Here is a 57,671-nt window from a genome sequence, read left to right on the forward strand (position 1 = left end):
GAGCGCAGCCGATTCAAAGAAATTCAACAATGCCTGTGTCGGTGCGCCCAATGGTGTCCAGGCCATGAGCACATCGGTTGAAGGGGTGGTTGAGACCTCGATCAACCTGGCGATTGTCAAGGTGGCGGACGGCACGGCCAAGGTGACCTTGTCTGCGCGCAGTTCGATCAATTCGGCCCGTGATGCCATTCGCGAAGCGGCAACTGCGGTGTTTGAGCTGATCGGGGCGAGTGTTGCGTGGGGGGATGCCTATCCGGGCTGGAAACCCAATGCCAATAGCGAAGTTGTCGAAATGATGAAGTCGGTACATCGCGACATGTTTGGCAAGGATCCGGAAATTCGCGTGATCCATGCCGGTCTTGAATGCGGTGTTCTTGGTGCGAAATACCCGCATTGGGACATGGTTTCGTTTGGCCCGACCATCAAGCGCGCACACAGCCCGGATGAATGCGTTCATGTGCCCAGTGTCGCACGTTTCTGGGATTATCTGCTTGCGGCCTTGAAAGCGATCCCGACCAAGGGATAAGTGCCCGCCTGGGCGCAAACGGGACCTACGGATTAGAAGTCTGTTGTGCGACTGACCGGAATGTTTCGGTCAGTCGCATTTGTTTGTAGCACACCAGTTATCGCGCGCAGTCGATCCGTTGCCCGGAACCAGCGCATCAAGGTTCACAAAGCCGTTTTCGCCAATTGTGGTTTCAACCTCAATCCAGAAACCCTGACTGTCACCGGCAATATAAACCGTTTCAAAACGCGTCAGGCGGCGGATGATTTTGTTATTCACACTTGGCCCGTCACGCATATTGAGAAGTTCACGATCCACATAATAGGGATCGCGATCCTCACCGATCAGTTGTTTGACCTGCTTGGTGATCTGGCTGCCCTGTTTTGCCACCAGTTCAGGGATCTCGCGGGTGACAAATCCCTGACCCGGGCCAAATGCCAGAAGGCCTGCAAAAATCAGAACAAATAACGGGCTCAGATGCAAAAGTGCATCAAGCATCCCTGCGCGTTTCCATTCATCGCGGACACGCCGGGTTGGGCTGCCATCTTCAAGGCGGCGTAAGCTGGCACGGATTTGTTCGGCAAGAACCGATCTGTTGGTGCCGATGAAATCAAGTGCCTGCATCAATACTGCGCGAGCAAGCGGCTTGTTGCCGGCACGTTCAAAGGCGTTGGCATGGGCAAACAGCATTTTGGCATTGCCTTCGGGCGGGAAGGTGCCACCACGCATGTTGCCAAGAATGGCTTTCCATGCCGGGACGATGCTGCGCCATCCCCAGAATCCGCGAAGCCATGTAATGAAACTTGCCTTAAGCGCCATCCGCTTTGCCCCCTTGGGGGCCAGATTGGCGGTAAGTGTTTCGGTTTTGCAGGAATTCAGGAAGCCGCGAACGATCTTGAATTCGACCTGTCTGGGCTGGGCCGAAACCACACCGGTTGCCGCACAGGCAATGAAACCCTGGGCGTTGCTATCGGTTTTTTTGCGGTTATGGCGCCGGGCGCCGGGATGGATGTTGCTTTTGCGCGTGCCGGTTTTGGCCTGCTGTTCGCGATAGGCCTGATTGGCGCGGGCGGTTTTTTCGTCCGTACCGGTCTTGGCCTTTTCCTGTTTGCGGCCGGTTCCGGCAAAGCCTTGTCTGGTGCGGTTCGCATTTTGCGCACCGGCTGCATTCGGGCCATAGCCGGATGCAGTTGGCTTTTCAGACGCGGCAGTTTTGCCCTTTGTGCCGTCATTGGGCCGACTGGTGTTGTTGCCCGATGGCTGTGCAGGGGGCTTGCGTTCACCAATCAGGATTTCATAGGCCTCGGTGATGTCTTTGAATTTTTCTTCGGCATCAAGATCGGTATTGCGGTCCGGATGATATTCAAATGCCAGTTTGCGATAGGCGAGCTTGATTTCCTTTGCGCTCGCGCCTGGCGCAATGTTCAGCATGCTGTAATAGATGCCAAGACGATCCTTGTTCATGTCTTATGTAGATTCCTGTCCTGACAAACGTTCCGGTGCGCGCGATCAGCCAGCATGGATTTTACTGCCGGCGGTGACGGGTGCAATCATATGATTGAAATCTTAACACGTTGTCACTTTTGCCTATTTGTCATATTTTGCAAGAATCACGTAAGCACGCATTTCGAATAAGCAGGTAGCCGTCTTGAAACTCAAATTTTGGCAACGCAAAGCCGACGATGACGGCGAACTGTCCGAAGATGGCGGGCAGGGGGCTGCGTCCGAGTTCGAGATGCCGCCCGGGCATCATCTTGGCCTTGGGACCCGTTTGCGTGCCAAGTGGGAAGGCTATGATGACCCGGTTGAATATTATCTGCTTCAGCTTGAAATAGACGCCTATGCCGACTGGTTGCGCAAAATGCGTGTGTGGCTGGCGCGTCCGGTTGAACCGGAACTGGGCGAACTTGATCTTGATGACGAAATCGGGCGGTGGCCGCCCGAGCGAATCAGGCTGTATGACAAGCTGTTTGATCACGGGATCATGATCCCGGGCGGGCATGATTACGCCCTTGAACTGGCAAAGCCGCTTGCGCTTGATGAAACGCTCAGCTGTCTTGAAATCGGGGCAAAGCTTGGCGGGGTTGCGCGTGTTCTGGCAGACCGGCTTGGCGTTTGGGTGACCGCCTATGAGCAGGATGGGGAACTGGCACTGTTGGGGATGGAGCGATCCGTTCATGCCGGTGTCCAGAAAAAGGTCCCCGTTCAGAAATTCGATCCCGAAAAACCCGAACTGCGCAAAGGCTATTTCAACGTCGTCTATTCGTTCGGCGAACTTTACAAGGTGCCGGGCAAAGAGACGTTTCTGGGCGAACTGGCCGGGACGTTGCGCGAACAGGGCCAGATTCTTTTGACCGACTATGTCCTGACCCGCGATCTTGACGAGGACGGGCTTGCGCAATGGGCCAAGCTCGAAGGGGATGATCTTTTCCCCTGGACTGCACAGGAATACAAATCCCGTCTGGGACAGCTCAAATTTGATATCCGCATCGCCAAGGATGAGTCGGAAACCCATCTTGTGCATATCAAACAGGCCTGGATGACCATGCTGTCGGATATTCAGAAAAGCGGTTTGGACCCGGATGTGATGGATTATCTGCTTCCAGAGATGGAAATGTGGATGAATCGCGTAAAAATGCTTGAAAATGGCTCGCTGGCCTTTTATCGGTTCTACGCAACGATCAACTGATCGCTCAGGTTTCAGACTGCTGCAGGCGACTTTGACGGGATTTGTTCCAATTTCTGTCGCCGCAACCTGTTTTTAGTGTTGACAGGGGCATGTCGTACTTCTATTTTCCGGCTTCCTCGAAGGGGCCAAGTTTCTAAGGTTTAAGATTATGAAGATCCGGAACTCATTGAAATCCGCGAAGCTGCGGGAAAAAGGCTGCCGTATCGTGCGCCGCCGTGGCCGCGTATACGTGATCAATAAAAAGAACCCGCGTTTCAAGGCGCGCCAGGGTTAATTCCCGGTACCTTGTTCTCAAAGGTTTTACAAAACGCCGCATCGGTTCATCCAATGCGGCGTTTTGTTTTTCATGTTTGTCACGATGGCAAAATCAAAGGCGACCGCAGTTTCAATATTGCGGTCGCCTTTTTTATCGATGGTGTGTGGGGGCTGCTTACCCGTTTGTGGTGAACAGTTCGGTTTTGCTGTGACGGCCCCGCAACAGAACATCACCGGCCTTGATGACGCGGTTCGGATCGGTCAGCAGGTTGCGTGTGCTGTCTGAAATCAGAATGCGCGTGCCCAGTACCTTGTTTTCCTGTTCAAGGCGCGATGCGGTATTGACCGCATCCCCATGCACGGTAAAGGACAGGCGTGCCTTGGCCCCGACATTCCCGGCCACCATTGTTCCGGTATTCACCCCGCAGCGCACCTGAATGTTCAACCCTTCAAAGGTGCGGTTCGAGACTTCGTTTTGCAGGGCGATGGCGCTGTCGAGTGCGGCATCGGCGTGATGTTCAAGATCATCAAACACGTTATAGACCGCAAGGATCGCATCCCCCTGAAACTGGGTGATGATGCCGCCATGTGATTCGATAATCTGCGTTGCGCAATCAAAGTAGTCATTGAGCATTGCAATAATCTGGTTCGGATGCAGGCTTTCACACATGGATGTGAAATGGGCAATGTCGATGAACAGAACCGTTGCTTCGGATTGTTGCGGCGGCAGGACCCCGGAATCATTTCCCGATGCCAGAAGCTTTTTGGCAATCGACTGGGGCACGAATTTACCAAACAGGCTTGTGATGCGTTCGCGGTCATGAACCGCCATCATCATGTGATTGAATGATCGTGCCGCATCGTCATATTCACGGATACGGCTGCCCGACAGTTGCGGCACATCAATTGATGCGATGTCGTCATCTTCAAATGCGCGCGCGGCGGCTGCAAACCGGCGGATCGGTTTGGTGAATTGTTTGGACAATATAATCGCCACAATAACAGCCAAAATGAACACCCCGCCACCCAGGATCGAGGCCAGAACAAGCCTGTCCCATTCGTCGTCAAACAATTCTTCGGTGAAATGCATGCCGATGATGACCGGCGAGATCGGCGCATTAAGAACCTGACGGGTGACGATCAGATGGTATCTGCCATCAACTTCAAGCCCCGCCAAGCGCAGCCCGGTATTCTGGCGGGCATCCTTTTCGTCGGTCCTGATGCGTTCGGACTTGCCGATATTGGCCAGAACCGGGTCGCCGATATCATGGATGGTCGGCAATGGAATCGGGCTTCGGGCAATATCGGCCCCGTTGATCAGCTTGTTGGCGGTATTTTCACCCCAGTCGCGCAAATCGGGATGGGCCATCACGCGATTGCCACCAATCAGGATAAATGGCGTTCCGGGTAAATCTTCACGGCCGCGAATCAGGCTTTCCGACAAATTGGACAGCGAAAGATACTGTATGAAGGTACCAAGATAGTGCCCGTCATAAAAAAGCGGCACCCAGCTGGTCAGGACCGTGCGATTGAAATACGGATCCCAGCGCGGGAAACCGGTGCGGTTGGCGACCGGGCCACGAATTTGTGCCAGTTCCGAAAACAGCATGTCATCCTGGGGCAGGGTGCGGCGTATTTCGCTCATATCATCGGGATTAAAACCGATAAATTGCCGATCACCGGTTACCAGACCATAGGCCATCACATCCATATCCGCCGCAGCCAGCGCCCGCATGGCGTTGGTCCAGCCGTACTGGAAGCTTGGATCAAGATTGCCATCGGCAACCTGTCGGGCGACCCAGTTGGACCGTTCGTCGACTTCGCTCATGCGTTCATGCATGGTGCGCTGAACCGATGTCAGATCGATATCGGCCAGCATAACCCAAAGATTGCGGGTGTTTTCATAGGCCGTGCCAAGGCCGACATAAAGGGCAAGGCCAACGCCAAAGACACTGGTGCCGATAAAACTGGCAAGAAGAACAGAAAGGACAGAATATCTGCGTTTGGATGTCACTCGGTTTTCTTTCTGACAAGAGGTTCCCCAACCTCAACTGGCATCTTAGCGGCGATCGAACTTGGTTGAAAGGATGATTGAACTTGAAGTGCGTTTTATCCCGCTAAGCCCGCCGATCCGGTCAAGCACACCGTCAAGTTCTTCCGGTGTGTCGGCGGCAACTTCGGCAATCAGATCATATTCCCCCGATATCGCCAGACACCGGATGCAATGCGGTATTTTCTGCAAGGCACCGACCACGCCCGCAGACTGTTTTTGTTCAAGCTGGATCATTACTTCGGCCAGAAGAACCGGTCGTGCCGCATCACCAAGCTGCACCGTATAGCCGGTAATGGTTTGTGATTTTTCCAGCCGTTCGAGGCGTTCCTGAACGGCACTGCGCGACAGGCCGACTTCGCGTGCAAGGGCGGCAGTCGGAATGCGGGCATTTTCCTGCAATTTGGCGATCAGACGGCGGTCGGTTTCATCAAGGCGACGTTTCATCGGTGATACCCATAAAAATGACGGGTTATTCAATTGTTTTGACAGTATTGCCGGGTTGCAAGCGTTAGTCCAGCGGCGGAGAATCAAGGGGTAAACAACAAAACGTTATCAGGGCAGCAACGACATCCATCGCAAAGGTGTCAGTTCAGTCGGGAGTGAGAGAAAATGAAAAAGATTTTGATTCTTGGTGCGGGCAAAATCGGCCGTATGGCGGCAGTCATGCTCAATGAAAGTGGCGACTATGCGGTTACGCTTGCCGATGCCAATGGCGAAATGCTTGAATTTTGCGCCCAGGATCATGCGGCAACCCTGATCAAGGTCGATGTCACCGATGAAGCCGCACTGACCGACGTGGCAACCGGGCACGACGCCATTTTGTCGACATGTCCGTTCTATCTTAATGTTGCGATTGCCCGCGTCGCACGCGCGGTTGGGGCATCCTATTTCGATGTGACCGAAGATGTCGAAACCACCCGTGCTATTCGTGAAATTTCCAAAGGTGCGGCTGGTGCGTTCGTGCCGCAATGTGGTTTGGCACCGGGATTCATTTCAATCGCCGCCCATGATCTGTTCAAACGGTTTGATACGGTCAAAAAGCTGCGTCTGCGCGTCGGTGCATTGCCGCAAAACCCGACCAACCGTTTGAAATATAACCTGACCTGGTCAACCGATGGCCTGATCAATGAATACCTTAATCCGTGCGAGGCGATCCTCAATGGCAAGCGTGTCGAAGTCTTGCCGCTTGAAGGTTATGAACGCTTCACCATTGATGGCACGGAGTATGAGGCCTTCAACACATCGGGCGGGGTTGGGGCGCTTTGTGACATGCTCGAAGGCAAGGTGGACAATCTTGATTACAAGACTGTGCGGTATCCTGGGCATCAGGAAATCCTGAAAATCCTGATCGAAGATCTGCGTCTTGGCGAACGTCCCGACATGATGAAGGAAATCTTTGAAAATGCCCTGCCGGTAACCCAGCAGGATGTCATTGTGATCTTTGCCGATGCGGTCGGTACCCGTAATGGCGAGCTGTGCGAAGAAAACTTTATCCGCAAGGTGCATGGCACGGAAATCGGTGGCAAAAAATGGTCCGCGATCCAGATCACGACATCCGCGGGCCTTTGTGCGGTGATGGATATGGTGATGACGTCCAAATTGCCCGGCTCCGGCTATGTCCGGCAGGAAGAAGTCGGTCTGGATGATCTGCTTTCGAACCGGTTCGGGCGTTATTATGCCAACCGGGCATAGGGTCCGTTTCCGGTTTTGAGTGACGGCTTGAAGTGCCGTTTCAGGCGCAAAGATAACCGCGTGATGATTTTCCAGAAAAATCCCCCGACTGTAGTTCGGGGGATTTTTGTTTGTTTTCAGGTGATTACTTTAATCTTGTTTATTCCGACTTCAGAAAGGGACGCATATTCCTGAAACGCGTTACAGATTTGATCGGCCGGGCATGGTCAGGGCCGATTATTTGTGGCAAAGACGTGGTTTGTTAACGCTTGGCCCTTATGGTGGCCGGTAATCGCACTCTTTATCGCAACAGGTATTCCTTGTCTGATTTTGACGCTCCTTACCGAACTGCGTTGGGCTTGTATGAAGCAGGCCAGCTGGCGGAGGCAGAAGAAGCCTGCCGCAAGCTGATCCATGCCTATCCACAAGCCGCAGAAGCCATGCATCTGGCAGGCCTGGTCGCAGCCCGACAGGGAAATCAAACTCTTGCGGCGGAACGGATGGGGCGGGCGGCAATAGCCGATGCCAACAGTGCGGAAATTCAACATGATCACGCGCAGGCCTTAAAGGCGATCGGCAAATTGCGCGAAGCGGTGGGCGCTTTCAAGCGGGCCATTCGGCTGTGTCCGGATGCACCGGCGCTATATTGCAATATCGCCAATACATACCGGCAACTTGATGAATTGCAGGATGCGCGCGAAAATTATGAATATGCGCTGGAACTGGCCCCGGATATTGCCGAAATTCACGCCAACTATGCCGCATGTCTTTATGCGATGGGCGACATTCCCGGTGCCGAGACATCCTGTTTGACCGCCCTTAAAATGCGCGACGATATTGTCAATGCGCTGGTGCTGATCGGCCAGATCCGGCTTGATCAGGGACGCACGGTGTCGGCAAGCGAACCTTTGCGCCGCGCCCTGACGCTGGAGCCGGGAAACCAGCGTGCCCTGACAGCATATGGTGATGCCTTGTTCCGGCTTGGCCAGTTTGCCGGTGCACAGCATTGCTTGCGTCAGGTTCTTGCCCTTGATCCCGATGATGCCAAAGCACGGCGCACATTGGCGCGCCTTAACTTGCGGGTCGGACAGGGGACCGAGGCAATCGGTGCGCTTGAGCCGCTTGTTGCGGCCAATCCGAATGATCCCCAATTGCTGCTGATGATGGGCGAGGCGCTAAGTCTTGTTGGCCGTCATAGCGAAGCCGTCGAACGGTTCGGGGCGGCCATCGGGGCCGGTGGCGGTGATGATGCGGTTTTCAGACTGGCTGTCGAACTTGCCGAAGAAGGCGACACCGCATCAGCCCAGTCTGTTTTGCAAAACGGTATCGACCGCAAAATCGCAGCCGGTGAAAACACCGCGCTGTTTCGAACCGCACGTCGTTTGTTGTTTGCGCCGGTTCCAACCAATATTGCGGCCCAGAATGACGAAGTCATTCGTGATCTGCTTGATGACACGCTTGATGACGATGCCATTGAACCCGATTTGGCCTTTGTCGCATCCGATCGCATTGACCCGGCAATCCTGACGCGGTTCCCGCCGGTCTGGCGTGCGGCCCTGCGTCCGGAAGGTGACAAGCAGTTGCGCGCCGTCGGGCATTACTGGGAACGGCTGGTTTCGGGCTATGATGTTCCCAATGTTGATCCCGGCAAACCCCGGCAAGGGGGCAAGATCCGCCTTGGGATCGTGTCGGCCAATATGTGTGATAACGGGATTGGTCGCTGGATTTTGGGGCTTGTTGATGCGATTGATCGTGATCGGTTTGATGTTACGATCATCCGTCCGCCAACCGGCGAAGACGATATTACGTCGAGGATTGACGAACATGCCGATCTGGTCGTGCCGTTGCCGCTTGATCCGCTGCATTCGGCCCGGGTGATTTCCGGGCTTGATCTTGATGTGTTGCATTATGCCGATCCGCAGGCCGATGCCTATACCATGTTGCTGGCAAGTTGGCGTCTGGCACCGGTTCAAATTTCCGGTGGCGGGATTGCCGCGACCAGTGGTCTTTCAAATATTGACTATCACCTGATCGCAGAAGACTGGGAAACGGCCGGTGGTGAAAAACGGTTCAGTGAAAAACTGATCCGGTTGCCAGGACTGTTTGTTAATGCGACACCGCCCGAAAATGTCGATATGACGCCGACGGAACTGCAACGGCTTTGGCGGTTGGCACAGGACAGAAACACCTATCTCTGCCCGCAGCCGCTTGATGTTTTGACGGCCGACTTTGATCCGCTGATTGCGGAAATCCTGCGTCTTGATGAAACGGCTGAGCTGTTGCTGATTGCACCGGAACGCGACAGCTGGGATGCGGCATGGGGACGGCGTTTTGCGGTGAACTATGCCGATGTCGCCGGGCGCATGCGGTTTGTCAATGTGCGCAGCCGCGCCGATTTGCTGTCGTTGCTTTGCGCGGTGGATGTGGTGCTTGAAAGTCCGGCATGGAATGACGCGATGCTGGCCTTTGATTGTCTGGGGCTTGGTGTGCCGCTGGTGACATTGCCGGGCAGTGCCGCGCGGTCGCGTCGCAGCCACACCTGTTACCGCCAGATATCGGTGTTTGATTGCGTCGCCTACCATTCCGCGGATTACGTCGATACCGCCCTGACACTTGCGACGGACAAGCGCCGCCGATCCGTTGTCTCGCACGCAATCAAAAGCCGGTCACATATCCTGTTTGGCCAAAAATCATCCTTTGATGCTTATATGCAGTTCCTTGAGGAATGTATTGCCGTTCCGGCTGAAAACGTCGGATGAATTTACCGATCCACGACAGGCGCTGATAAATCAGCTTAACGCGTCAATGTCGGCTTCGGACAGTGCGGCGGGGACGATTGTCAGGGGCAGGCGGAGCTGACCGACAGTGTCGCTTTTGGTCAGTGCCGTGATCAGTGGCCCCGGGCCTTCGGATGTGGTGCCGGCCGCAAGAACAAGGATGGAAATCTGTTCTTCTTCTTCCAGAAGGTTCAGCAATTCGTCCTTGAGACGGCCTTCGCGAATGAACAGAAGCGGCATTGTGCCGGTTTGTTCATGCACATAGGCGGCAAGTTCATTGACCCGTGATTCGGCTTCTTCGCGGGCTTCTTCCTTCATCAGGTCACCAACCGCCATCCAGTGCTGGAATTCGGCCGGTTCAATGACGCTAAGCAGGGCAACGCGGCCGCCGGTATGTTGCGCGCGGCGGCATGCATAGCGCAACGCCTTGGTCATTTCATCGCTGTCATCAATCACAACAAGAAATGTTCGGTTGGACGTGGCGCGGAGTTCCTGATCGGCATCGTATGACGTCATATGGGTTCTCTGAATAGTTTCCTGTACCGGGTCTGATGCATGGTTGCGTGGGGCAATGGATCACCCGGATATTAGAGCATGTAGCATCAAGTGTGCCGTAAATCCGGCACGGTTTCCAAGTGGTTTTTATCGCAATCGGGAAAGTTTCATACTGTGCATGCGCACAATAAATCATGCTGCACATGCGTTGTTGGAGGCCGTGAAAGTGCGGGGATGAGAATGCCCAACTCGGCGTTGGAGCCGGTGGAACCGGGCACTAGCGTTTGCGGAATGCCACACTGGCGATCCAGCCGGCAATGACGGCGATGATCACCGCAATAATGCCATAGAGCGCCGAATAGCGATGGGCGAATTCATAGACTTCGGCACTGACGCCGGTTTTGGAAACAACCAGCGGGGTGGTCTTTACACTGGCGATACGGCCATCACGGATCAGATAGACATTGATCGTATAGGTCCCGGTCGGGGTGTTGGCCGGGAAATGAATGTCGGTTCGAAACAGCTGGTTTGACAGGAAGCTGATTTTTGCCGGACGCTGGTTGAACAAACCGGCATTCTGCATGTTGCGAACCAGCGCATCGCGATAGACTTTCTGATCGGCATCAGGATTGTCGGACACGGCGATAAAACGCTGGTTGTCCAGGCCGATGCGGTAATCCTGAAGAATGTTTTGCGGGGCGATGATATCCATCGGGCGGTTGGACGCACTGGCATAATAGGCCGGAACATTTTTATAGCGCGCGCTTTCGGCATTCACCCAGATGCCGACTTTGCGTTCCTTGCGACGGACAACCATGTCCTGATCGGGGCCGCGTACGGTCACGATGACATCGCCTTCGTTCTGGACTGCACCAAACAACAAGACGTCAGTACCGGTAAAGCCGGTGGTGATCGCCACCAGATGGTTTGACAAATCCACGACAAGCGGATCGGCCAAGGCGCGTTTCATTGGTGTGCTAGTCGCAATGACAGCGAATGCCGAAAGACAGATCGATGCGATAAACCGTGCCGATAGGGACATCACAGATCCCCCGGCATGATGGAATAAAGTTCGTCAGGCTCGATCACCAGATCAAACAGAAGTTTGAGGCATACCGACAAAACCAGCAGCCCCAGAAGCGCACGCAGGTGTTCCGCCTTGAGCCGCGCACCGAACTGGGCGCCGAACTGGGCGCCGATCACACCACCGATCAGAAGCAGGATGGCCAGTGCAACGTCAACCGTCTGGGTCTGAACCGATTGCAGGAAGGTAACGTTGGCCGTGACAAAGATGATCTGAAACAGCGAAGTTCCGATCACCACCCCGGTCGGCATGCCCAGCAGATAAATCATCGCCGGAACCATGACAAAGCCGCCACCAACCCCCATCAAGGCGGTCAGCATGCCGACAAAGAACCCGACAGCCAGTGGCAAAAGCGCACTGATATACAGGCCTGAGCGATAAAACCGCATCTTGAAGGGCAGGCCGTGGATAAAGCTGTGCTGGTGCTTTTTCGATCGACGGATCGGGCCTTTGCGCCGGGTTCTGAAAATTGCCCGGGTTGCTTCAAGCAACATCATCCCGCCGATAATGCCAAGGAAGATGACATAGCAAAGAGAAATCACAAGGTCGATCTGACCCAGTGAACGCAACCAGGCAAAGACCCAGACACCGACCGTCGACCCGACAATACCACCCGCCAGCAGCACAAGGCCCATCTTGATGTCAACATTGCCACGGCGCCAATGCGCAAATACGCCGGACACCGACGATGCGACAATCTGGTTCGCGGCTGTCGCCACAGATACAGCGGGGGGAATGCCATAAAAAATCAAAAGCGGGGTAATCAGAAAGCCGCCGCCAACGCCGAACAGGCCGGACAAAAAGCCAACTCCGCCGCCCAGTCCCAAAATCAGAAATATATTTACCGATATTTCGGCAATAGGGAGATAGATTTGCATTGCGGGCAGGCTAACAGCGTTTGATTGATTGTTGTTTTTCAGTCTAACATATTGTGCAAATGCAACAATCGCCAATTGGCGCTATATCAGACCGATTTCCGATTTTTTTATAAGGTCGTTCATGTCGTCATCTTCAAGTGATAAATTTGATCTAATTCTCGATGCACGAGGATTGATTTGTCCCATGCCAGTGCTTAAGGCGAAGAAATCCCTGCGTGATGTGCCGGACGGGGGCGTTTTGAAAGTCCTGGCAACGGATCCCGGATCCGTTGCGGATATGAAGTCTTTTTGTGAAATGACCGGCAATCGTCTGATTTCTTCGGATCAGGAAGACGATGTCTTTATCTATTTCATTGAAAAAACGGTTTCCTGACAATGGGGTGATGGTATTGCCACCAAGCGCCACGTTCACATGCCACACCTGATTTACCCTGCCTTTTGAAAGAAATATCGATGACCAGGACTTCCTGCGATCTGGAATGGATTGTTTGCCATTTTGACGCGATGACGCCCCACCAGGTTCACAGTCTGCTGCAATTGCGTCAGCAGATTTTTATCATCGAACAGGACTGCATTTTTCCTGAAATTGATGGCCTTGATCCGCTCTGCACCCATCTGCTGGCTGTTGACAAGGCCACAAACGGTCGTGACGTTCTGGCTGCCGCACGCATTGTTGCGCCCGGTGTCGATCCGGGACATGCCGAACAGGGTGACCGTCCGGCCATCGGGCGTGTGGTCACAAGCGAAAAACTGCGCGGGCAGGGGATCGGGCGGAGCCTTATGGCCCGTGCCATCGATGTTTGCGCGCAGGAATTCGGGGGTAAGCCGATCTATCTGAATGCGCAGCTTTACCTGAAGGAGTTCTATCAAAGTCTTGGATTTGTTCAGTTTGGTGACGTCTATGAAGAAGACGGCATTCCCCATATCTGTATGGAACGCCCGGTCACAGACCAGGCGTCCCGATAATCAGATCATATGGAAATCAGCACCCGCAACGGGGTGATCTTAGCGCAGCCCGGTGGTCGCCATACCGGTAAAGAATTCAAGCTGCCAGTTCATGTCATCTTCGCTTAGCGGGTATTGGTTGCCATTGCGTGGATTAAGGGTCTGGCTTGGCGGTACGTGACCAAGCTTGACCTGAATCTTCACCGCAAGATCAGCCGGCAGGCCGGCCTTCCATGCCAGTGAAACGACACCCTTTGCCGAATGTGTATTCAGAACCTTGGTTACGGCTTCTGGCGGAATACCGGCCAGAACCGCAAGCGATGCGCGGGCAAATTTGACGTCATTGGCCGCAAGGGCCTTGGCGACTTCCTTATCGGTCAGTTTTTTCTTTGCATGAAGGGCAAGCGCCTTTTCAAAGGCCGGTTCGCCGTCTTCTTCTGCTTCTTCGTTTGACGCGGCGTCGCCCGCAGAAGCCGGTTGGACTTTTTCGCCCTTTTTGTTTTTGACCGATGGTGCGTTTTCGGCGGCGTCGTCGCGTTTTTCAAACTCGCCAGATGCGATACGGCGTTGAACCACTTCGCGAACGGCTTCAAGCTGATCTTTCTTAAGATCCTTGCGCCGTTCCAGAACGCTGATCAGGTTTTCGGCGACAAATCGCGCAAGTTTCCCGGCTGCGGTCGGCGGCAGTTTCGGACGGTTGACCAGCGGCTGGTGCCATTCCGGATAATCCGGTGCGCGATCAATCAGCTGATCGAGCGTTTCTTCACGGATTTGTGCAGACTTGTTGCCAAGAAGGTGCGAAATCGCATCCTTGTCGCTGCTTGCGGCAATCGCATCGGCAAGCTTTTCGCCGACATTGCGCCGACGTGACACAAAGCTCAGTGCCCCGCGGCCAGAACTGCCTTCAATAATTTCCAGAAGATCTTCTTCGGTCAGGACCGGGGAATACTGAAGGACAGGTCCGCAAACGACGCTTTCGGCGTCGCGGGCAAGCTGCTGAATGATTGGTTGCGGGGCTTCGGCAATATCCTTGAGCGTCTCGGAAATGACCTGACGGACATGCACGGCCTGGTCACGTGCGAGCTTGTCGAGCGCCTCATAGGTCATGCGGCGCAATTTGTCGGTTTCGTTGGGGGTCAGACCCGCCGAAAGATGGGCGATTTTTTCAGCAAGGCTGCCACGGACGCTGTCATCGACGTCATCAGTCAGAAGGACATCGGCCTGAATCGGCGTTGCTTCGTTGGCCGCAATGTGACGACGCACCGAGGAATCATTGTCGGATGCCAGGAAATACAGGATTTCGGGCCGGGTGTCATGGCGCTGGGCAAGTTTGCCGCGCACATTGGCATCTGGGCTGGCGGCCATTTCCTTGGCTTCGTCATAGGTGATCGGGGTTTCGCGCCGCTTGGTGAATACCCGCTGTAAAAATCCCTTCATCGGGCATTCCTCCTAATCTTCGATCTTTGCCGGCTCTTCCGAGCCGGGTGCGGCAGCGATGCCAAAGCGACCTTTTCCATGTTTCTTGACCTGATACATGGTTTGATCTGCGCGTTGTACAAGTTGCTGCAGGTTTTCTTTCGAACCTGGTTCATGAACAGCAATCCCGACCGATATTCCAAGCGGGTGGTCCTTGTCGCCGGAATACTGGCCAAGGATCGCGCTTTCCTTCATCAACAGCCGTGCGCGTCCCGAAGCCGCAGAGACATCGGCACCTTCGAGCCACAGCACAAATTCGTCCCCGCCAAGACGGGCAATCAGATCGGCTGGGCGGACATTGTCCTGAAGAACACGGGTCAGGGCGAGGATGGCTTCGTCACCGGTCTGGTGACCGTGGATGTCATTGACCATCTTGAAGTTGTCCATGTCGACATACATCAAGGCAGCCGGGGCGCGTTCACGCTGAAGACGGCTGTGGCGTCGTTTGAGTTCCTCGAAGAATGCGCGACGGTTCAAAAGCCCGGTCATCCCGTCAGTCCGTGACAGGGTCAGGATGCGTTCATGCTGGATGGCCTGTTCAATGGCAATGCCGACCTGATCGGATACTTCGGTCATGATGGCACGTTCGCCGTCGGTCGGTTCGGGGTGATCTGCTGAAAACAGGAAAATCACAGCGCCGTTGTTGCGTTGATGGTAATGGCAGCGCAGGGCATGAATACGATACTGGCCCATATGGGCATCAAAGGTATCGGTCGAATTTTGCAACTGGCTTAAGGCCTGTTTTGCAATGTGGCTGGCTTCGGGGTTTTCGTCGCCTGCTGCAATTTCAAGTTCATCTGTTTCATCATTGCGTTTGAAAATGATGCAGTTTGAACAGGCAAGGGCCCGCGTGCTGGCCTCTGATGCGCCCTTGAGAACCAGAAGCGGATCGATTTCATCACGCATGGTCCGCACGATATAGGTCATCAGGCGGTCGCGGTTTCGGGCTGTTGCGACTTCGCTTTCGCGGCGGCGCTGTTCGGTAATGTCATGGGCAAGCCCGCGCGTCCCGGTCCAGCGTCCATCGCGCGAATAAACCGGGGTCGAGGATACCGAAAGACAGGCATCCTTGCCGTTGGACCGGCGGAACCAGACCGGAACATCGCGCACGGCCTTCTGACTGCGAAACACATGTTCGCTGTCCTGATCGGCGGTATCGAGAAGAAAGTTCTGCGGAAAACGCCCGACAATATCATCGGCACGGTATCCCAGCGCACCGCGCGGCGACACGAAAATGAATTTCCCCGTGTCGTCGGTTTCCCACGCAAAAGCCGATGATACTTCGACAATGTCGCGGTAACGCTGGCGCGAATCAATCAATGCTTCGCGAAGGTTGCGATCCATGCTGACATCACGCGGCAGGATCATCACCTGATTGTTGGTGGTCGGAAGGGCGGTCAGTTCGAGCGTCGCAGTGCCGCGCTGTACTTCAAATGTCATCATTTCTACGACCCCGCCCGGCGTGGTCAGGGTACGGCGGATCAACTGATAGATTTCAGGGAACAGCCCGTCACGGATACCTTTGGCAAAGCCGACGGCATTTTTGTTGGCAAAAAGCGGCACACCATGTGAATCCATCACAATGACCGGTGCTTCGGCCTGTGCCATCACCTTGGGATCAAGGGTAAACACATCCGCATCATATCTGGTCAGATCATCTTGCGGGTCGGTTGCGGCGGTTTTGGCATCAACGGGGGCATCAACAGGATGGCGCGGCGTCATAGGCTTCCTCCTGTTGCAGTCGAAATGTTCAAATCATTTTCTCCGGCGTCGGTATCGCACTTGCCCGACTGCAGTTTTTCAAAACACGCTTTGCTGCTGATCGTAACGGGCGGGCCAAGGTGATAGCCTTGACCATAATCAATGCCCAGATCACGGACCATCTCATAGCTGGCCTGATCATGGATCATTTCGGCAATGGTGTGGATGCCAAGATCATTGCAAAGAAGGGCCGTCGCCTTAAGGAAAGCACGTCCTTTGGGATTGGCAAGGGCGGTGCGCATGGCCCCGCCATCAAATTTGATGATATCGACGTCAAGCGCGCTCAGATATTCAAAGTTCGCAGCCCCGGCACCAAAATCATCAAGGCAGATTTCATGGCCGCGTTCGCGCAGCACCTGCAAGCCGTTATTGACGTCATCAAGGGCACGAATGCGCGATGTTTCGGTTACTTCAAACAGCACCCGGTGCGGCGCGATGTCATAACGATCCAGCAATTCCGCCAGAGCCGGAAGGAAGCCCGCCTGTTCAAGCGAATGGCCCGAAAGGTTGACGGCAACCGGATGGGGGATGCTTTGTGCATTGTCGCGCAGATGATCAAGAACCTTGCCGCACATCGCAAGATCAAATTCGGTAATCAGGCCGGTGCCCTCGGCAAAATGGATGATCTGATCAACCGCAAGCGGACTGTTGCCAATGTTGAAGCGTGCAAGGGCCTCAAAATGGTGCATTTCCTGGCTGCGCAAATGGACAATCGGTTGCAGGGCGACGGCAAATGACCCGTTTTCGACAATTTCCCGAAAAGCGCGCACCGATTTCAGTGTTTCATTGATCAGGTGCGGCAGGCTGGCCGAAAGACGCGCGGCAGTGACATCGTTCTGTGCCTTGCGCTGCATGCGATTAAGCGCATAGGCAACCGCGCGGGTAAGGTTGGTATCGCGATCATTTTCGTCATTGTCGGTATCGAAATGATGAATGTTGCGCGCACTTTCATAATCGCTGCCAAACAGGTCATTGGCGTTCTTTTGCCGGGTCGTCTTTTCGCCAGAACCGGGATTGTTGGTCAGGGATGCCAGTCCGCCACCGGCCGGGGCAGATGTGTCATCCTGTGTCCCGCCGGTCACCGGTTCTTCAAGATCGGCACGAAGCGCACTGGCATAGGCAACAATCCGCCGTTCAAGTTCAATCATCGGCTCGTCAACCGGATGAATTTTTGCCGACCGGCCGGGGGCAACAAGATCGGATGCGCTTAGTGATGACAGCCGTTTGGCCCCGATGCCGATCAGGCGTGCCAGTTCGTTGGTTGCCGCTGTTTCCGCCTGTGATCGCGATGCCGCCAGGTTTTCAAGAACCACCAGTGCTTCGCTGTGATACGACCCGGCATCCTTGTTGCTGAAAAGGGCGGTTTGCCGGGTTTCGGCCTGCTGGTTCTGGCGGATAACTGCGTTTTGCAAAATGATGCGGTCAATCCCCGATCGTGCACGGGGACGAATGGCGCGATGACGGGCGGCGATGTAATAGCGGCTTGACGGATCGGCGATCATATAACCGCTTAGCGACAGCGGGACCGCTTCCTGAACGGGTTGATCATCGGCTTCGCAAAGCTGGAAATCCAGATCGAGTTCTTCGAGGCGTTTGAGCCCGTTGCTTGTATGCAGATAGGCACGTAGAAGCGGGCGTTCCGATTTGACGACAATTTTTTCAAGTGCCTCGCCAATCAGTCGGTCCGGCGTACAGCCCAAAAGACTTTCGGTCGCACCGGCGACAAACAGGATATAGCCGTTTTCATCTACTTCCAGCAGCATGTCGGCCCAGCAAAACGCCATGGCGGCCAAAAGGTCCTGGTCATTTGTTTCCGCAGAATAGCTGGTGCTGTCTGTCATTTGTGAACCGTCATTCTCAAGCCGCCTGATCATTCTTGTTGCAGCATTTGCCGCCATTATTAGATAGCGATCTTACTAAGGATATGAAGGATTTGCACTTCATAAGCCAAAAAAAACGGGCAGGCACAAAAGATTGCCCCGATAGCGGGAAAAATCGGTCCCCGAGACAGCTGTAAAGTCGTGAAAAGACTGGAAAGAATGCAACAAGGCGCGGCTTAGGCCGCGTCGTTGTCTTTTTTGGCCGGAACGGCTTTTTCACGTGCGGCATGCTTCTGGACATACATCGCCTGATCGGCGGCGCGAATCAGGTCGGAAATGTCACTTTTGGCATTATAAACCGTGTAGCCAAAGCTTGCCTTGATCGCCAATGCCTTTCCCTGCCAGATCAGCGGGAACCGCACGGTTGCCTGTTGAAGCTGTGCAATGCGTTTCTGAGCGGCTTCCGGGCTGCTTCCGGTCATCAGAATGGCGAATTCATCCCCGCCAAACCGTGCGACAAAGTCATCGGAACGGGTATGGGTACGCAGATTCTGTCCGAAATGGCGCAAAACAGCATCACCGGCGGCGTGACCATGTTCGTCATTGATTTCCTTGAACCCGTCAAGGTCGGCAATCACCATCAAGCCGCGTTCGGCAGTGCGTGCCGCGCGTGCCAATGCTTCGCGGGTGCGCCGCATGAAACCACGGCGGTTATAAAGGCCGGTCAACTCGTCGGTTTCGACCATCAGTTCAAGTTGACGAATGCGGTTCTGCTGCTGATCCAGGCGGTTTTGCATATCACGCGCCAAATCAACAAGAGTCGACAGAGCATTACTTTGCTCGGTAACCTCACTGGCGCGATTGTTAATCGCGGTCTGCTGCTGAAAATCAGCGGCAAGTTCCATGAGCAATTCTATCTGCGACTTTTCCATGTGCCGTCTTGTAATCAATGACATTGGATGGTGAAACCCTTAAAAGGATGTCTATCGTTGTATCGTTGATCGCGTTACAAGAACCTTAACGTGGCACGAAAGAATTTGTGTCCAAAGAGAATCGTTCACGCACAGGAGAACGACCGATGCAAAACCGGTTGATGGTTGGGTTTACTAAGAAAATTGCGGTAATTGGCATTGCGCTGGCGCTGTCTGCGTGCTCATTCCTGCAAAAAGATAATTTTACCGTTGTTGGTGAAATTACGGATCACGGCAACGAATGTGTGACTTTCCGTGCCGAAGATGGAACGCTTTATGCGCTTGCCAACAAGGCAAGCCGATTCCGTCCGGGGGACAAGGTCCGTGTAACCGGACATATGGCATTGATGACGACCTGTACCGAAGCAACGACCCTGATCGTTGACAAGATCGTCATGCTGTCGCCAGGAAACTGAGCCGCAAAAAATCAGAATATTGTGCCGACCATTGGTGCCTGCGATCGCTTTTGATCGCTCAGCGATGGGATGCAAAGCAATCGGTGCCGTCAGCTTTCAGCTGGCGGCATTGTTGTTTGGCGCCATCAAAGGTGGCAAAGCCGGTCAGTTGAAGCCGGTGATAAATCCCTTTGACGCCAAGATTGGCAGTGACGATCTGTTTGGTGTGCGATTTTGACAGGGTGGGGTAACGCACCAGGAAACTTGCCCAGTAACTTTCAGCCGAAATCGTGTCACGAAAAGCACCCAGCTGGATCAGATAACGCCCGTTTGGATCATGCTTTGCCGTTTCGGGCGTCGTCACAGTTGTTTGTGCGGCGCGCGTTGCAACAACCGTATCTATAACCTGCTTTGCGGGAGCCGTCGTCGCTGTTTGGTGGCTGGTTGCAACGGATGCAGCGGGGACGGTGTTGTTTGTTGCTGCCGGTGGTTTGGTCATGACGGTGGTGGCTGCTGGCGTCGGCTTGTCGGGTGTTTTGCGAACTGTCGCCGGGCGCGGTCTGCTTGGCGTTGTGCCGGTAAGTTCTTGATAATACTGATTGGCAAGTGACGGGATGTCCGCGTCATCAATGACGGTATCACTGGCCGGGATCGTTCCCGGAAGCAGGCTGAGCGGTTGATTACGCAAGACCGGTTGTGATGCATGGGCGGGAAGATCATTTGGGATGATGTCCGCCCCGGTTGGGAATTCGGTCATTTCGCTGGTTTGTGCCGCTACGTCGGAAATGACCGTGACATTCAAGGCCAGCAACGCAACCAGACCAATCAAAGAAAAAAGACCACCCCGCCGATCAAAATTGCCAGAAGCATGCGGCATGGCTGCCACATTGTCTGGCTGATCTTGGAGTGGTCCTTTCATTGTTACATCTCCGCGCGCGGGGGATAGGCATATCGGTCACGCAATATCTGGTCATTCCTGCGCAGACGTTCCATGGCTTTGCCATAGACGCTGTCTTCCGGATACTGGCTGTCCGGACGATCACCGGATGGCATGCCGGTCAGAAGTTCGACCGCGTCATTGATGTGCTCGACAGTCCAGATATTGAACTTGCCCTGGCGGATTGCCTGAACGACTTCTTCGCGCAGGACCACATTTTCAGCATTGGCCTGCGGAATGATCACGCCCTGATCCCCAGTGAAGCCCTGATCGGCACAAATCCGATAGAACCCTTCGATCTTGTGCGAAATACCGCCAACCGGCTGCGCTTCGCCGAACTGGTTCATCGATCCGGTGATGCCGATATTCTGGCGCATCGGTACGTGCGAGATCGCCGATATGATGGCACACAGCTCAGCCATTGATGCCGAATCGCCTTCGATGCCGCCATAGTTCTGTTCGAACGTGACATTACAGGCAAAGGAAAGCGGGAAGTCCTGGGCAAAGCGCGATTTCAGGAAACCTTCAATCGTCATGACCGACTTCTGTTGCAGCGGGCCTGACATATCGACCATGCGTTCGATATTGAGAACCCCGAGACTGCCGACATAAGACCGTGCCGACACACGGGCCGGAAGGCCAAAGGCATGATCCCCGTAATCCAGGACGGTCAATGCATTGACCTGCCCAACAACCGCGCCATAGCTGTCAATCAGGATTTCGCGGCGCTGGACCCGTTCGTGCGATTTGTCTTCCAGACGGGAATTACGGTGACGACGTTCCTCAATGGCGCGTCTGACGTCGGCTGCACGGATGCTTTCGCGACCATCGGCCTTGGCAACGGCGCCGGCCTCGATCGCGACATCTTCAACCCGTTCGATCTGGGCGGTCAGTTTGTCGCGTTCACCTGCCCAGCGCGCGGCCTGTCCCAAAAGCTGGCGGATTGCACCGTTATCGACCGGAATGCCCGACCGGGCGAGGGCGGATTCGCGCAACAAGCCGGTATAAATCGATATGTTGCGGCCGGCGGCGGGCATATCCGCATCAATGTCGGCCTTGACCCGGAAATGGTTTCGAAAATCGACATCGAGAGAAAAGAACGTGTAATAGAATTTCGGCGCGCCAACGATCACGACCTTAAGGTCAAGCGGGATCGGGCGCGGTTCGGGGGCACCCGCCGTCGGGGCGCCGCCCTTGTGGGTTTCCTCGATGCGGATTTCGCGGTCACGCAGGGCCGCCTTAAGAAACCCCCAGCATTCTTCATGTTCAAGCAGGCTTTCCGCACGCAGAACCAGAACGCCGCCATTGGCACGATGAAGCGCGCCCGGTTTGATCAGGCTGAAATGCGGATGCATGCCACCGCCCATCGGGCGGTACTGAATTTGCCCGAAAAGATTGTCGTAGCTTGGGCTTGGTTCAAGAACGACGTCAGGATGCGTATCGCGCGAATGGTCAATCAGAAGATTGACCGCATAGCGATCATCGACGGTTTCCGGGATCTTGCCATCGCCGCTTTCGATGGCGGGTTGATCGCTGGCTTCTTCGAACGCGTCGATATTATCAAGGATGTCTTTTTCAAGCGCTTCGAACCACGCCTTAAGACCCGGGCTTGTGAACTTGTCGCGCAGCTTTTTGATGCGCGGTTTCAAAACGACCTTGGCGGCACTGCGACGCAGACTGTCGAGTGTATCGGCAATCTGTTCTTCAAGGTCGCGGGTCGAAAGAAGGGTTTTACGGGCTTCTTCGGCGACCTCTTCAAAGGCGTCTTCGGCCTCGTTTCGGCGTTCCTTGGGGATTTCATCAAGGGATACCGGTTCGCCGTCTTCGTTCAGGGCGACGATCATCACGCCTTTTTCGTTTTCCTGAACATCCAGTCCCCGTTCACGGGCATATTCACGCAGCGCATCGAATTTTTCGCGCAGCTGGGTGCGGGCTTCTTCGGTCTGGGTCTGGGTTTCGGTCAGATGGGCCGGGGCGTTAAAGGCCGACGCAAATGCTTCGCGCAGATGCGAAATCAGGGTTTCCATCGCAGACAAAAGCTTGCGACCTTCGCCCGCGGGCAGGGCATAGGGGCGCGGACGGTTGGTGCGCGAAAAATTGTTCAGATAAACCCAGTCATCCGGGGCTGAACGTTCTTCCATGGCCTTGTTCAGATAATCAAGGGTCGCGGTCATACGGCCCGCACGATCCAGACCAAGAACAAAGATGTTAAAGCCCGGCTCGGACATGGAAAGTCCGAATTTCAGGGCCTCTGCGGCACGGTAGTGCGATGAAAAATCGAAGATTTTCGGATGCTGGTCTTTATGAGGGCTGCGAATACGGAAATGCGGAAAACCGCAATCTTCTGCGTCAAGGCGGGAAACTGGCATCTGCTGACTTTCTGCTGCCCAAGATAACAAATCATCGGGGCAATTTGCGCCCCGCAGCATATCTTGGAAGCAAGGCAATCACGTGGTCAAGCGTTGCGTGCGGAAATTGTTGAAATGGCGACAGGAAACCCGAAACCACCCTGCTGTTGCCGCGCGATAGTGCCCCCTGCAAACGTCATCAAAGCCAAGATGATGGAGCAAGATCCGGTGTCTGGGCCCTAGATCACGGCAGCATTGCCGAAGTCGCTGCTTTTGAGCAGCCGGTCGACAATCTGTACGCCGCGACGCAACCGTTCGGCGGATCGTTCAGCCCCGAAACACAAACGCAACCCGCGCGGCACATGGCCAACGGAAAACTGTTGGGCTGCGGTCAAAAGAACGCCGCTATTGGCAGCATTCATGACCAGTTCACCCGGATCAATATGATCGGGCAGTTCAAGCCAGATATGATAGTTGGTCGGGTGGAAGCGGACGTCGTATCCCTTAAGGGTTCCAAGAATGACGGCCAGGCGCTGGGCGGCTTCATTGCGGTGCCAGGCTTCGTATTGGGCAAGGCTGCCATCCATGATCATGCGGGTGACCAGTTCCAGATTGATGGTCGATACCATCCAGCAGGTCGATCGAATGGCGCTGGCCAGTTTGCCGATCATTTCGCCGGGGGCATGGATATAACCAACCCGCAAACCGCCGCCGATGCTTTTGGATACGCCATCAAGATAGATGCTGCGTTCCGGGGCAAAGCACGACAGGGGCGGCGGTGCGTCCGGATCAAGGAAATGATAAATGCCGTCTTCAATCAGTGTCAGATCATATTTGCGCAGGATTTCGGCGATTTCGATCCGACGTTGCTGATCCATGGTGCTGCACAGCGGATTATGCAGGGTCGGCATCAGGTAAATTGCGCGCGGACTTTGCGTGCGACAGATATTTTCAAGGGCCTCGGGAAGGATGCCCTGATCATCCATGGCGACACCGCGCAGGCGGAATTGCAGCAAATTGGCCAAACTGCGCAGGTTCGGATAGGTCAGTTCTTCGCATAAAACAAGATCGCCGGGGCGAACTGTTGCCAGAAGCGATACGGTCATGCCGTGCTGGACACCCGCGGTCGGCAGGACGCGTTCGGGATTGTCATCAAGTCCAACCCGACCGGCGGCGTGGGCCAATGCTTCGCGCTGGTGGGCAACCCCGTATTCCGATTTATAGGACACCATATCGTCAATCGGCATGGTGCCGGCAATTTCAAGCAATGTCCGACGAATGTGACCTTCCTGCGGGGGCAGGGGGCAATTCATTCGAAAATTGATCGGCCCGGTGTCTTCGCTGTCATCAGCGGCACCGTGGGCAAAGGCCGGTTTGCGGCCCATCTGGGCAAGGTTGTTGGTAAAGGCCATCGGGATGGGCGCAGTTGCGGCCATGTCGAGTTCGGACTGAATGTTATCAAGAACATAAGTCCCGCGTCCGACTTCGCCGGCGACAAGTCCCAATCTTTCCGCTTCGCGGTAGGACCGCGTAATCGTGCCGACTGTAACGCCCAGATGATAGGCAAGGTCGCGGTGGGTTGGCAGTCGGTCACCCGGTTTAAGGGAGCCATCCTTGACTGCTTCGCGAATGGCCTGCGCGATCTGTCGATAAACAGGACCGCCGGCTTCTGAAAGGTTGGGGAGCCACATTGTCATGGTGACAATGTTTAAATTGACACAATGACAATGTCAATGACAAAACAATATCGAGACAATTAACCGATAGGAGATGGAAATGGTAAATTGTAACGATACAATCCAGATTCCCGATATTCATGTCACGGATCGCGCACTGACCAAGGGCAAGCAGGGCAACAAGCCTGTGACCTGGCGCGCGGCAATGGCTGGTATTGCAATCTCTGCTATCGAGTTTGTTGCACGTCTGCAATCGCGTGCGCGCAACCGTCATGCGATACAATGGATTGATGATCATATGCTTAAGGATGTCGGGCTGTCGCGTGCAGACATTGACACCGAACTGTCAAAGCCATTCTGGAACGGGTTGCCACCGCGCGGCTAGCCACCCCGCGCGTGACGGAGGCGCGTGCTCCCATCGTGCCTCCGTCCGGTTCCGGGATCGATGTTCGGGTCAATTGTCTTTATCTGCCGAATTCAGGGATACAATGTGAATGTTCAGTCTGACCGAATTGCGTGATGCGGCCGCATTTGTTCATAATTTCGTTGCGCCGACCCCGACAATCCATTGGCCGCTTCTTGATCGGGCGACGGGATTGTCCCTGTATGTCAAACATGAAAACCATACCCGACTGGGCGCGTTTAAAATTCGCGGTGGTTTGACCTTTTGCCGGTATCTGGGGCGGCTGCCCGATACTGCGCGCGGTATTGTTTCGGCAACGCGGGGCAATCACGGGCAAAGTCTTGCCCATGCGGCCAGTCGTTTCGGAATGGCGGCAACCATTGTCGTTCCGCACGGCAATTCTGTTGAAAAGAATGCTGCCATGCGCGCCTGGGGTGCCGAGGTGATCGAGCATGGCGACGATTTTCAGGCCGCAGCAGAATTTGCACATAGCTATGCCACAAGCGAAGGGGCGGTCATGGTTCCGCCTTTCCATCCGGAACTTGTGCGTGGTGTTGCTTCCTATGGGCTGGAACTGTTTGACGATATAAAGGGGCTTGATCGCGTTTACGTTCCCGTTGGAATGGGATCGGGGATCTGTTCGCTGATTGCTGTGCGCGATGCGTTGGGCCTTGATACGGAAATTGTCGGGGTGGTTGCCTGTGGCGCAGATGCCGTGCGTCAGTCTTTTCTGGCCGGAAAGGTGATCAATACACCCGTTGCTGATACATTTGCCGATGGCGTGGCGTGTCGAAGCCCCGACCCCAGGGTGATTGAAATCATCACAAAGGGCGCAGCCGACATTGTTGCTGTCAGTGATGATCAGATCGCAGATGCCATGCGTCTTTATTTCAGTTGCTGTCACACGCTGGCCGAGGGGGCCGGTGCGGTGCCGCTGGCCGCGGCAATTGCTGAACGTGATCGCAATATTGGCAAAAAAGTCGCCCTTGTCCTGACCGGGGCCAATATCGATCGGGCCGACTTTGCCCGCATCCTTTCGGGAGACGAAAGATGACCTATCGTTCAAATCGTGCGCCACTCAGCCCCACTGAGGACGCGCGTCATCTCATGTTTGATGACCTTGAAAAGCTTGGCCGTATCCTGGTGGAAACCGGTGATGTCGCCCATGGCTTTATTCAGGGGGCGGATGACATGGATGTGACCTGTCGCGATTTCTCTGCTTTTGACCCCTCGCGCCCCTTATCAAGGCAGGGAAGCGGCACGCTTGATGCGTTGCGGGCAGCCAAGGAAGAAATTCTGCCGCTGCTCGCCGCATCAATCGGACCCCGTTATCTTGGATTTGTTACCGGCGGTACCACCCCGGCGGCCCTTGTCGGTGATTGGCTGGCATCCGCGGTCGATCAGAATGCGACCGGCCCGGAAGGATCGGTCAATGCCGCCGTCGAGGAACAGGTCATCAACTGGCTGTGTGATATCGGCAATCTGCCCCGAGACCGGTTTGATGGTGTGCTGACCGCCGGGGCAACGGTTTCCAATCTTTTGGGATTGGTCACGGCCCGGCAATGGTGCGGCGAGCAGGTCGGTGTCAATATTGATGCGGATGGTGCGTCGGTCCTGCCCGATCTTGCGATCTTTGCGGCAAGTCCGCATGCCAGCATGATCAAGGACCTGTCGATAACCGGGATTGGTCGAAACAGTTTTATCAAGGTCGCCACACTCCCGGGGACCGAGGAAACGGATCTTTCTGACCTTAGGGCAAAGCTTGAAGCCAGCGACGCGCGCGCAAAGATTGTCATTGCCTCGGCCGGGACGGTCAATGCCACCGATTTTGATGACTTGAATGCGATTGCCGATTTGTGTGCGGCATTTGGGGCATGGTTGCATGTTGATGCCGCATTCGGTTTCTTTGCCGCACTTGATGATCGCAGGGCACATTTTCTGTCCAGTTTGGACCGTGCGGATTCCATAACGTCTGACGGGCATAAATGGCTTAATGTGCCCTATGATTGCGGGATATTCCTGACGCGGCATATTTCGGTATTGGAAACCTGCTGCCGTGCCTTTGCCCCGTATCTTGAGACCAAGGCAATCGGCAACAGCTATATCAATCGGGGCGTCGAAAATTCCCGACGGTTTCGGGCCTTGCCGCTTTGGATGACGATGATGGCCTATGGCATTGACGGAATGGCGGCGGTCATCCGGGCCAATTGCGATCAGGCGGTCGATCTGGCCATGTGGGTGCGCACGCATGAAAAACTTGAATTGCTGCGCGAACCGAAACTCAATGTCACGATGTTCGCATCCGTTGGCAGCGATGATGATAATCGTGCCTTGCTTGATCGGATCAATGCGGGCGGGAAGACCTTTTTGACGCCGACGATTTATGGCGGGCGGTTCGGGTTCCGCGCGGCCTTTTCAAACTGGCGGACGCAGGATCACGATCTTGCCATCGTCAAGCAAGCAATCGAGATGGCTCTTTGATCCGAATTTCTCTAGGTTCGGATAGCATGAGAAAAGCAGAACTTTCCGTCTTCAGGATACCAAGATATGACCACCCAGACTTTGCCGATCTATCAGATTGATGCCTTTACCGACATGCTGTTTGCCGGTAACCCGGCGGCGGTTGTGCCCTTGTCGGGTTGGCTTGCCGACGATGTTTTGCAGAAAATCGCCATGGAAAACAATCTGTCGGAAACCGCATTCTTTGTTCCGTATGATGACAAGGATGAAGCCGATTTTCACATCCGCTGGTTTACCCCGACGGTGGAGGTGCCGCTTTGCGGGCATGCAACCCTTGCCAGCGCGTTTGTGATTTTCAACCATCTTGGTTTCAAGTCGGATTTGCTTAAACTGCAAAGCAAAAGCGGTATTTTGACGGCCCGGCGCGACCATGATGCGATCGTCCTCGACTTTCCCAAACAACCGATCAAGACTAACGAAATTCCGCAAGATGTGCTGACGGCACTTGGCGGTGCCAAACCTGTTGAATCCTTTGTCGTTGCCAGTCGTGATACCGACATTGTTGCCGTCTATGACAATGCAAAAACCGTGCGGGACATGGCGCCCGACATGTCGGTGCTTGGCCGCCTGACCGGACGCGGGGTGATCGTGACGGCACCGGGGGACAAGACCGGGATTGATATGATTTCACGCTTTTTCGTGCCGGCGATCGGGATCAATGAGGACCCGGTGACGGGCTATATGCATTGTGTGGTGGCCCCTTATTGGTCGGACAAGCTTGGTCAGGCCGATGTCGTCGGATATCAGGCATCTGCACGCGGCGGGGTTGTTGCATGCAAGGTTGCGGGCGACCGGGTCGAGCTGAAGGGCGAGGCCGTCCTGTATCTTAAGGGTGAAATTGTTGTGCCGGCGTAAAATGCGGCATTCAGTTTCAAGGCACAGGGCGGGCAACAGGATTGTTGTCCGCTTTTTGTTTGCGAAAACCATATGTAAAACGGCGGTTTTTCATTGGCCGGTTCGTACCGATTAATCCGCATTGAACCGCCGCGACGCTGTTTTTTTATTGACCGGCCCATAGGGCTTTCGTCTAAGTAAAGGCAAAATACGATGAATGCGGGCAGGGCGCAGGGATAAAATTCCGTGCCTGAAACCGCAAAGGGTGCTGGTTTTACAGGGGTAGATTTATCGTGATCGAAAGTGTTGTCGCCAGTTCTGCGACGCCAATGCAGATGTGGGTGGTCCTGGCACTTGTTGCCGGGTCGCTTGTCCTGTACGGGCTTGAGCGCATTTCGCTTGAACTGACCAGCATGGCGCTGATTGCGACCCTGTTGCTGTTTTTCGAATTCTTCCCGTTGCTTGACGGCAATGGTGAAAACCTGCTGGGTGCGGACACGATTATGTCCGGCTTTGCCAACCCGGCATTATTGACGGTTCTGTCCCTGCTTGTTGTCGGACAAGGGATGGTGCTTACCGGTGGTGTCAGTTATATCGCCGGCCTGATCACCGAACATGGCGGCAAGAACGCAGCCGTTGCGATTTTTATCGGCCTGTTCGTGGTTATGCTGATGTCGGCATTCCTGAACAATACGCCGGTTGTTGTTATCTTTATCCCGATCATTCAGGCCCTGGCAGAGCGGATTGAACGTTCGCCAAGTGCTCTTATGATCCCGCTTTCCTATGCCGCGATTCTGGGCGGGATGACCACCCTGATCGGTTCGTCAACCAACCTTCTGGTTTCCAGTTCCCTGATCGAACTGGGCATGCCGGGGCTGGAATTCTTTGAATTCACGACGGTTGGCAGTGTTCTGGCGATTGCCGGTTTTGTCTATGTTCTGTTCATTGCGCCGCGCCTTTTGCCGGCCCTGGCATCGATGCGTAGCAAGCTTGCCAATCCTGACAGCAGTGGCAAACAGTTCATTGCCCAGATCACGGTCGGCCCGGCATCGCAAATGATCGGAACCCGTCCGGTGGCGGGCTTCTTCAAAAACCTGCCCAACATCACCATTCAAATGATCGTGCGTCGCGAACATGCGGAATTGCCGCCATTTGAAAGTGATATGGAAATTCAGGCGGGTGATGTTCTGGTTGTTGCTGCGACCCGCAAGGCCCTGACCGAGGCCCTTCAGAAGGATCCGGGACTTCTGCATGCCGATGCTGCTGCCGTCAGTGGCGATGGCGAAGAAACGCCACAGAAATCGACCCAGCTTCTGGCCGAAGTCATGTTGCCGCCCGGTTCGCGTCTGATCGGGTTTAACCTTGAACAGATCGGTTTCCGCTATCAGTACAAATGTCTTGTTCTGGGTATTCAGCGCCGTTCACGCATGATCCGTACCCAAATGACGGAAATCCGCCTTGAGGCCGGGGACGTTTTGCTGGTGCAGGGGCGTTCCGAAGATGTCGAGGCACTGCGCACCATTCGTGATGTGGTGTTGCTGGAATGGTCGACGCGTACCTTGCCGCGTCCGTTCCATGCCCGCCGCGCGGCAACCATTTTCCTTGGTGTGATTGCGCTTGCCGCGACCGGCATTGTTCCGATCATGGTTTCAAGCTTCATCGGTGCGGGGCTTATGATTGCATCCGGGGCGCTCAATTTGCGGCAGGCATCGCGCGCGATTGATCGCAAGATCGTGCTGCTGGTTGCAGCAGCATTGGCGTTGGGCAATGCGTTGCAATTGACTGGCGGGGCGGAATTCGTTGCCGATCAGTTGTTGACGGTGACACGCGGGGCACCGGCACCGGTCATCCTGTCATTGTTCTTCCTGATTGTGGCGGCCTTTACCAATGTGCTGTCGAACAATGCCTGTGCGGTTCTGTTTACGCCGATTGGAATCGGCATGGCCCAGCAACTTGGCGTGCCGCCGCATGTCTTTGCAATTGCGGTGGTGATGGCGGCGAACTGTTCGTTTGCATCGCCTGTTGGTTATCAGACCAACCTGCTTGTCATGGGGCCGGGGCATTACCGGTTTATCGATTTCCTTAAGGCCGGAACGCCTTTGATTGTGTTGCTTTGGATTGCGTTCAGCCTGTTTGCGCCGTGGTATTACGACATCCCGTTTTGATCGGGTTTTGATCCCGTATGGGCAATCAGCCCATGATGATTTTCAGAGAATGGCCAGCCATGCAAAATTGGCTGGCTTGTCTGTGTCGAAGGCGTTTGACTTTTGCCTTTGTGTCAATAGGATCAGCCCCCTAATTTGATCGGGAATGATCCGGCCGGATCGTTCCAGCTGCTCAGGAATATGCCGATGGCCCAGACTGCCGAGAATCCCGCTTTCGCAAAGCCCGCACTTCGCCCTGCAAGCCCGAACTTTTCGTCGGGTCCGTGCAAAAAGCGTCCGGGCTGGTCTGCTTCTGCGCTTGAAACGGAAATTCTTGGTCGTTCTCATCGCTCCAAACTGGGCAAACAGCGTCTTGAAGAAGTCATTGACCGTTCGCGCGCCGTTTTGAACCTGCCTGATAACTACCTGTTGGGCGTTGTTCCGGCATCCGACACCGGTGCGGTCGAGATGGCGCTTTGGTCGCTTTTGGGCGCGCGCGGTGTCGATATGCTGGCGTGGGAAAGTTTCGGCGCGACTTGGGTCACGGATGTGGTCAAGCAGCTTAAACTTGATGATGTCCGCACCCTTGATGCCGATTATGGCAAGCTGCCCGATCTTGGTTCTGTAGATTTTGATCGTGATGTTGTCTTTACCTGGAATGGCACGACCGCCGGTGTGCGTGTTCCAAACGGGGACTGGATCGCCGATAACCGCAAGGGCCTGACCATTTGTGATGCGACGTCGGCGATTTTTGCCATGGAATTGCCGTGGGACAAGCTCGATGTCGTGACCTATAGCTGGCAGAAGGTTCTGGGCGGTGAGGGCGGCCATGGTGTGATCATCCTGAGCCCGCGGGCCGTTGCACGCCTTGAAAGCCATACGCCGGCATGGCCGATGCCCAAAATCTTCCGCATGACCAAGGGTGGCAAGCTGATTGATGGCATTTTCCGCGGTGAAACGATCAATACCCCGTCGATGCTGGTTGTCGAAGATGCGATTGACGCCCTGAAATGGGCAGAAGACATTGGTGGTCTTGATGGTCTGTTGGCGCGTACCCGCGAAAACCGCGCCCATCTTGACGCGTGGCTTGCGACCAGCGACTGGGCTGCCGATCTTGCCGAAGACCCGGCAACCGCATCAAACACATCGATGTGCATCAAGATTGTCGATCCCTGGGCACTGGCATTGCCCGCAGATCAGCAGGCAGCACTTCCGAAAAAGATTTCTCAGCTGCTTGAAGCGGAAAATGTCGCCCTTGATATCAATGGTTACCGCGACGCGCCGGCTGGCCTGCGGATTTGGGGTGGTGCGACCGTGGAACCAAGCGATATCAAGGCACTTTTGCCGTGGCTTGATTGGGCTTATGCGGTGGTAAAAGCCGAGTTTTCCGCTGCCTGAGAAACATTTCGTACGTATTATTTGCGTTTTTGGGGTTTTCCCCGTTGCCCTGTCCGGCACAACGCGGTAGTAACCGCTACCGGATAGTGAGCCTTGAGTAATCCTTGGGGCATTATCGAGCCTGATTGAATTTGCGCGCCTCGTCCGGGAAAGCACACAAAATGACCGAACTCGCCAGGAAAGCACTTTTGCCCGCCGGCCTGCAGGATGTCCTGCCGGGAACCGCTGCGCGGGAAGCCGAAATCCGCGAAAAGCTGATGGCCAGTCTGGCACATGCAGGCTATGACCGTGTGAAAACGCCGCTGGTCGAGTTTGAAGAAAGCCTGCTCGAAGGGGCCGCTCCGGAACTGGCAACCCAGACCTTCCGTCTTATGGATCCTGAATCGCGCCGCATGATGGGGCTGCGTTCGGACATGACCCCGCAGGTCGGTCGTATTGCCGCCACCCGTCTTGGCGATGCGCCGCGGCCGTTGCGGTTGTCCTATTCCGGGGATGTGTTGCGGATCAAGGGATCGCACCTGCGCCCGGAACGTCAGTTCGCACAGGTTGGTGCGGAACTTATTGGCGTTTCGAGTGCCGCAGCCGATACCGAGATTGTTCTGCTGGCGCTTGAAGCACTTGAAACCATTGGTCTTGCCGATGTTTCGGTTGACCTGAACCTGCCGACATTGCCCGTACGCCTGTTTGATGCATTCGGTGTGTCGCGTGATGATCGCGAAGCCCTGACCGAGGCGCTTGAACGTCGCGACGTCGCGGCCCTTCGCGTGATGGATGGCAAGGTTACCGATGTGCTTGTTGCCTTGCTTGAGGCGGCCGGTCCGGCGACAACGGCATTGCCAAAGCTTAAAAAGCTCGAACTGCCGTTAGGCGCATCCGAGGAGCTTTATCGTTTGATTGATGTTGCGGAACGCATTCTGGCATCTGATCTTGATGCGGCCCTGACCATTGATCCGGTTGAAATGGCCGGTTTCCGTTATCAGACCGGTGTCAGCTTTACCCTGTTTGCCCGCAATGTCCGTGGTGAGATCGGGCGTGGCGGCCGTTACCGGGCCGGTGGCGCATCGGGTGAAGCAGCGACCGGCATGTCGCTTTATATGGATAGTATTTTGCGTGGACTTCCGGATGCGAAACCGGTGGAACGGGTTTACCTTCCGCTTGGTACCCCGCAGCGAGAAGCCCGCAAATTGCGTGCCGAAGGCCATTACACGGTTGCTGCCCTTGAAGGTGCTGCCGAGGCCAAAACAGAAGACGGTGCGCGCGTCGAAGCGCGCCGCATGGGCTGTGATTACATTTATCTTGGCGGCCAGGTCGTGCCGCTGAACGCTTAGGGTCTGGACCCTAACTGAACGAACTTTTTATCGCGCAAGGAGTTTTGCGATGACCAATGTTGCCGTGATCGGTTCCCAGTGGGGGGACGAAGGTAAAGGCAAGATCGTCGACTGGCTGTCCGAACGGGCCGATGTCGTTGTGCGTTTCCAGGGTGGTCATAACGCCGGTCATACTTTGGTGATCGATGGCGTGACCTATAAACTCAGCCTGTTGCCGTCCGGCATTGTTCGCCAGAACAAGCTGTCTGTGATCGGCAACGGCGTTGTTGTTGATCCGTGGGCGTTGCTTGCCGAAATCGGCCGCCTGAAAGAGCAGGGCGTGGATATCACCCCGGAAAACCTGCGTCTGGCGGAAAATGCCTGCCTGATCCTGCCGCTGCATGGCAATCTGGATCGTGCACGCGAAGCGGCGGCATCGGGTGACAACAAGATCGGCACCACCGGTCGCGGTATCGGCCCGGCTTATGAAGACCGTGTTGGTCGTCGTGCGATCCGCGTTGGTGATCTGGCCGATGTTGATCTGCTTGAGGCAAAGGTTGAAAACCTTCTGACCCACCATAATGCGCTTTTGCGTGGTCTGGGCCAGCCGGAAGTCGACGGGGCAGAGCTTCTTGCCCAGCTTAAGGAAATCGCGCCGAAAATCCTGCCGTTCTCTGACACCGTCTGGAAATCGCTGAACCAGTTCAAGGAAGCTGGCAAGCGTATCCTATTTGAAGGTGCCCAGGGCACCATGCTTGATATTGATCACGGTACTTATCCGTTCGTGACGTCTTCAAACACGGTATCGGGTCAGGCTGCTGCCGGTTCCGGAATGGGCCCGTCCGGTGTTGGTTATGTTCTTGGTATCACCAAGGCCTATACCACCCGTGTCGGCGAAGGACCGTTCCCGTCCGAACTGTTTGACGCCGATGGCGAACGTCTTGGCGAACGTGGCCGTGAATTTGGCGTTGTGACCGGTCGTAAACGCCGTTGTGGCTGGTTTGATGCCGCCCTGGTGCGCCAGTCGGTCAAAGTCAACGGCATCACCGGTATCGCTCTGACCAAGCTTGACGTGCTTGACGGTTTTGATGAAATCAAGATCTGCACCGGCTATGACATTGACGGAAAGATCTATGATCATCTTCCGGCCAACCAGCGTCTTCAGGCCAAGGCAAAGCCGGTTTATGAAACCATCGAGGGCTGGTCTGAAACGACCATGGGTGCGCGCAGCTGGGCCGATCTTCCGGCAGCAGCCATCAAATATGTTCGCCGCATCGAAGAACTGATCGAAGCGCCGGTGGCATTGCTGTCAACCAGCCCGGAACGTGATGACACCATTCTGGTTCACGACCCGTTCAGCGCCTGATACAGGGTTTGTGCATCGCACAGCAAAAGCCACCAGTTCCGACTGGTGGCTTTTTTCGTTTTGTCTGAATGTGTTGTCGCATGCAGGCCCGGTGTGCCGGTCTTATAACAGCTTGCTCGTGTGGCGTATCAGAAGTATCGTTTTATCAACCTTTTGACGGTAGCGTACTGAATGTCGCCTCAGGATGACGGTTCATCAGATCATGCGCGTCACCAAATAACGATAACTCGTAAAGAAATATCGGGATCATGGCAGAGCAAGCAGAAGACCAGGAACAGGAAGTTTCGAGCGGTGCTGCGCGAGAACCAGTGATGGATGCGCCGGGGGGCGGTGCGCCTGCACCCGAAGAACCCGATGATACCAATCCCGAAGCCGGTCCGGAAAATGTCGAGTTTTCAACCGGCGGCAAAAGCATCGAAATCGGCAATTTCCGGGTCTTTCTTGATCTGCGTATGCCGGAATTTGATATGGGCCCGTGCAAGGCCTATTCCGCTGATAATTTACGCCGCGATGAAGGCAGTGCGTTTGCGGTTGTTGCCGACCCGGCCTTGCCAACCCGTCAGGAACATATCAACTTTCTGACTGGTATGCATATGGCAGGTCAGATTGACCTGCTTGACAGCGAGATTGCCTATTGGCCGCCATTCGGGCGCAACACCATGGTGTTGTTCTATGAAAAGCCCGCTGGCGGTCGTGTCGTCACTGGTGAAAGCAAAAAGGCGACCATCGACGAACACGAAATCGGCACAGTGGTCATCGAACCGCTTATGGGTGTGTTGCAGTCCTTTGGCGAAAAAAATCTGGCACATCGCAATATTCGTGCTGGCAACCTGTTTTATGCTGACCCGTTGCGCCAGAAAGTCGTTCTGGGGGATTGTGCCGCGACACCACCGGGCTATGCCCAGCCGCTTGTCTATGAAACAACCGCCAGAATGAGCGCCGATGCCGCAGGTCGCGGATCGGGTACCATCATGGACGATCTGTATGCCCTGGGCATGACATTGGCGGAACTCGGGATCGGTCACCGTCCGCTCAGTAAACTGGGCGATCAGGAGATCATGGATCTCAAACTGGCAAAGGGATCGTTTCAGGCAATTGCATCACAGGAAAGATTGCCACTGGTTCTGATCGAGCCGGTTCGCGGGTTGCTTTGTGATGACCCCGAAGAACGCTGGGGTTTTGCCGAACTGAATGCATGGCTGGACGGTCGCCGGACCAAGCCGGTGCAGGCCAATAGCGAAAAACGCGCCGCACGATCCCAGAACCTGTCGGGGCGTGACTACTATACCGTGCGTTCCCTTGCCCAAGGAATGGCAAAGAACTGGGTCAGTGCACTTGCGCCATTGCGCGACGGCACGATCGAGATTTGGCTGCGGCGCGGTCTTGGCGACAATGATCGGGCCAAGGCACTTGCAGATGCCATGCGGCAGTTGCAATGGGCAGGCGCGGACAAGCGTGCGGCCGAAGATGTTCTGGTCGCACGTGCTATCCTGATCATGGACCATCAGGGACCGGTCCGGTTCAAGGGCTTTTCGGCCATGGTCGATGGTCTTGGATATATGTTGTCCTATGACGTGCAGCATGGACGTGGCCCACAGCGATTTGCTGATGTGATCGTCCGCGACATTCCGGCCTACTGGTTTGGCCGCCAGGAAGGCTTCAGCCCGGAAATTCAAAAGCTTCAGCAGGTATATAAAAACCTGCGCTATTACGTTCAGCAACAAAGTGCAGGTTATGGCTATGAGCGTTGTCTTTACGCGCTTGTGCGTAACCAGCATTGCCTGAGCCCGATGATCGAACAGGAATATGTTGTTGAAATTTCGCAACTTCTTCCGGCGCTCGAAAAGGCAGCGGAAAGTGCGTCTGAAGACAGCTGGCCGGTGGATCGCCATATTGCTGCTTTCATCGCCACCCGTCTTGAAGATGATATCGAAGGCCAGTTGATGGCCATGCAAAACCCGTCTGACGAGGTCGAATACAGCCGCGCCATCATCAGTATGTTGGCGATTGTGCAATGGCGTCACGGACCGGACAATTTGCAAAATCTGTCGCACTGGGTGGCGCGGCTTATGGAACCGGCCATCAAGGTATTCCACAGCAAGGCGCGTCGGGAACGGGTTGAAACCGAAATCCCGAAACTGGCCAAGCGCGGCAATCTGGTGGAGCTTTACAACCTGATCAATGATGAACAGGAACGCCGCAAGGATCAGTCCGAATTTGTCGAGGCCGTGGCTGAATATTCCGAAGCCGAAAGCGAGGTTTTCGACCTTGAATCTTCGGGGCCGGCGCGATTGGAACTTGCGGAAAAAGTCGGTCAGCAGGCCGCGGCATTCGCATCAACCATGATCGCGCTGCTGACGGTATCGGCACTGTTCTTGATGCATATCTTTTAAGGGATCGACATGGCAAAAGGTAAAAGCACCAAAAAGGGCGGCCGCGGCGCATTTTCCGGTTTGTCCGTGGTTGCATCTGCTGTGCTGCTATTCATGGTCGCCCTGCCGACCTTTGTGACATTGGTGGTCGGCTTGTTGCCGTCGCTGGTTGCGTTCATTTTCGATCGCAGCCCGGGCCGGACCATGGCGCGTTGTGTGTTTGGTCTGAATTTTTCCGGTGTCGCACCCTATATCCTTGAACTGTGGCAAGTGCCGTCGCAAACGGTGGGCGGTGCGACCCAGCAGATCTTTCAGCCACTGGCATTATCAATCATGTACGGGGCGGCGGGCCTTGGCTGGTTGCTGTATCTTGCGATGCCCCCGATCGTTGCCAATGTGCTTAATCTTTCTGCCCAGCGCCGGGTAGGGGAGCTTCGTAAAAAGCAGCGTGCCCTGATCAAAACCTGGGGCGACAGTCTGATCAAGGAAGTCGACCGGTCCGGGAACTGATCATGCCATGATGTTTTGATCCGATTTACATCATCGATGACATAAAAAACGGCGGACAATTTGTCCGCCGTAGTTCGTTGCAAGGGGGAAGAGGGCTGGTAAACACCCTTAGTGTGGCAGATCGCTGTGGATCGATTTACGGACTTTTTCAAAGGCCCGGACTTCGATCTGCCGGATGCGTTCGCGTGAAATACCATAGGCGACACTGAGGTTTTCCAGAGTAACCGGACTTTCAAGCAGGCGACGCTGGGTCAGAATGTCACGTTCGCGATCGTTAAGATGCGACATGGCACTTTTAAGCATATTCATCCGTTGCAGGAATTCTTCACGTTTGCCGTAAAGGGTTTCCTGGTCTTCGTCGTCGCTTTCGATCCAGTCGACCCATTCACCATCGCCGTCAACACGGACAGGTGCATTGAGCGAATGATCAGGACCGGCAAGGCGACGGTTCATCATAATCACGTCATCTTCGGAAACATTCAGCTTGGTCGCGATGAGTTCGACCTGTTCTGGTAACAGATCCCCTTCATCAATCGCCTGCATCTGGCTTTTGAGTTTGCGAAGATTAAAGAACAATTTCTTCTGCGCGGCCGTGGTGCCCATTTTCACAAGCGACCAGGAATGCAGGATATATTCCTGAATGGCTGCGCGGATCCACCACATGGCGTAGGTTGCAAGCCGGAAACCCTTGTCAGGGTCAAAACGTTTGACAGATTGCAGCAGGCCCACGTTGCCTTCGGAAATCAATTCATTCAAAGGCAGACCATAGCCGCGATAGCTCATGGCAATCTTGGCAACCAGTCGCAGATGGCTTGTGATCAGTTTTTCCGCCGACTTGTCACAATCGTTGTCGCGGAAATTGCATGCGTACGTCGTTTCCTGTTCGGGGGTAAGCATCGGGTAACGTCGGATACGCTGCAAATATACAGTCAGACCATCCTGAGAGATTACTGGCAGAGCATTTCCCTGTTTCATTGAAGCCTCCCGTTATGCTTCGATCAAGTGCTGTTATCCCCTAGCACTGACTAAACCTTATACGAGGGTATTAGATGGCGTCAATTATTTTTTGACCATAAAGTTTAATCTATACTATCCCTTGGGATAGGTTCAGGCTCTCAATCAATGCGTTCAAGTCGTCGGGAAGGGGTGCTGTTGTCGATATATATTCCCCGGTGCGAGGGTGAATAAATCCCAGAGTTCTGGCGTGTAGAGCCTGTTTGTTGAATGCGTTCAGAAGTTCCTGCGTCTCCAAGTTGCACTTCTGTGAATTTTTATTCCTGCCGTAAACGGGATCACACACAAGTGAGTGGCCGATATGGGTCATATGCACCCGAATTTGGTGGGTTCGGCCGGTCGCAAGACGGCATTCAACCAGAGATGCTAACGAGTCGTCTCTGAACTGAAGTGTTTTGTAGTGGGTTAGTGCATATTTTCCGCCGGTTCTAAGAACCGTCATTTTCTTGCGGTTGCGCGGACTTCTGCCGATATTGCCTTCGATATCACCGGCAAGCGGACACGGAACCCCCCACACAACCGCAAGGTACGCCCGATCGATATTTTCCTTGTCCTCGGAAAACAGGGTCGAAAGGGCACGGTGGGCCGTATCGTTTTTGGCAACGACCATCGCGCCGCTGGTATCCTTGTCCAGTCGGTGGACGATGCCGGGTCGCTTGACCCCACCAATTCCCGAAAGACTATCGCCGCAATGGGCCAGAAGCGCATTGACCAGCGTACCGCTTTCATTTCCGGCCGCCGGATGGACAACCATCCCCGCCGGTTTGTTGATCACCAAAAGGTCATCATCTTCATAGAGGACATCAAGTTTGATGTTTTCGGCAATCGGCTCGGCCGGTTCGGCCGGCGGAATGACAAGTTCAAACACGTCATCCTGTTTGACTTTGGCCGACATCTTGCGCGCGACATCGCCATTCACGCGCAGATGACCATCTTCGATCAATGCCTTGATGCGGGATCGGGACTGATCCGGCCAGGCCACAGCCAGCACCTTGTCAAGGCGCGCACCTTCGTCCTGGGCCGTTGCAATATAGCGGAGTTCTTCTGGCATCTGGTCGCTACTGGTCATCAATGTCTTGCAGTCTGATTTCGATATGCAGTGTAACAGGTTATGCTTTGTGCTGGCAGCTTGTAGCTGTTTTATGCCCGATTGCAATGAAATGCCGTCATGATCCCGGGGATGAGGCCGCCTCGTGTGCGCGCAGGAATACGGAAACCATCAAAAGGAGCGATCCAATACACAGGGCACGACAAAGGGCGCGGCCCGTTTATGTTGTGATCTTGCAATTGTCGGTGCTTGCAGCTATGGCGTTGGGATGAGTTTTGCGTGATCGGGGCAGTTGACCGGCCATGCTGATGTCAAACAGATGGGTTGGTTGGAAATAAGATGCGTGTAGTTAAGGCCTTGGTTGTGTTCATGGGGGTGCTGATCGTGATCGGCATCGGGCTTGTGGCCTATGGGCTGTCGCTTGATAAAAGCGCCAAGGAAGCAGATAGCGCCGATACGGGGCAGGCGCCTTCGGTTCCGATCGCAGGCCTTGATAACGGCCCGCAGGTGGCGACCGGATTTTCCGGTGCACCCGTCATCCCGGATTTTGGTGACATCACTATCGATATTGCACCTGGTGAAGTGCTGGTCGCTTATTCCGTTCAGGGAACACAGGCAATCCTGCATATCGAAGGCCCGGATGGATTTGGTGCGCGTCTTGTGATTGTGTCGCTGACCGATAAAAAGGTCCTTGGTCGTATTATTTTGAATGCTGACGGCCAATAGGTCTCAGACAGGGCCAACAAGGGCAGGGCAAACAGGGTGGCGGCAGCATGACAAATCAGAAAGCCTGCGACACCGGCGATCATTCGGCTGTCATTCTGTCTGCTGACCTGCATCAGGAAATGTGCAATCTGGCCGCAATGCAATGGCCGGAAGAATGCTGTGGGCTTCTTGTTGCGTCAAAGCAGACACCAGACCGGATCCGTCGGGTGGTGGCAGCACGCAATGTTGCCGATGATCCGCTCAGAACCTTTGAAATTGATCCGCAAACCCTGATTGATACCTATCGTCTGGCCCGTCAAAGCGGTGACGAGGTGGTGGGCTGTTTTCATTCGCATCCAAATGGCAGTGTCTTGCCCTCAACAACGGATCGTGGTCGTGCCGATGTGGACGGTTTTTTGTGGCTGATAATTGCCACTGACAATTCCGGGGTTCTGGACAGCCGCATGTATCGCGCACATCATCAGAAGCCGACAAACGGGCAGGACGGCGATGTTATTCGCTATTTCCGGCGATGTGTTCTGACGGATGGCAACCCGTCGTGATTTATGCAACCGGCAAAGTCAGCCGGTTTGATTGATCAGATCGGCAACATTGTCGGGAATTGAGGTGTGCTTTTTCATCACGGTTTCGAGTGCCAGCACCAGTGCCAACTCGACCTTGCCTTCCTTGCCCATCGATTTCAGGATCGAGAGTGATTTTTCGACGCTAAATCGTGGTTTGTAGGCACGTTCTTCAAGCAACGCCCCCATGATATCGCAAATCGTAAGAATACGTGTCAGATCGGGAATGGCGTCCGCCGTCAACCCATCGGGATAGCCGCTGCCATCAAGATATTCGTGATGATGTCTGACACTATGAAGGACGGCCGGGTCAAGATTTCCCTGTTCAGACAGCTTCTTGTACCCTTCGACAGGATGGCGTTTGATGATCTCGAACTCTTCGGGGGTAAGTTCCCCCGGCTTGTCGAGGATCGTGTCCGAAATCCAGATCTTGCCAATATCGTGCAGAAGCCCGGCCTCGGTCAGTTTCGCGACGTCGGTTTTGCTCATGCCCGTACTTTGTGCAAAGGCACAGGCAATGCCGGTCACTAGCAAGATGTGCTGGAATGTTGACTGGTGATAGACGCGCACCGTGCTTAACCATTCCGAAATGCCCAGATCGGCAATGGCAGTTGCGATATTCTGGCCGGCCTCGTTGATCTGTTTCAGGTCGACGGGCTGATTGCTGGTGATTTTGTCAAAGCTGTTCTGGATGGCTTTCGCTGCCAGCTGCGTGGTCGCGGTTGCAGTCTTGCCCGTCATGCCATAGGCCGTGCGACGGTCTTCAATATAAGTCGCCAGCGACTTTTCCGATAATGGCTTGAGAATGGTTTTGCGCGCGCCAAGTGCTGTGGCCTGCAACTCGTCTTGAAGGTTGCCCTTGCCGATTGCAATAATCTGGTCCGAGCCGCGCTCCGATACTTTGCGAAAGGCCCGAAGCCTGGCAATCATGTCCGGGTTCTGAAGATCGACATCTATGATCAGCGACATGATATCAGCCGGGATCGGCTTTGCCGGATCAAGCAGGCACAGATCAAACCCCATCAAGCTTTCCGGAAGCAAGTGACGGTGGTCCTGATCGCACAGGACGTGAATTATGTTTACGTTATTTTGCGGCACGGTCCCGACGCTTGCTCAATCTGTTCAAATCCCCTTCTTATCGAGTTAAAGTAGAAGAATGCGAAATTCAAGTGTTGGCTAGTCGTTGCGTCCTACCGACAGGGCGTCAAGAATCTGTTTTTTGCCAATGGTTCCGATGGGGTGATTGTCGTGGCCCGTTACCGTGATTGCGGTATCCGAACCAAGTGCCACCGGCAGGATATCCTCAAGCCGGGTATCGTAGCGGACCGCATGCGCGGTTGAAAACCCGTCGGTGCCGGATGCCGGTTTTACCGGTTCCATGATGCTTCTGGCACGCAGGACCTTGCCCCGGTTCACATCCCGGGTAAAGGCCTGCACATAGGCGTCAGCCGGGTTAAGAACGATTTCTTCGGGTCGGCCGACCTGAATGAGTTTCCCGTCCTTGAGAATGGCAATCCGGTCACCGATCTTGAGTGCCTCGTCTAGGTCATGGGTGATGAAGACAATGGTCTTGTGCAGTTCCGCCTGAAGCTTCATCAACTCGTCCTGCATGTCCGATCTGATCAGGGGATCAAGGGCGGAAAAGGCCTCGTCCATCAAAAGGACTTCCGGGTCGGTGGCGAGCGCCCGGGCAAGGCCAACACGCTGTTGCATGCCACCTGAAAGCTGATCGGGGAACTTGGCTTCGTACCCGGCAAGCCCGACGCGATCAATCCATTTGCTTGCGGCTGCTTCGCGGGTTTTGCGATCAGTTCCCTGGATTTCGAGCCCGTAGGCGACATTGTCCATTACATTGCGATGGGGGAACAACCCGAACCGTTGAAACACCATGCCAAGCCGCTTGCGACGAAATGCATTCAGGGTCGGGATATCCATCGACAGAATATCTTCGCCGCCAAACGATACCTGGCCTGCGGTTGGATCAATCAGGCGATTAAGGTGGCGGATCAATGTCGATTTTCCGGATCCCGAAAGGCCCATGACCACAAATGTTTCGCCCTGTTCAATTGACAGGGACACATCATGAAGGCCCACCGTGTTGCCGGTCTTTGCAAGGATTTCTTCCTTGTCCGATCCGGACTTTGCCAGTTCAAGTGCAACATCCGGATCAGGGCCGAATATTTTGAAAATATTGCGTATTTCGATATAGCTCATTGCCCGTCCTCCGCGCTTGATGTGCGCTGGGATCGCTTGCCATAGGCCTGGCCGATCCGGTCAAAAACGACCGCCAGAAGCACAATCGCAATGCCGGCTTCCATGCCTGCGCCGACATCAAGGCGCTGGATACCCATCAGGACCTGCTCGCCAAGGCCGCGTGCGCCGATCATGGACGCAATCACCACCATGGAAATGGACATCATGGTTGTCTGGTTGATGCCCGCCATGATGTTGGGCAGGGCAAGCGGCAGCTGAACACCAAACAGAATCTGTTTGCGGCTGGCGCCGAACGAACGTGATGCTTCAAGAACTTCGGGATCGACCAGACGAATACCAAGATCGGTCAGACGAATGACCGGTGGTGCGGCATAGATCACGGTGGCCAGAATGGCCGGCACCTTGCCCAGCCCGAACAACATCAGGGCCGGGATCAGATACACAAAGCTTGGCATGGTTTGCATGGTGTCCAGGACAGGCAGCATAATGGCCCGCAACCGGTTCGACATTGCCATTGCGATGCCGACCGGAACCCCGATAACGACCGAAAGCGAGGTCGCAACAATCATCAGGGCAAGGGTCTGCATCGCCTTGTCCCAAAGGCCCAGCGTGCCGATGGCAAACATCGCGATCACAAGGCCGGCAACCAGCTTCCAGTTCTTGCTGGCATGCCAGGTAATGGCAGCAATCGCAATCAGGATCAGCCACCATGGTGCACCACGCAGAAGCTGTTCCAGCGCGACCAGAATGGTCAGCAAACTGTCGGCAAAGGCCTCGAACGCTGTGCCATAATTGATGACCAGCCAATCAACGAACTGATTGACCCACTTGCCCAAAGGCACATTCAATTGTTCCGGAAACATGGCGACGGCAGGCCCGTGTTGCTCAAAAAATCAATGAGTTTGAAAGCCTAACAAGTTCGATCTTTACATGCGACTGTAAATCGAGTGACGCCTGACATCTCCTGACAGTTTTTGGTTGGTCCGCAAAAAAAAACACCCCGCAGAATTTGATCTGCGGGGTGTCTGGTCTTTCAAATCAGGCGGATGCCTGAAGGAACGGCTTGCCGGAATTACTTCGCAGCAGCGCGAGCTTCTTCAAGCCAGCCATCAAAGATTTCACGATGTGCCTTGATCCAGGCATCAGCATGACGGCCGATGTCTTCGGCGGACTTTTCACCATCGCGCATGCGCAGGTTCTGAGCCGAAATGTCGTTGGCCGAAACTTCCATGACTTCAAACAACTTGGCTGCTGCCGGGTTGGCTTCTGCCCATGCCTTGTTGGCGATGATCTGCTGGTTGTTGACCTGGAAACCGAAGTCCGAACCATCCGGAAGGGAGGTGTCGGCATCTTTACGTTCGCCCGGAAGCGACGAGAACGGCACCTGCAACCAGGTTACGTCTTTGCCCGGAACCAGAACGCCCGAAACCCAGTACGGGGTCCAGGTGTAATAAAGGATCGACTCACCGGCTTTGTAACGGGTGATGGTATCGGCGATGATGGCCGAATAGGAACCCTGATTATGGGTTACGGTGTCACGAAGGCCGTATGCATCAAGGTGATGTTCGATCACGCCTTCACAGCCCCAACCCGGGTTACAACCCGAAAGGTCGGCTTTGCCGTCGCCATTATTGTCGAACAGTTTGGCAATTTCCGGATCAGCAAGTTGGCTGACATTGGTGATGTTGTATTTGTCGGCGGTTTTCTTGTCGATCAGGTAGCCCTGAAGCGCGCCCGGCGAATATACGCCCTTGCGATAGATTTTCTCGTCACCGCCAGCAGCCGTGTAGAAATCGGCATGAAGCGGGTTCCAGTGGTCAGCCAGGAAAGTTGCATCGCCGTTGCCGATGGCAACGTGACCGGCAGCATATTCGATTTCCTGGATCGGCTTGACGTCATAGCCCAGTTCTTCAAGCGCCTTCATGACCAGAAGGGTCTGGAAGGTTTCTTCGGCGATCGAGCTTTTGAGCGGCTGAACTTCGACGCCTTTGCCCGGCATATGATGATCGGCAAATGCAGCACCGGTCATCAGCATGGAGCCGGTAACGGCAATCGCAGCGCCGGTTGTCAGTTTTTTGAGGATCGTCATGAGCTTCTCCTGGTTTTAATGAGCCTCGGACAGTTTATCTGTCCCTGTTCTCCAAACTGACGGAACCGTTCCTGGTTCCGTCAGCTATCTCGTTGTTCGGTATTATTTCTTGCCAAGGATCGACCGTACGACAGCAGCAGGGCCGCTTTCATACCAGTGACGGGTTCCCTTGGATCGCTGGTCGCGGCCCAGCGCCTGGGTCATGCGGTCAAGGACAATCGCCAGAAGGACGATGCCAATGCCGCCAACCGTTGCCAGACCCATATCCAGTCGGCCGATGCCACGCAGGACCATCTGACCCAGACCGCCAACTGCAATCATCGAGGCAATCACAACCATCGACAGCGCCAGCATCAGCGTCTGGTTAACGCCAGCCATGATGGTTGGCATCGCAAGCGGGAGCTGAACCCTGAACAGAAGCTGTTTCGGACTGGCACCAAATGAGCGCGCAGCTTCAACCAGATCACCGGGGACCTGTCGAATGCCAAGAATGGTCAGGCGGATCAGCGGCGGCAGGGCAAAGATGATGGTAACCACCACGCCCGGAACGTTGCCGATGCCAAACAGCATGACAATCGGCACCAAATAAACGAAGGCAGGTGTTGTCTGCATGGCATCAAGGATCGGACGCACGGCATTGGATGCACGTTCGTTACGCGCCAGCCAGATACCGGTCGGAAGGCCAATCACCACACAGAAAAAGACCGATGTGATGACAAGCGACAGTGTCACCATTGCTTCGGACCACGCACCGATCAGACCGACCGCAATCATCGATGCCAATGTCCCGATGGCCAAGCGACGTCCGGCAAGCTGCCAGGCAATCAGCGCCATGATGATGATGACAAGGATCGCCGGGGTTGCTTGCAGGCCGGCTTCAACACCGCTCAGAACCGCATCAATCGGCCAGCGAATGGCCTGGAAGACGCTTCGGAAATTCTCGACAATCCATTCAAGACCGTCATTGACCCAGCCATCAAGCGGGATCAGCGCATCCTGGAACGGGTGGAAAATGTCAAAATGCTTTTCCGGGGCAGGGGCCGCGTTTGACAGCCAGTCGGACGATGCTGCGGCATCGCCACCGGTGCTGCCGCCCGGGCCGCTTGCCGCTGCATCCGGGCTTGCGCTTCCCCACGGGTTGTTTGATGTGCTTGCCGCGGATGAACCCGCACTGTCAGCGGAGCCGGCCTCTGTGCTCTGGCCCCAAGGATTACTGGTATCAGCCATTGGTGCCGTCTCCTTCTCGGTCAAGGGTGGCCAACAGGTTGGCTTTCTTGATCACGCCCATGTATTTGCCGTCTTCTGCGATGACGGGAACGCCGCATGGTGCATGCGCAACCGTCCCGATCAGATCCGAAAGCGGTGTGTCATGGGAAACCGGTTCGACATTTGGCAGGAAGGCTGCCGATAGCTTGTCCGCACCTGATTTGATGGCTTCGTCAAGGCTGTCGACAGAAATGATTCCATGGAAATCAAGCTTGTCACCGACGATATAGCCATATTCGCGGTCTTCATTGCGCAGACGGTTAAGGGCGGTCTTAAGGCCAACGCCTTCGCGTTCGATAACCGTGACCTGACGTTTTGACGCAATGTCTTTGGCGCTCAGAATGGTGGAAACATCAACACCGCGGAAGAACGATTTGACGTAATCATTCGCCGGGTTGTTGAGGATTTCTTCCGGGCTGCCGACCTGAACCACAATCCCGCCTTCCATAATGGCAATGCGGTCGCCAATGCGCATGGCTTCGTCAAGATCATGCGAAATGAAAATGATCGTGCGTTTGTGTTCACGCTGAAGCGTAAGCAGCTCGTCCTGCATTTCTGTCCGGATCAGCGGATCAAGTGCGGAAAATGCTTCGTCCATCAGCATGACTGCCGGGTCATTGGCCAGTGCGCGGGCAAGGCCGACGCGCTGCTGCATGCCGCCGGAAAGTTCATCCGGATAGGAGTTGGCATGGGCCTTAAGGCCAACCTGATCAAGGGCGGCAAGGGCGCGTTCATGACGCTCGGCCTCGTCAACGCCGGCCAGTTCAAGGCCAAAGGCAGCATTATCAATGACGGACAGATGCGGCATCAGGGCAAATGACTGGAAAACCATAGCCATGTCGCTGCGGCGCAGGGCGCGCAATTCTTCGTCCGACATGGCGGCAATATCGACGCCATCATACAAAACCTGACCCGATGTCGGTTCAATAAGACGGTTCAAAAGCCGCACCAGGGTGGATTTTCCCGATCCCGACAGGCCCATCACCACAAAAATTTCACCTTCATGGACGGTGAAATTGGCGCCACAAACACCGACGGTCTGGCCGGTCTTGTCGAAAATTTCGTCCTTGTCGATACCGTCATTGATCATTTGCATGGCCTGATCAGGATGGTCGCCAAAGACTTTATAGAGGTCTTTTACAACGATTTTTTCGGTCATGAGCCCTTATCGAATTTTGGCGATGAACATCTTGAATCCCGCCAGGACAAAACGTTGGCGCGATCATGGTGCCCGTCGGATTTTTTCATTGTGAAACCCGCAATGCGCCTTTGGACCGGATGGCCGCCAGGCGCAGGTTCCCCCACGTCTCGTTATATTCGTTAAGGCGATAGTTACAGCTCAAAACATTTGATGTCAAATTATAATGGCGTTAAGTTGGGCGCAACGAAGAACGGAAGGAGCCGCATCAAGATGGGGTCGGAACAGCCAAAGCGTAAGGAATTTCTCGATGTTCTTGTCGCACTGCGACAGATTATCCGGGCAACGGATCTTCATTCAAAACATGTGATGAAGGTTTGTGGTCTTACGGTTCCGCAGCTGGTTGTGTTGCTTGCGATCGAAGAACTTGGTGCGGTTACTGTGCGTGAAATATCTCGCCACGTGTCGCTTAGTCAGGCGACGGTAACCACAATTCTGAACCGTCTTGAAGAACGCGGCTTTATCGTGCGCATGCGCAATGCCAGCGACAAACGTGTCGTCAATAGCAGCCTGACCGACAAGGGGCGGGAAGTTCTGATCAATACGCCACCTTTGATGGATGGCCATTTTATGTTGCGCTATGAAATGCTTGATCTGGATGAACGCAAGCAGATCCTTGATTCGTTGCAGCATGTCGCCCGTTTGATGGATACGACCGAAGTCGATCCAAGGCCGCCGACCCGAACAGATGGTTCTTCGCCTTATGGTGATTGATGACCATTCACCATTGGCATACGGACAGGCAGGGCAGCAGACGGGCCAAATATTTTATGTCCGCGTGCCCGGGTTCATTCAGTTCATTTTTCGGTTTCATCCAAATTCTGTTTCAGACGATCAAAAATTGCCTGAATTTGTTTCGGGCTTGCGCCGGTGAGGGTGGAACACTCGTTCGCATCGCAACCGGCTGCCATATAGTTTAATGCATTTGACACTGCGATCGCTTCGTCGCGTGTAAGCAACAGTGATATTTTGCTGTCATGCTCTGACATTTCGGGTTCCTTGCAGCTTTGATCGGTTTCGGTTTGTCATGCCCGGCGTTGTGCCGGGCATGATTATTAAAATCGAGGCCTGTCGGGTGTCATTTTTGCTGGTTGTAATAGGTAATACCATCCGTGGGGCGAAACGCCGTGCCGCAATCACCTGCATTTGCATTGGTGATGATGATTGTGCCGGTACGGCTGTCCCAGTATGCCGCGCGGCTATTGGCAAGCGACTTGTTTTCGCTGGGGGCGTCCAGAATGCCCTTCAGGAAAGTGGCAAACTCGCCAGCACTGGCGATGGTGGCGTCCGGAAAAGCCAGATTGTCAATGACTTTTCCCTTAACAAATTCGTCCTTGTGTTTGGTATAGGCATGCCCGTTTGCGATCGTCGTGGCAAATGCGGAATTGGTGGTGGCCGTGCAAGAAGCTGCATGCGATGGGGAAGGTACAACGACCGCACCAAGCGCAATCATGATCCCGGCCATGATCACGTGGCGCGCAAGACCACGCAAGGCATCAAAACGGATTTTCATCTCTGTTTCCTTTGGTTGTTTTCACTTGGAAAATGAGCTGAGTTAGCCCGTCAGGATGACGCCATGCCGGAATGGATGTGATGGCAGGGGCACAATGCGCAAAAAATATGGGGCGGAAAATGATCCGCCCCATACATCAAAATCATTAGTTTACAGTGCCTTTTGCAAGGCTGCTTTACACTGCAGCTTACAAAGCGGCCTCAACCCGGGCAGCGACCTTTTCCGGCACCCAGGCTTTCCAGACATCCGGTTTTTGTTTCAGGAAATAAAGTGCCGCGCCTTCGGGCTTTTCGTTGTTTTCCTGCATATAAGCCAGCATTTCCGAAACAAGTGCATTGCTGGTCTCATAATGGGTCAGAAACTCGATCAGTTTCGGCGCGGATTTCATGAAGTCGGAATTGACGCCGACCGTCACCGTGCTTTGCGGATATGCGGTTGCCTTTTTCGGGGAAGGATCGGTTTTCAGCGCATCAAAAATGGTCTGGTCATAGGCCGGTTCTTCGAGCCGATAGCTGTCATAAAGCCCCATGACCCAGGTCGGTCCCCAGTAATAATAAAGTGCCGGTTTACCGCGTTTATGCGCAGATGCGATTGCCGCGGACAGTGCCGCACCGGTGCCGGGGCGGAAATTGGTAAAGCTGTCATCAAGCTGATAGGCCGAAAGCTTTGCCGAGTTGACCTTTTCACATACCCAGCCCGACGGGCAGTTATAAAAGCGCCCCTTGCCGGGTTCTTCGGGGTCTTCAAACAAGGATGCATATTTCGGCAGATCATCAACCGATTTCAGATCCGGTGCCATCGGCTCGATCCCGCGTGCGGCGTCACCTTCGATCACATAGCGCGGGACAAACCATCCTTCGACAGCATCGTCAAAATTCACCCCGATCTGGCTGACGGTTCCGGCGGCCTCTGCCTTTTTCCAGGCATCGGCCACATTGTCGCGCCAGATTTCCATGACGACATCAACATCGCCTTTGCCGGCACCGGTCAAAAGCGGAATGACATCACCGGGCAGGGCATCGGTTTTGCAGCCATACCCCTTTTCGATGATGAATCGTGCGACGGCATTGTGAAAAAGCGCACTGTCATAATTCAGGCCGGCAAACATGACGGGGCGATCAATTTCGCATGTCGCGTCCTGCGCCTGTGCGGTTGAAATGAATGTGGAAAATGCAAGGCCAGCGGCCATCAGCATTGCGGCTCCGGTAGGCAGGGTTTTCATCCTTCTGTCCCTTCGTGGTTGCGGTCCGGAATCGCATCAAATGCACTGCTTTTGCCCGGTATTTGCGTGGCTCATCCTGGTTGGTCCCCCGATGAAGCCGACAGTGCCCCTGATACAGGTGGTTAAAGTCCCATGCGCAAGTTTAACCGGGCGCGCAAAATGGATGCAACCCCCGGTGCGTCAGTTAACCATGATGTGATCCCGGTCAGTTGCAGCAATGATGACAGATTGCTCCTGACAATGATGGCAGGAGATGTCAGCGATACTGGATGGAATTCATGCCGATATTCCCGTGAAATCCGGTCTGCTTGCCGTTATGGTGGGCAAAACAAACCTGTGGGGCCCGTGATGATGCATTCCAGTCTGTTCGTCTTTGATATTGAAACCGTTCCCGACATTGATGTTTTGCCGCAACTGACCGGTGAAACGGCACCCGATCCGGAAACCGGACGGAAGATGCTCGAAGATTATCATCTGGAAATCACCAGCGGTCGCAATGGGTTCCCCCGTCAACCGTTTCACAAGGTTGTTGCGATCAGTTTTCTGCGTGCAACCATCCAGCGCGATGGTGATCTTGAAATGTACGAGATCGAAGAATTGCGGTCCGGCGGGGATTTGACATCCGAGGAAAAGGATCTCGTGAACGGGTTCTTTGCCTATTGCGGAAAGCTTTATCCCAGACTGGTCAGCTTCAATGGCCGGGGGTTTGATTTGCCGGTTCTGAAATACCGCGCGATGAAGCATGGCGTTACGGCACGCTGGCTGCATCAGGCATCGAACAAATGGGAAAACTACACATCCCGTTATGCGCCGAACTGGCACTGTGACCTTGCCGAAGTGCTGTCTGATTACGGTGCATCAGCCCGCACCAAGATGAATGAAGTCTGTGCCGCACTGGATTTGCCGGGCAAGACCGGTGTTGATGGCAGCAAGGTTTCTGACATGTTTGACAATGGCGAGATCGATGGCATTCGCCGCTATTGTGAAACAGATGTGCTCAATACCTATTTGCTGTATCTGCGTCATGCCCTGCATACCGGACTGACCGATCATGACGGATATAATCACGCGATCAATCTGACGGTTGGCTGGCTTGAAGAACGGGCAGGGGACATTCCCGCCTATCAGGAATTTCTGGATGCATGGCGTGCCTCAAGCGGCGGGTCGTTCAACGTTCTCTAGGAGTTCAAGCATTCTTTCAATGCGGGGTGCGATGGAGTGATGTGAATCACACTGCGGGCGGCCTTAGGATGAAACCTTATTGAAATGACGGCGGATTGCTCTTAATTGCAAGCGCGGTTGCAAATTAATTGCAACTTCATGGGAGTTGAGACGTAATCACGTTCAATAGGGATCGTTCAGATGGAAATCAGGAAATTGATCGGTGGTGCCGTATTCGGTGCGACCACCTTTGCAGCAGCCATTGCCAGCGCACAGGAAGTGAATGTTTATTCCCTTCGCCAGGAATTCCTGGTCGAGCCGCTGTTTGAAAAATTCACCGAACAGACGGGCGTTAAGGTCAATGTGATCTTTGCGGAAAAAGGTCTGGTCGAACGTATCAAGCAGGAAGGGGCGAACAGCCCGGCCGACATTCTGATGACGGTCGATATCAGCCGTATCCAGCAGGCTGTTGATGCCGGCGTAACCGAAGCTGTTTCCAATGATGTCATCAATGGAAACATCCCGGCGCATCTGCGTGATCCCGAAGGTCACTGGTTCGCGCTGACCCAGCGTGGTCGTGCGATCTATGCGTCCAAGGACCGCGTGGCCGAAGGTGAAATCACCTCTTACGAAGATCTGGCAGACCCGAAATGGGAAGGCAAAATCTGCACCCGTTCCGGCACGCACGTTTATAACGTTGCGCTGTTTGCGTCGATGATTGCTGTTCATGGCGAAGAAAAAGCCAAAGAATGGCTCGAAGGTTTGAAAAACAACCTTGCCCGCAAGCCGCAGGGCAATGACCGCGCCCAGGTAAAGGCGATCAAGGAAGGCGTTTGTGACGTCGCGATCGGCAATACCTATTACTATGGCAAGATGCTCGACAACGAAGAGCAGCGCCCGTGGGCAGAGTCGGTCAATATCGTCTTCCCGAACCAGGCAGATCGTGGCATGTCGATGAACATCTCGGGCATGAGCCTGATCAAGGATGGCCCGAACCGCGAAAACGCCGTGAAGCTGATGGAATTCCTGACCGGCGATGTAGCTCAGCAAATCTATGCAGAGGTCAATTACGAATACCCCGTCAAGCCGGGTGTCGAATGGGCCGAGAACGTCAAATCCTGGGGCACCTTCAAGGCTGACGAACTGCCGCTTTCCGACATTGCACGCCTTAGCCCGGATGCGATCAAACTGGTCGATACGGTCGGCTATAACGAATAAATCGCTGCTTCTGAAAGCAGAATTTTCGAAGGGATGGCTCATTGCCATCCCTTTTTCATATTTGTGGTTAGGATGGCCAAAAAGCCGCATTTGTCCGCGTGTCAGCCCTTTAACATCGAAAATCTGTGCTTTCGGGCTTGCAAGAACCGGGCTCTGGCCTTTAATTTCGCCGACGGCGAATACAAATCATTCCTAATTGCTGTTTGTTCGCACAGCACATCCACAAGAGGCATTCATGATTTTTCTGCGCAAAACGGTCTATGGTCTGGTCGCGGCGGCAATGGGACTTTCGATGGTTCAGGGCGCCAATGCAGCAGAAGAAGTGAATGTCTATTCGTTGCGGCAGCCATTCCTGATTGAACCGATGTTCAAGCGTTTCACCGAAGAAACCGGCATTCGGGTCAATACGCTGTTTTCGCAAAGCGGTCTGGTTGAACGGATCAAGCATGAAGGGCGCAACAGTCCTGCCGACCTGCTTTTGACGGTTGATATCGGTCGTATTCAGGATGCCGTTGATGCCGATATCGCCCAGCCGTTGACAAGCGACGTACTCGAAGCAAACATCCCGGATCAGTTTCGCGATGAAAATGAATTGTGGGTCGGTCTGACGACCCGTGCGCGTGTGCTTTACACATCCCTTGACCGGGTCACACCGGATGCGATTTCGACCTACGAGGAACTGGCCGATCCGAAATGGAAAGGCCGGATTTGTGTGCGGTCGGGCATGCATGTTTATAACATCGCGCTGATCGCATCGATGATTGCCCATCACGGCGAAGAATATACGAAAACCTGGCTGACATCGGTGAAGGAAAATCTGGCGCGCAAGCCCCAAGGGGCCGATATCGACCAGATCGAGGCCGTCTCGCAGGGCGTATGTGATCTGGCGATCGGCAATTCCTATTATTACGGCAAGATGCTGGATGACCCGAACAAGGCCCCGGCAGCAAAACAGGTGCGCATTGTCTTCCCGAACCAGGGTGACCGGGGGACGCATGTCAATATTTCGGGTGTTGCCCTGATGAAACATGCCCCGAACAAGGAAAACGCCATCAAGCTGGTCGAGTTCCTGTCAGGCGATGAAGCCCAGCACATGTATGCCGACGTCAATTTCGAATATCCGGTGAAGCCGGGTGTGGCATGGTCGGAAATGGTGAGGTCCTGGGGTACCTTTACCCATGATGAACTGTCTTTGAACAAGATCGCCGAAAATCGTGGTGCGGCCATTCGTCTGATCGATGAAGTCGGCTTTAACGAATAAATTCATCACGCCATAACGCCCCTGTCTTCCCGATAGGGGCGGCAAGCTGGTTGGTATAATTGATTTGTCTGAATTGATTTCCCGGACACATTGGGCAACTATGTCCAGATTGATGTGGTTGGGGAACATGGCGCGGGTTGATGACGGGCAGTTACGTTCAAAGGATGATTTTCGGATGTCTGCTGGCGTTGGGAATGGGCACATCCGCGCAGGCCGCCAATGAAGTCAATGTCTATACAGAACGCCAGCCGCAATTCATTCAGCCTGTCTTTGATCGCTTTACCAAAGTAACAGGGATTCGCGTTAACGTCCTGTATTCCCAGACAGATTTGGTTGACCGAATTCGACGCGAACATGAATCCACCCCGGCCGATATCCTGATTGCTGTGAATGTCGGGCGCCTGGTCGAGGCGGCAAATGCCGATATCGCATCACCGATCACATCGCCAATCGTCGATGAAAACATTCCCACGACATATCGCGATACCAACAATCTTTGGGTCGGGCTGACATCGCGGGCACGGGTATTGGTCACCCCGCGTCAGGCCGGAAACCAGATGCAAATCGGAAGTTACGAGGAACTGGCCAATCCGCAATGGCGTGGCAAGATCTGCATCCGGTCGGGATATCATGTCTATAATACCGGCCTTGTGGCATCGATGCTTGCGCATCACGGGCCGGAATATACCCGAAACTGGCTACGCTATGTTAAGGGCAATCTGGCGCGCAAACCCCAGGGCGGCGATGCCGATCAGATTGCGGCGGTCGCACGCGGGGAATGCAGTGTCGCGATTGCAAATTCCTATTACTACGGAAAAATGCTGGATGATCCGGCCACGCGCAAGGATGCCAGCAGGGTCCAGATTGTCTTTCCAAATCAGAAATCCACTGGCACCCACGTCAATATCACCGGTGTGGTCTTGATGAAGCGGGCCCCGAACCGTGAAAATGCGCTGAAACTGATCGAATTCATGTCGAGCAACGAAATCCAGCACGTATATGCCGCGGTCAATTTTGAATATCCGGTCGGGATCGTCTGGCCGGAAATGTTGCGTTCATGGGGTGAATTCACCTCTGAACATTTGCCTTTAACCGTCATTGCAGGCTATCAGGATTTGGCGAAACAGCTTCTTGATGAAGTGGCCTTTGACGACTGAGACGGAAACTGCCTTGAACAACGCATGCCACACGCCAAAGGACGAGGATATCCGTCCCGCCGCAGTTACTGAAACGTTTGATCCGATGCGCACGCCCAGCGGCAATCCTGCCATGCGCTGGTTGCCGCGCGGACAATCGGCTGTCTGGCTGATCGGGGCCTTTGTCATTGCGATGATGGTGGCAGCCCCGATTATCGCCGTGGCCTATCTGGCATTCTTCCCGACAGAGAATATCTGGCCGCATCTGGCATCGACCATGTTGCCGCGTTATGTCAAAAACACGGCCGTACTGATGTTTGGTGTCGGTGTTGGTGTGACATTGCTTGGCGTTTCATCGGCTTGGGTTGTCACGATGTGCAAACTTCCGGGCAAGCGGTTCTTTGAATGGGCCATGCTTCTGCCGATGGCGGTGCCGGCCTATATCGTTGCCTATGTCTATACGGATCTGCTGGAATATGCCGGGCCGGTGCAGCGGTTGTTGCGCGATATTTTTGGCTGGTCATCAGCGGCAGATTACTGGTTCCCCGATATTCGTACCAAGGGCGGGGCAATCCTTGTTCTTAGTCTGACACTTTATCCCTATGTTTACATGCTCGCCCGCGCGGCGTTTCTGGCGCAGTCAATCTGCGTGATCGAAGCAGCCCGCGTTCTTGGACGCAGCGCATGGAGCTCGTTTGTCACCGTTGCATTGCCATTGGCTCGCCCGGCGATTGTTGTCGGTGTTGTCATTGCGCTGATGGAAACGCTGAACGATTTCGGCACCATTGATTTCTTTGCGGTGCATACCCTGACAGCCGGGGTGTTTAATGTATGGCTTGGCATGGGCAATGCCGGTGGTGCGGCACAGATTGCGCTGACGATGTTGGCGGTGGTTATTGCGCTTTTGGTGATTGAACGCTATTCGCGCCGTCGCCAGCGCTTCCACGATACAACCAACCGGTATCAGGAACTGCCGGGCTATGATCTTGGGCCGATGGCAAAAGCCGGGGCGCTGGCAATCTGCATTTTGCCGATTGTGCTGGGCTTTGTCGTCCCGTCGATGGTGCTGATTTATTATTCGGTCGGCTATTTTGATCAAAGCTGGACGGCAGATTTCTTTGAATTTGCCGGTAACAGTCTGCTGGTGTCGGGGCTTGCCACGGCGTTGGCGGTTGGATGTGCATTGTTCATGGCCTATGCGTTGCGGTTATTCCCGCAACCGTTCCTGAAATTCTTCGTGCGGTTGTCATCTGTGGGCTATGCCGTGCCTGGCGCAGTTCTGGCGATTGGGGTTCTGATCCCGTTTGCACGATTTGACAATGCGCTGGATGCGGTCATGCGCGACACGTTCGGGATTTCGACCGGCTTGTTGCTGAGCGGGACGGTGTTTGCGCTTGTTTTTGCCTATGCGGTGCGGTTCATGGCGGTTTCGTATGGTTCGATCGAAGCTGCCTTGGGCAAGGTACGGCCAAGCATGGATGACGCGGCAAGGACCCTTGGCGAAAGTCCGTGGGGAACGCTTAAACGTATTCATTTTCCGATGGTGCGGGGCGGCATTCTGGCGGCATCCGTACTGGTGTTTGTCGATGGCATGAAAGAACTACCGGCAACATTGATTTTGCGCCCGTTCAATTTCGATACTTTGGCAACCCATGTCTATCAGTTTGCCAAGGACGAGATGATCGAACAGGCTGCCCTTGGTGCGCTGACCATCGTTCTTGTCGGTGTGGTGCCGGTGATCATGCTAAGCCGTGCCATCTCAAAATCCCGCCCGGGCCATGGTGGCGAGTCCTGAAATCCAAATCACGTCAACGCGGGCAGGTAACATAGATGCAAAATATCAAACCCGGACTGACACTGCTTTCCGATGCGCTTGAAATCGCATTTTTCGAGGTGCCGGTCGCACAACATGTCGAAGAACGCCCCCTGACGGACTGTTACGGTGCTGTCCTGCGCGAAGATGTGATGGCCGGTTTCTCTGTGCCATCGGTCGATAATTCGGCCATGGATGGATATGCCGTGCGCTTTGCCGATTTGGCGACGGTTGACGGAACGATGCCCGTTGTCGGGACGTCATTGGCCGGACATCCGTATTCGGGCACCGTACCAGAAGGAACGGCCATCCGGATTGCCACCGGGGCCGCCGTTCCCGATGGGGCAGATTGCGTCATTATCCAGGAAAATGTCATCGCCGATCAGGATGAAGCCGGCATCGAAATTGCCGGTGACGTGATTGCCCGGACCCGGCGTCATCAGAATATCCGCTGGGCCGGTGAAGATATCAAAAAAGGTGATGTTGTCCTGCGTGCCGGCATGGTTTTGCGCCCACAGGATATCGCGATTGCCGCCGGGCAGGGGCGTGCCAGTCTGAAAGTCGCCCGTCCGCTTCGTGTTGCGGTCTTTTCAACCGGGGATGAATTGGCAAAACCGGGGGATCCGCTTCCGCCCGGGGGAA

At 54.6% G+C, this 57,671-nt stretch carries 51 protein-coding genes (2 of these 51 only partly in view); 27 read left to right on the plus strand and 24 right to left on the minus strand.

Features of this window, described 5'->3' with window-relative positions; translation table 11 throughout:
- Positions 1–526: the end of an aminoacyl-histidine dipeptidase gene (locus AUQ42_RS11990; RefSeq protein WP_068519315.1), read on the plus strand. It extends 935 nt beyond the left edge of the window; the window shows 526 of its 1,461 coding nt (coding positions 936–1,461); its start codon lies off the left edge, out of view; the stop codon is at positions 524–526.
- Positions 527–595: 69 nt separating this feature from the next.
- Here the strand turns inward: AUQ42_RS11990 and AUQ42_RS11995 are convergent, their stop codons facing one another.
- Positions 596–1,969: a DnaJ domain-containing protein gene (locus tag AUQ42_RS11995; protein WP_068519316.1), complete on the minus strand. Its 1,374-nt coding sequence runs from the start codon at positions 1,967–1,969 to the stop codon at positions 596–598.
- Positions 1,970–2,153: 184 nt separating this feature from the next.
- Here AUQ42_RS11995 and AUQ42_RS12000 point away from each other — a divergent pair, with 184 nt between their 5' ends.
- Together AUQ42_RS12000 and ykgO are read left to right on the plus strand one after the other, a co-directional pair.
- The gene (locus AUQ42_RS12000) at positions 2,154–3,194 is read left to right on the plus strand and encodes a methyltransferase domain-containing protein (protein ID WP_068519317.1); all 1,041 of its coding nucleotides are present in this window, start codon (positions 2,154–2,156) and stop codon (positions 3,192–3,194) included.
- A 148-nt stretch (positions 3,195–3,342) separates the two neighbouring features.
- Complete coding sequence (ykgO, locus tag AUQ42_RS15665) at positions 3,343–3,468, plus strand: type B 50S ribosomal protein L36 (RefSeq protein ID WP_007090004.1); 126 nt, start codon at positions 3,343–3,345, stop codon at positions 3,466–3,468.
- A 156-nt stretch (positions 3,469–3,624) separates the two neighbouring features.
- Here the strand turns inward: ykgO and AUQ42_RS12005 are convergent, their stop codons facing one another.
- Complete coding sequence (locus tag AUQ42_RS12005) at positions 3,625–5,463, minus strand: adenylate/guanylate cyclase domain-containing protein (RefSeq protein ID WP_068519318.1); 1,839 nt, start codon at positions 5,461–5,463, stop codon at positions 3,625–3,627.
- Positions 5,464–5,508: 45 nt separating this feature from the next.
- Complete coding sequence (locus AUQ42_RS12010) at positions 5,509–5,946, minus strand: Lrp/AsnC family transcriptional regulator (protein ID WP_068519319.1); 438 nt, start codon at positions 5,944–5,946, stop codon at positions 5,509–5,511.
- A 165-nt stretch (positions 5,947–6,111) separates the two neighbouring features.
- On the opposite strand from AUQ42_RS12010, the gene AUQ42_RS12015 reads away from it, so the two are divergent.
- Together AUQ42_RS12015 and AUQ42_RS12020 are read left to right on the plus strand one after the other, a co-directional pair.
- Positions 6,112–7,194 (plus strand): saccharopine dehydrogenase family protein, encoded by a 1,083-nt coding sequence (locus tag AUQ42_RS12015; protein ID WP_068519320.1) that lies wholly within the window; start codon positions 6,112–6,114, stop codon positions 7,192–7,194.
- Positions 7,195–7,493: 299 nt separating this feature from the next.
- Positions 7,494–9,932, plus strand: coding sequence for a tetratricopeptide repeat protein (locus AUQ42_RS12020; protein WP_156480882.1), 2,439 nt, complete (start codon positions 7,494–7,496; stop codon positions 9,930–9,932).
- 30 nt (positions 9,933–9,962) lie between these two features.
- Here the strand turns inward: AUQ42_RS12020 and AUQ42_RS12025 are convergent, their stop codons facing one another.
- The 3 genes from AUQ42_RS12025 to AUQ42_RS12035 form a co-directional block, all read right to left on the minus strand.
- Positions 9,963–10,466, minus strand: a complete 504-nt coding sequence (locus AUQ42_RS12025) for a universal stress protein (protein WP_068519321.1) — start codon at positions 10,464–10,466, stop codon at positions 9,963–9,965.
- Between the two features lie 256 nt (positions 10,467–10,722).
- Positions 10,723–11,487, minus strand: a complete 765-nt coding sequence (locus AUQ42_RS12030; RefSeq protein ID WP_068519322.1) for a TIGR02186 family protein — start codon at positions 11,485–11,487, stop codon at positions 10,723–10,725.
- On the minus strand, positions 11,487–12,407 hold the full coding sequence (locus tag AUQ42_RS12035; protein ID WP_068519413.1) for a sulfite exporter TauE/SafE family protein: 921 nt from the start codon (positions 12,405–12,407) through the stop codon (positions 11,487–11,489). The genes AUQ42_RS12030 and AUQ42_RS12035 overlap by 1 nt, the downstream gene beginning before the upstream one ends.
- A gap of 121 nt (positions 12,408–12,528) precedes the next feature.
- Here AUQ42_RS12035 and AUQ42_RS12040 point away from each other — a divergent pair, with 121 nt between their 5' ends.
- Both AUQ42_RS12040 and AUQ42_RS12045 read left to right on the plus strand, forming a co-directional pair.
- Positions 12,529–12,780: a sulfurtransferase TusA family protein gene (locus tag AUQ42_RS12040; RefSeq protein ID WP_068519323.1), complete on the plus strand. Its 252-nt coding sequence runs from the start codon at positions 12,529–12,531 to the stop codon at positions 12,778–12,780.
- Positions 12,781–12,860: 80 nt separating this feature from the next.
- Positions 12,861–13,373, plus strand: a complete 513-nt coding sequence (locus tag AUQ42_RS12045) for a GNAT family N-acetyltransferase (protein WP_068519324.1) — start codon at positions 12,861–12,863, stop codon at positions 13,371–13,373.
- A gap of 39 nt (positions 13,374–13,412) precedes the next feature.
- Here AUQ42_RS12045 and AUQ42_RS12050 read toward each other — a convergent pair whose 3' ends face one another.
- The 4 genes from AUQ42_RS12050 to AUQ42_RS12065 all read right to left on the minus strand — a co-directional run bounded on the left by AUQ42_RS12050 (position 13,413) and on the right by AUQ42_RS12065 (position 19,341).
- Complete coding sequence (locus tag AUQ42_RS12050; protein WP_068519325.1) at positions 13,413–14,789, minus strand: DUF2336 domain-containing protein; 1,377 nt, start codon at positions 14,787–14,789, stop codon at positions 13,413–13,415.
- Positions 14,790–14,801: 12 nt separating this feature from the next.
- Positions 14,802–16,550 (minus strand): diguanylate cyclase domain-containing protein, encoded by a 1,749-nt coding sequence (locus AUQ42_RS12055; protein WP_068519326.1) that lies wholly within the window; start codon positions 16,548–16,550, stop codon positions 14,802–14,804.
- Entirely contained in the window at positions 16,547–18,430 is a 1,884-nt protein-coding gene (locus tag AUQ42_RS12060) for an EAL domain-containing protein (protein WP_068519414.1), read from the minus strand. Before AUQ42_RS12060 ends, AUQ42_RS12055 begins: the two co-directional genes overlap by 4 nt.
- A gap of 215 nt (positions 18,431–18,645) precedes the next feature.
- The gene (locus AUQ42_RS12065; RefSeq protein ID WP_068519327.1) at positions 18,646–19,341 is read right to left on the minus strand and encodes a GGDEF domain-containing protein; all 696 of its coding nucleotides are present in this window, start codon (positions 19,339–19,341) and stop codon (positions 18,646–18,648) included.
- Positions 19,342–19,502: 161 nt separating this feature from the next.
- Here AUQ42_RS12065 and AUQ42_RS12070 point away from each other — a divergent pair, with 161 nt between their 5' ends.
- Positions 19,503–19,796, plus strand: coding sequence for a DUF5818 domain-containing protein (locus tag AUQ42_RS12070; protein ID WP_228195335.1), 294 nt, complete (start codon positions 19,503–19,505; stop codon positions 19,794–19,796).
- Between the two features lie 58 nt (positions 19,797–19,854).
- Here the strand turns inward: AUQ42_RS12070 and AUQ42_RS12075 are convergent, their stop codons facing one another.
- The 3 genes from AUQ42_RS12075 to AUQ42_RS12085 form a co-directional block, all read right to left on the minus strand.
- Positions 19,855–20,694 carry an SPOR domain-containing protein gene (locus AUQ42_RS12075; RefSeq protein ID WP_068519329.1) on the minus strand — a complete coding sequence of 280 codons (840 nt, stop codon included), beginning with the start codon at positions 20,692–20,694 and terminating at the stop codon, positions 19,855–19,857.
- A 2-nt stretch (positions 20,695–20,696) separates the two neighbouring features.
- Positions 20,697–23,081 (minus strand): Lon protease family protein, encoded by a 2,385-nt coding sequence (locus tag AUQ42_RS12080; protein ID WP_068519330.1) that lies wholly within the window; start codon positions 23,079–23,081, stop codon positions 20,697–20,699.
- Between the two features lie 218 nt (positions 23,082–23,299).
- Positions 23,300–24,757: a PLP-dependent aminotransferase family protein gene (locus AUQ42_RS12085; protein WP_068519331.1), complete on the minus strand. Its 1,458-nt coding sequence runs from the start codon at positions 24,755–24,757 to the stop codon at positions 23,300–23,302.
- 79 nt (positions 24,758–24,836) lie between these two features.
- Between AUQ42_RS12085 and AUQ42_RS12090 the strand changes: the two genes are divergently transcribed.
- The 10 genes from AUQ42_RS12090 to AUQ42_RS12135 all read left to right on the plus strand — a co-directional run bounded on the left by AUQ42_RS12090 (position 24,837) and on the right by AUQ42_RS12135 (position 37,590).
- Entirely contained in the window at positions 24,837–25,121 is a 285-nt protein-coding gene (locus tag AUQ42_RS12090) for a DUF1127 domain-containing protein (protein ID WP_068519332.1), read from the plus strand.
- A 109-nt stretch (positions 25,122–25,230) separates the two neighbouring features.
- Positions 25,231–26,193, plus strand: a complete 963-nt coding sequence (locus tag AUQ42_RS12095) for a threonine dehydratase (protein ID WP_068519333.1) — start codon at positions 25,231–25,233, stop codon at positions 26,191–26,193.
- A complete protein-coding gene (locus tag AUQ42_RS12100; protein ID WP_068519334.1) occupies positions 26,190–27,620 on the plus strand; it encodes a pyridoxal-dependent decarboxylase in 1,431 nt (476 codons plus the stop codon). The genes AUQ42_RS12095 and AUQ42_RS12100 overlap by 4 nt, the downstream gene beginning before the upstream one ends.
- A gap of 66 nt (positions 27,621–27,686) precedes the next feature.
- Positions 27,687–28,514: a PhzF family phenazine biosynthesis protein gene (locus AUQ42_RS12105; protein WP_068519335.1), complete on the plus strand. Its 828-nt coding sequence runs from the start codon at positions 27,687–27,689 to the stop codon at positions 28,512–28,514.
- A 272-nt stretch (positions 28,515–28,786) separates the two neighbouring features.
- Positions 28,787–30,658: an SLC13 family permease gene (locus AUQ42_RS12110; RefSeq protein WP_068519336.1), complete on the plus strand. Its 1,872-nt coding sequence runs from the start codon at positions 28,787–28,789 to the stop codon at positions 30,656–30,658.
- 186 nt (positions 30,659–30,844) lie between these two features.
- Positions 30,845–32,035, plus strand: coding sequence for a phosphoserine transaminase (locus tag AUQ42_RS12115; RefSeq protein ID WP_068519337.1), 1,191 nt, complete (start codon positions 30,845–30,847; stop codon positions 32,033–32,035).
- A 161-nt stretch (positions 32,036–32,196) separates the two neighbouring features.
- Complete coding sequence (locus tag AUQ42_RS12120) at positions 32,197–33,363, plus strand: ATP phosphoribosyltransferase regulatory subunit (protein WP_068519338.1); 1,167 nt, start codon at positions 32,197–32,199, stop codon at positions 33,361–33,363.
- Between the two features lie 49 nt (positions 33,364–33,412).
- On the plus strand, positions 33,413–34,708 hold the full coding sequence (locus tag AUQ42_RS12125) for an adenylosuccinate synthase (RefSeq protein ID WP_068519339.1): 1,296 nt from the start codon (positions 33,413–33,415) through the stop codon (positions 34,706–34,708).
- A gap of 248 nt (positions 34,709–34,956) precedes the next feature.
- Positions 34,957–37,101 (plus strand): hypothetical protein, encoded by a 2,145-nt coding sequence (locus AUQ42_RS12130; RefSeq protein WP_068519340.1) that lies wholly within the window; start codon positions 34,957–34,959, stop codon positions 37,099–37,101.
- Between the two features lie 9 nt (positions 37,102–37,110).
- Complete coding sequence (locus AUQ42_RS12135; RefSeq protein ID WP_068519341.1) at positions 37,111–37,590, plus strand: hypothetical protein; 480 nt, start codon at positions 37,111–37,113, stop codon at positions 37,588–37,590.
- 108 nt (positions 37,591–37,698) lie between these two features.
- Here AUQ42_RS12135 and rpoH read toward each other — a convergent pair whose 3' ends face one another.
- Together rpoH and AUQ42_RS12145 are read right to left on the minus strand one after the other, a co-directional pair.
- Positions 37,699–38,565: an RNA polymerase sigma factor RpoH gene (gene rpoH, locus AUQ42_RS12140; RefSeq protein ID WP_068519342.1), complete on the minus strand. Its 867-nt coding sequence runs from the start codon at positions 38,563–38,565 to the stop codon at positions 37,699–37,701.
- Positions 38,566–38,674: 109 nt separating this feature from the next.
- Positions 38,675–39,673, minus strand: coding sequence for an RluA family pseudouridine synthase (locus AUQ42_RS12145; RefSeq protein WP_231856753.1), 999 nt, complete (start codon positions 39,671–39,673; stop codon positions 38,675–38,677).
- Positions 39,674–39,991: 318 nt separating this feature from the next.
- On the opposite strand from AUQ42_RS12145, the gene AUQ42_RS12150 reads away from it, so the two are divergent.
- Positions 39,992–40,378, plus strand: a complete 387-nt coding sequence (locus tag AUQ42_RS12150; RefSeq protein ID WP_068519343.1) for a hypothetical protein — start codon at positions 39,992–39,994, stop codon at positions 40,376–40,378.
- A gap of 47 nt (positions 40,379–40,425) precedes the next feature.
- Complete coding sequence (locus AUQ42_RS12155; protein WP_068519344.1) at positions 40,426–40,920, plus strand: Mov34/MPN/PAD-1 family protein; 495 nt, start codon at positions 40,426–40,428, stop codon at positions 40,918–40,920.
- An 18-nt stretch (positions 40,921–40,938) separates the two neighbouring features.
- Here the strand turns inward: AUQ42_RS12155 and AUQ42_RS12160 are convergent, their stop codons facing one another.
- The 6 genes from AUQ42_RS12160 to proV form a co-directional block, all read right to left on the minus strand.
- Entirely contained in the window at positions 40,939–41,961 is a 1,023-nt protein-coding gene (locus AUQ42_RS12160; protein ID WP_068519345.1) for an HD-GYP domain-containing protein, read from the minus strand.
- Between the two features lie 153 nt (positions 41,962–42,114).
- A complete protein-coding gene (locus AUQ42_RS12165; protein WP_068519346.1) occupies positions 42,115–43,152 on the minus strand; it encodes a glycine betaine/L-proline ABC transporter ATP-binding protein in 1,038 nt (345 codons plus the stop codon).
- Positions 43,149–44,015 carry a proline/glycine betaine ABC transporter permease gene (locus AUQ42_RS12170; protein WP_068519347.1) on the minus strand — a complete coding sequence of 289 codons (867 nt, stop codon included), beginning with the start codon at positions 44,013–44,015 and terminating at the stop codon, positions 43,149–43,151. Before AUQ42_RS12170 ends, AUQ42_RS12165 begins: the two co-directional genes overlap by 4 nt.
- Before the next feature lie 209 nt (positions 44,016–44,224).
- Positions 44,225–45,241 carry a glycine betaine/L-proline ABC transporter substrate-binding protein ProX gene (gene proX, locus AUQ42_RS12175; protein WP_068519348.1) on the minus strand — a complete coding sequence of 339 codons (1,017 nt, stop codon included), beginning with the start codon at positions 45,239–45,241 and terminating at the stop codon, positions 44,225–44,227.
- Positions 45,242–45,343: 102 nt separating this feature from the next.
- The gene (gene proW, locus AUQ42_RS12180) at positions 45,344–46,468 is read right to left on the minus strand and encodes a glycine betaine/L-proline ABC transporter permease ProW (protein WP_068519349.1); all 1,125 of its coding nucleotides are present in this window, start codon (positions 46,466–46,468) and stop codon (positions 45,344–45,346) included.
- Positions 46,461–47,666, minus strand: a complete 1,206-nt coding sequence (gene proV / locus AUQ42_RS12185) for a glycine betaine/L-proline ABC transporter ATP-binding protein ProV (RefSeq protein WP_068519350.1) — start codon at positions 47,664–47,666, stop codon at positions 46,461–46,463. The genes proW and proV overlap by 8 nt, the downstream gene beginning before the upstream one ends.
- A 252-nt stretch (positions 47,667–47,918) precedes the next feature.
- Between proV and AUQ42_RS12190 the strand changes: the two genes are divergently transcribed.
- Positions 47,919–48,419, plus strand: coding sequence for a MarR family winged helix-turn-helix transcriptional regulator (locus AUQ42_RS12190; protein ID WP_068519351.1), 501 nt, complete (start codon positions 47,919–47,921; stop codon positions 48,417–48,419).
- Positions 48,420–48,502: 83 nt separating this feature from the next.
- Here the strand turns inward: AUQ42_RS12190 and AUQ42_RS12195 are convergent, their stop codons facing one another.
- From AUQ42_RS12195 to AUQ42_RS12205, 3 genes are all read right to left on the minus strand, one after another.
- Complete coding sequence (locus AUQ42_RS12195) at positions 48,503–48,694, minus strand: hypothetical protein (protein WP_068519352.1); 192 nt, start codon at positions 48,692–48,694, stop codon at positions 48,503–48,505.
- Positions 48,695–48,783: 89 nt separating this feature from the next.
- Positions 48,784–49,218, minus strand: a complete 435-nt coding sequence (locus AUQ42_RS12200) for a hypothetical protein (protein WP_068519353.1) — start codon at positions 49,216–49,218, stop codon at positions 48,784–48,786.
- A 187-nt stretch (positions 49,219–49,405) separates the two neighbouring features.
- Positions 49,406–50,440, minus strand: a complete 1,035-nt coding sequence (locus tag AUQ42_RS12205) for an ABC transporter substrate-binding protein (protein WP_068519354.1) — start codon at positions 50,438–50,440, stop codon at positions 49,406–49,408.
- A gap of 348 nt (positions 50,441–50,788) precedes the next feature.
- Between AUQ42_RS12205 and AUQ42_RS12210 the strand changes: the two genes are divergently transcribed.
- The 6 genes from AUQ42_RS12210 to glp all read left to right on the plus strand — a co-directional run.
- The gene (locus AUQ42_RS12210) at positions 50,789–51,622 is read left to right on the plus strand and encodes a 3'-5' exonuclease (protein ID WP_197460843.1); all 834 of its coding nucleotides are present in this window, start codon (positions 50,789–50,791) and stop codon (positions 51,620–51,622) included.
- A 180-nt stretch (positions 51,623–51,802) separates the two neighbouring features.
- Positions 51,803–52,819 carry a Fe(3+) ABC transporter substrate-binding protein gene (locus AUQ42_RS12215; protein WP_068519355.1) on the plus strand — a complete coding sequence of 339 codons (1,017 nt, stop codon included), beginning with the start codon at positions 51,803–51,805 and terminating at the stop codon, positions 52,817–52,819.
- A gap of 235 nt (positions 52,820–53,054) precedes the next feature.
- The gene (locus AUQ42_RS12220) at positions 53,055–54,080 is read left to right on the plus strand and encodes a Fe(3+) ABC transporter substrate-binding protein (protein WP_068519356.1); all 1,026 of its coding nucleotides are present in this window, start codon (positions 53,055–53,057) and stop codon (positions 54,078–54,080) included.
- A 194-nt stretch (positions 54,081–54,274) separates the two neighbouring features.
- On the plus strand, positions 54,275–55,237 hold the full coding sequence (locus AUQ42_RS12225) for an extracellular solute-binding protein (RefSeq protein ID WP_231856754.1): 963 nt from the start codon (positions 54,275–54,277) through the stop codon (positions 55,235–55,237).
- A gap of 13 nt (positions 55,238–55,250) precedes the next feature.
- Positions 55,251–57,011, plus strand: a complete 1,761-nt coding sequence (locus tag AUQ42_RS12230) for an iron ABC transporter permease (RefSeq protein WP_082817835.1) — start codon at positions 55,251–55,253, stop codon at positions 57,009–57,011.
- Between the two features lie 35 nt (positions 57,012–57,046).
- Positions 57,047–57,671 carry the 5' end (the start) of a gephyrin-like molybdotransferase Glp gene (glp, locus tag AUQ42_RS12235; protein ID WP_068519358.1) on the plus strand. The gene runs 629 nt beyond the window's last position, so 625 of the gene's 1,254 nt are visible here — the first part of the coding sequence; the start codon lies at positions 57,047–57,049; the stop codon falls past the right edge of the window.

Source organism: Thalassospira sp. MCCC 1A02491 (assembly GCF_001613785.1).
GTDB classification, from domain to species: Bacteria; Pseudomonadota; Alphaproteobacteria; order Rhodospirillales; family Thalassospiraceae; genus Thalassospira; species Thalassospira povalilytica.

Bases quoted from the DNA above. Each gene is read 5' to 3' on its own strand.
- AUQ42_RS12205 (WP_068519354.1), bottom strand. From the start codon at position 50,440: ATGAAAACCCTGCCTACCGGAGCCGCAATGCTGATGGCCGCTGGCCTT.
- AUQ42_RS12125 (WP_068519339.1), top strand. From the start codon at position 33,413: ATGACCAATGTTGCCGTGATCGGTTCCCAGTGGGGGGACGAAGGTAAA.
- AUQ42_RS12065 (WP_068519327.1), bottom strand. From the start codon at position 19,341: ATGGAAAAGTCGCAGATAGAATTGCTCATGGAACTTGCCGCTGATTTT.
- AUQ42_RS12105 (WP_068519335.1), top strand. From the start codon at position 27,687: ATGACCACCCAGACTTTGCCGATCTATCAGATTGATGCCTTTACCGAC.
- AUQ42_RS12090 (WP_068519332.1), top strand. From the start codon at position 24,837: ATGGTAAATTGTAACGATACAATCCAGATTCCCGATATTCATGTCACG.
- AUQ42_RS12010 (WP_068519319.1), bottom strand. From the start codon at position 5,946: ATGAAACGTCGCCTTGATGAAACCGACCGCCGTCTGATCGCCAAATTG.
- AUQ42_RS12040 (WP_068519323.1), top strand. From the start codon at position 12,529: ATGTCGTCATCTTCAAGTGATAAATTTGATCTAATTCTCGATGCACGA.
- AUQ42_RS12025 (WP_068519321.1), bottom strand. From the start codon at position 10,466: ATGACGTCATACGATGCCGATCAGGAACTCCGCGCCACGTCCAACCGA.
- AUQ42_RS12070 (WP_228195335.1), top strand. From the start codon at position 19,503: ATGGTTGGGTTTACTAAGAAAATTGCGGTAATTGGCATTGCGCTGGCG.
- AUQ42_RS12225 (WP_231856754.1), top strand. From the start codon at position 54,275: ATGGGCACATCCGCGCAGGCCGCCAATGAAGTCAATGTCTATACAGAA.
- AUQ42_RS12165 (WP_068519346.1), bottom strand. From the start codon at position 43,152: ATGAGCTATATCGAAATACGCAATATTTTCAAAATATTCGGCCCTGAT.
- AUQ42_RS12215 (WP_068519355.1), top strand. From the start codon at position 51,803: ATGGAAATCAGGAAATTGATCGGTGGTGCCGTATTCGGTGCGACCACC.
- AUQ42_RS12150 (WP_068519343.1), top strand. From the start codon at position 39,992: ATGCGTGTAGTTAAGGCCTTGGTTGTGTTCATGGGGGTGCTGATCGTG.
- AUQ42_RS12115 (WP_068519337.1), top strand. From the start codon at position 30,845: ATGGCCCAGACTGCCGAGAATCCCGCTTTCGCAAAGCCCGCACTTCGC.
- AUQ42_RS12015 (WP_068519320.1), top strand. From the start codon at position 6,112: ATGAAAAAGATTTTGATTCTTGGTGCGGGCAAAATCGGCCGTATGGCG.
- AUQ42_RS12030 (WP_068519322.1), bottom strand. From the start codon at position 11,487: ATGTCCCTATCGGCACGGTTTATCGCATCGATCTGTCTTTCGGCATTC.
- AUQ42_RS12190 (WP_068519351.1), top strand. From the start codon at position 47,919: ATGGGGTCGGAACAGCCAAAGCGTAAGGAATTTCTCGATGTTCTTGTC.
- proV (WP_068519350.1), bottom strand. From the start codon at position 47,666: ATGACCGAAAAAATCGTTGTAAAAGACCTCTATAAAGTCTTTGGCGAC.
- AUQ42_RS12170 (WP_068519347.1), bottom strand. From the start codon at position 44,015: ATGTTTCCGGAACAATTGAATGTGCCTTTGGGCAAGTGGGTCAATCAG.
- AUQ42_RS12135 (WP_068519341.1), top strand. From the start codon at position 37,111: ATGGCAAAAGGTAAAAGCACCAAAAAGGGCGGCCGCGGCGCATTTTCC.
- AUQ42_RS12095 (WP_068519333.1), top strand. From the start codon at position 25,231: ATGTTCAGTCTGACCGAATTGCGTGATGCGGCCGCATTTGTTCATAAT.
- AUQ42_RS12195 (WP_068519352.1), bottom strand. From the start codon at position 48,694: ATGTCAGAGCATGACAGCAAAATATCACTGTTGCTTACACGCGACGAA.
- proX (WP_068519348.1), bottom strand. From the start codon at position 45,241: ATGACGATCCTCAAAAAACTGACAACCGGCGCTGCGATTGCCGTTACC.
- AUQ42_RS12060 (WP_068519414.1), bottom strand. From the start codon at position 18,430: ATGACAGACAGCACCAGCTATTCTGCGGAAACAAATGACCAGGACCTT.
- AUQ42_RS12075 (WP_068519329.1), bottom strand. From the start codon at position 20,694: ATGAAAGGACCACTCCAAGATCAGCCAGACAATGTGGCAGCCATGCCG.
- AUQ42_RS12080 (WP_068519330.1), bottom strand. From the start codon at position 23,081: ATGCCAGTTTCCCGCCTTGACGCAGAAGATTGCGGTTTTCCGCATTTC.
- AUQ42_RS12120 (WP_068519338.1), top strand. From the start codon at position 32,197: ATGACCGAACTCGCCAGGAAAGCACTTTTGCCCGCCGGCCTGCAGGAT.
- AUQ42_RS12055 (WP_068519326.1), bottom strand. From the start codon at position 16,550: ATGACGCCGCGCCATCCTGTTGATGCCCCCGTTGATGCCAAAACCGCC.
- AUQ42_RS12100 (WP_068519334.1), top strand. From the start codon at position 26,190: ATGACCTATCGTTCAAATCGTGCGCCACTCAGCCCCACTGAGGACGCG.
- AUQ42_RS12050 (WP_068519325.1), bottom strand. From the start codon at position 14,789: ATGAAGGGATTTTTACAGCGGGTATTCACCAAGCGGCGCGAAACCCCG.
- rpoH (WP_068519342.1), bottom strand. From the start codon at position 38,565: ATGAAACAGGGAAATGCTCTGCCAGTAATCTCTCAGGATGGTCTGACT.
- AUQ42_RS12210 (WP_197460843.1), top strand. From the start codon at position 50,789: ATGATGCATTCCAGTCTGTTCGTCTTTGATATTGAAACCGTTCCCGAC.
- AUQ42_RS12155 (WP_068519344.1), top strand. From the start codon at position 40,426: ATGACAAATCAGAAAGCCTGCGACACCGGCGATCATTCGGCTGTCATT.
- AUQ42_RS12045 (WP_068519324.1), top strand. From the start codon at position 12,861: ATGACCAGGACTTCCTGCGATCTGGAATGGATTGTTTGCCATTTTGAC.
- AUQ42_RS12085 (WP_068519331.1), bottom strand. From the start codon at position 24,757: ATGACAATGTGGCTCCCCAACCTTTCAGAAGCCGGCGGTCCTGTTTAT.
- ykgO (WP_007090004.1), top strand. From the start codon at position 3,343: ATGAAGATCCGGAACTCATTGAAATCCGCGAAGCTGCGGGAAAAAGGC.
- AUQ42_RS11995 (WP_068519316.1), bottom strand. From the start codon at position 1,969: ATGAACAAGGATCGTCTTGGCATCTATTACAGCATGCTGAACATTGCG.
- proW (WP_068519349.1), bottom strand. From the start codon at position 46,468: ATGGCTGATACCAGTAATCCTTGGGGCCAGAGCACAGAGGCCGGCTCC.
- AUQ42_RS12160 (WP_068519345.1), bottom strand. From the start codon at position 41,961: ATGGGGTTTGATCTGTGCCTGCTTGATCCGGCAAAGCCGATCCCGGCT.
- AUQ42_RS12200 (WP_068519353.1), bottom strand. From the start codon at position 49,218: ATGAAAATCCGTTTTGATGCCTTGCGTGGTCTTGCGCGCCACGTGATC.
- AUQ42_RS12145 (WP_231856753.1), bottom strand. From the start codon at position 39,673: ATGACCAGTAGCGACCAGATGCCAGAAGAACTCCGCTATATTGCAACG.
- AUQ42_RS12220 (WP_068519356.1), top strand. From the start codon at position 53,055: ATGATTTTTCTGCGCAAAACGGTCTATGGTCTGGTCGCGGCGGCAATG.
- AUQ42_RS12130 (WP_068519340.1), top strand. From the start codon at position 34,957: ATGGCAGAGCAAGCAGAAGACCAGGAACAGGAAGTTTCGAGCGGTGCT.
- AUQ42_RS12035 (WP_068519413.1), bottom strand. From the start codon at position 12,407: ATGCAAATCTATCTCCCTATTGCCGAAATATCGGTAAATATATTTCTG.